Here is a 57,671-nt window from a genome sequence, read left to right as displayed (position 1 = left end):
CAGAGCCATAAAGCGTGCTATTGATGGGTTTTGATGTAATGGCACAGCTTCCTGTGGAACAGCCGATAAAATAATAATAGGCGTATCCTCCGGCAGCGCCGATAATTCCACCGATAATTGCTAAGCGATACTTTTTTATAAATGATTTCATTTGTCTTTTTTAGTGCTTGAGATTCCGAATAAAGCATACAATGAACAAAAACCAATCAAATTGGTCAATGTGAAAGTGTTAAATGCATTCATACCGGGTATTTTTACACTGTCAAATCACTGCTCAACCCCTCTTCCCTGCGTTTTACTTTCTTTTGTGCCGGAGTCGGATCTTTGATCCAGGAATTATCATATTTAACCAGTAAATCGGAAGTTCTCAGCTGATCAGTGCCAATTCTGCCATCCATATAGCGTGCAAGCAGTTTGAAGCGCTTTTTATCCTCTTTCTTCAAGACCAGTAAAGTGGTGTTGATTGATGATTTGATGGCAATGGGGATTCCTCCTCCAAGATCAGCCCAATGACCGCTCAGGAACAGGTTTTCTACCGGTGTAATATAAGATGCTACCCTTCCCTGGTAATTTTCTTTTCCGGGTTTCTGCGCCATCATTGTTCCATTCTTATTGCCGGTATAGCGGAAATGTGTGATCGGAGTAGCGACATCGCAGTATAATATATGTTTACGCAGATTTGGAATCAATTTCTCTTCTACCCGGTCGATCAAAATAGTTGCATATTCATCCTTGATACGGTTGTATTCTTCCCCGCGAACGTAATCTCCGTTCTCATCGACCTCACAGCCCCAAAAATTATTATTTTCCATCCAGGCCGGAATGAATAAGGTGATTGTTCCGTGTTCAGGTAAAGCGAGTGATTTGTCGCGAACAGTTGAGGCCAAAATATGGATCCCGCTCAAATGCGGATCTCCCTGCCCCAAATCATCCCGGGAAACAGAGGTGTCTGCCAGGAATATGATCTCTTCGCCCAATCCAAGTTCTTCAGCCGGACAATCGATTCCAAGAGCGATCGTAATTGCGGAAGCATATAAAGGAGCTCCTTTCAGGCGGTCTTTCATTTTATCCGGAACGGATTTTTGAGGAAGCATTTTTTCGAAGAGGGTTTCTGCGTCGCAGGCAGCTACCACATATTTAGCTGAAATAGTATGTTCGGTTCCCCGGTGATCGAATTTTACACCTTTTGCTACATTATCTTCCACCAAAACTTCACTTACCTTGGATTTGAAGAAGATCTCCCCGCCCATTTGTTCTGTGGCATACATAAGCCATTCCGGAAAACTCTGACTTCCTCCGTCGGGCGGAAGCTGGAAATCCTTGATGTAGGCCCATGAGATCGGTATCAAACAGGAAAGCACATCCGGTTCGGAACAAAACACACGGTGCAGCTTTTCGTCGGTAAAGTAACGGTTTAAACCTGTTTTCAACTTTTCTTCACCCGTAAAGCGCACGTGAGGAATAAACGGCAGCGCAAAGCCCAGCATTTTCAAACCATGAATCGGGTATTCGTACCATGTCATGGAGTTCATTGTCCGGCTCAGCTTAGCGTATCTATCGAATGATTTCCCGATTCGTTTTGCATCCCTGAAAAAGCGGATGATTCCTTTTTCCTCATGCGGGAATTCTTTGATCCATTGTTCCTTCAGTTCGTCCGGGTTATTGGTTACCATGTAATCGAAATCATCACTTACAAAGCGACGAATATTCTTTTGATCTTTACATTTCGGGTAATCATCTCCGATGATCTTGAAGATTTTGGTAACCAGTCCGTTAGGTCCGCAATTGTTTAGCCAGTGAATGGCAGAATCGAAACGGAAATCATGACGACGAAATCCGGCCAGGTAGCCCCCCGGACGGTTGTCCATTTCAATTACACAACACGAAATTCCGGCTTTACTAAAAAGGGCTGCAGAGGTTAATCCACTAATTCCGCCACCAATTATGACAACATCGTAGTGTTGTTTAGGGTTGATTCCTCTCATCGCTTCAGTTAAGAGCGCGCAAGTTAGCAAGAATTGAGCAAATAGCAGTTATAGGAGAATGGTTTAGTTGACGGAATTTATCATTTTTTGTACTTCCCGCGAATTACGTAGATTTAATGAGGAACTAGGAAAAATCATTCATCTTCGTTCCTCCGTGCCCGTCTGTAAGGGGCAAAATACTCGATATTTCCAGTAAAAATCGGACTGTTCCAGTACATCAAAAGCTTCCCATCCCTTTGTTTGAAGACAAAAGATTTTGTATCCATCCATTCCGGATAGCTGCCAGGATCTGTTTCCAGATGAGTCTTCTATGTCGTATGACTTAAAAATCCGGGCTGCCGGCAAGTGCCACATTGTGAGCAAAAATGACATGGTTCGTTCTCGGATCGCGGCATTCCCAAATGGTTCCCGCACTTCCCCGGAGACGGGTATCATCAATGATCAACACGTTTTTCAATTTCTTTTTGGAATCATTCGGCAGAATAAGCATGTGGCCATCGGCTGCACATTCCATCAGCTGACTCCAGAGAAGATTCTGATGATCTGTTTTAAAGATCGAAAAAGGATCCTGGAGATTGATCGAGTCGTTTTTCTGAGCAAACTCGTCGAAAAGCCCGATCAATAATTCATTTTGAAAATCCAGGAAATCAGGTTTACTCACATAAACGGAATACTCGCTGGTGTAAAAATGCAGGAAGCCTTGCTCCTGCCATTCCAGTTTGACAGTTGTCTCTTTTCTTGTTTGACTAAACAAAAAGGATGATGTTGATATCATCAAGACTGAAAAAAGGGTAGCGTACTTTTTCATAACTTCATGAATTAAATTGCCTTAAATGATGATCTGAGTGCTTATAGGCTAACAAACCAACCTGTTCTTTTGTCATTTTTCCAAAGAAATCATGGATAAATGCCGGATTTGAGTAGTTTTCCCAGGATTCGATAAGTTGAATCCATTCCTTTTTCTTTTCAATAATATCTCCGCTTGTTTCCTTGATCTTAAATTGTGTGGAAGTAGGAACACCTTTGTCGATCGGTTTATCATCTTTGATCATGCGTCTCAGGCCAATTTTACCAAAGATCTTCCCGATAAATTCCTGCTTATACTGATGATTTCCTTTGCCCTGCATCCAATGCTCCCAGGTAGTGCAATGCATGAGCATCTGGTAAAGATTCATTTTACCCCATTGAGCCTGTGCATGCTCATCCAGGTTATTGATCCTATTGATCAACTCAATACGTGTTTTGTGGTCAAAAATCGTTTTCATAAGTATAGCGTGTCTTCCTTCCGAAACCTTATTTCCGGATCGTTTCGGAGATCCGCAATAGTAAAAAAGGCAGAAGTAACCTTATGCTTATGGGGAGTACGTACCAGTGAAAATAATGAATAACTTGATATCTGCGATATGAAACACCCGTTTTATTTTCTCTAGCGGAAATCTAAGATATTTATTTAATTGATATGGAACAAACTAATGGACGGAAATATTTCGTCCTGGTGCTTAAATTAATAGTGTCTTAACATTCAAATGAAAGTCATAGGTTTTCACGATATTGATGAATGTATTTGTAGCTTGAGTAAGAAAAAAACGCCAGCCTGCAAAGCAAACTGACGATTATCAATGAAATAAATGACTTAAAAAATACAGCAAGACTTGCATCCTTTGCACTCTTTGTGCCATCGCTATGCGCCTATGCTGAAGCTCTGGCGTAAGCATAAGCTATTGGCGACACGCGATCAGCGTAAGCGTTGCTTCTCCGCGTTAAAAAAATAAACGATGACCATTTGAGAACTAAGCCTTTACCGTATCCGCCTGCCCTTTCAGAACCGATTCATACAAATCTTCATACAAAGGAAGTACTTTCGACAGGTCAAATTTCTTTGCCTGAGCCAATGCGTTCTTACGGAAGATCTGATGCGTTTCTTTGTTCTCTAATATTCGGATCGCATCAATTGCCATCGCGTCAACATCCCCAACATTGGATGTAAATCCAGAATAGGCATCAATATTCACCTCTGGTATTCCACCTGTATTGGAAGAAACTACCGGAACTCCTTCTGCCATTGCTTCCAAGGCTGCCAAACCAAAGCTTTCCGTTTCGGACGGCAAAAGGAATAAATCGCTTAATTCCAGGATCGGACCGGTTTCACGTACTTTTCCAATAAAGATGATATTCTGACAAATCCCTAAGTCACGTGCCAAACGCTCTACGATTGCCCGGTCAGGCCCGTCACCTGCCAATAATAATTTCGCAGGAAGTTTCTCCTGTACCTTCTGGAAAATACGCACAACATCGGAAATGCGTTTTACCGGACGGAAATTTGAAATGTGACACAAGATTAATTCGTTGTCTTTCGCATAATGTCTGCGCTTTTCCATATTGATTACCGGTAATTCGTCTTTCGGTTGAATGAAATTCGGAATGACGTGTATCTTGCGCTTTGTTTCGAAATGGGTATAGGTATCTTTCATTAAGCTTTCCGAAACCGCGGTAACCGCATCGGAGGCATTGATACAGAAAGAAATAACAGGCTCGAAAGAAGGGTCTTTCCCGACAAGAGTAATGTCGGTACCGTGGAGTGTTGTAATAAACGGAATATTGATTCCCTGGGCTTTCAGGATCTGTTGCGCCATGAATGCGGCAGAGGCGTGCGGAATGGCATAATGTACATGCAGTAGGTCTAAACCTTCGTATTTCACTACATCCACTACTTTACTGGCCAATTCTGTTTCGTAGGGCTGATATTCAAAAAGCGGGTAATCCGAAAGCTGTACTTCGTGGTAAAAAATGTTTTCGCGGAAACTACCCAAACGGACAGGTTGCGAATAAGTAATAAAGTGGACCAGATGTCCTTTTTGAGCTAAGGCTTTGCCCAGTTCTGTGGCTACTACACCACTCCCGCCAAATGTGGGATACAATACGATTCCGATTTTCATGTTTGTCTGTGTTAGTTCTGGCGTGCTTCTAAAAGTGCTTCGTAGATTACTCGCTGAATCTCTGTGCGCACGCTCATCTTTGTTATTCTCCAATTGTCTGCGTCGGGGTAAACACGGTTCGATAAGAACACGAAATTCACCTTATTTACGGGGTCTGCCCATGTGATTGTTCCTGTAAACCCGGAATGACCGAAGGTTGAAGGGGAAACCAAATCACAAGTCGGACCGTTTTTTAAACTTACTGTCGGTTTGTCAAAACCAATTCCTCTTCTGTTTCCGGGGCAAAATTGGCACGCCGTAAACTGATCTACAATTTCTTTTTTGATAATCGATTGGTCTCCTATCTGGCCTTTATTCAATAAAAACTGCATCAAAGCCGCCAAATCTGTTGCGTTGGAGAACAATCCTGCATGGCCTGCTACTCCACCCATCATGGCTGCTCCCGGATCATGCACATATCCATGGATCAGCTGCTTGCGGAATTCTTTGTCGTATTCGGTAGGAACGATTCGTTTCTTATTGAATTTTTTCAATGGCAAATAGGTCATAGTTTGTAATCCCAAAGGCCGGTAAATCTCTTTTTCAACGAATTCATCCTGTCCCATTCCACTGCTAAGCTCAATGTATTTATTGAAAAAGTAATAGCTCAGATCGGAATATTCGTAAGACTTTTTACCCGTCAATGGTGTCTCGACAATAATCTTCAGCATGGTTTTCCAATAATCGTCTTTGATGAAGATGTTATCGGCTACTGCTCTGCTATAAACTCCTTTATTCGTTGAACCGTAGATATTCTTATTCAACTCTCCGTTTTCCATTGTTCGCTTATAGAAGGCAATCCATGGAGTTAAACCGGCCTGATGTGTCAGGAGATCAATTGCTTTCAGGTCGGCATAAGGTGTTTCTTTCACGTATTCCGGCACCAACTGGTTCAGACTCATTTTTTCATCGAATTTATTGAGTGTTTTCAAACGCATCAGTGCAGTTGTCGATGAAGCGATCTTGGTAATGGAAGCAATGTCGTAAATATGATTGTTCGTAATGCTGTCACCGTTTTCATAGATGGTTGTTCCGTACGATTTCTGAATGACAATTTTTCCGTCGATCGCCACAACGATCTGACAGCCAGGGAATGCTTTTGCTTCAATGGCTTTAGCTACGATCTCATCTACTTCTTTCAGTTTTTCGGGATTTAATCCCAATTCTTCGGGTTGAGAATATTTCAGTCTTCCGTTATTCTTTACATGAATTCCAAACCCGTTTTTCCATGAACTGCTGATGTCTGTTGCCAGCTTTCCGTCGATGTCGAATGCACCCATGATTGCCTGTGCCGTGCGTTCCTGCGCTGCAGCGGTGTTCTCATATGCACACAGGATTGATTTTACTGCCTTGGGAAACTCCTGTGCTTTTTGAAATGTCAATGGATTCCCGAATAGAGCCACACTTGCCTGTGCATTTTCAGGAAGCAGGTCGAGTACTTGTTTCCATTCTCCGAAACCGTAGTTATTGCGTGCACGTTGACCGTCGGAATGGAAATCCAAAATATAAATGGCATCCGGGTTCAATTTGACGGATTTTAATCTGCGGACTGCTTCTTCCGGTGTAAAGTATTTATAGTGAGTTATTTTAGCATAGTCATTTAAACGATCTCTGAAAGAAGCCGTATGTGTGCCTACTGCGATCCGGATGATCTCCTTATCCAATTTGTCTATAGGCAGGTTGTTGTCTTCGTTTCTCAAACACAGCAAGGCTTTTTCATAAACCTGGTTAATGATCAGTTTGCGTTCCGGAGCCGGATCTTTGCGCTTAATCATGGGTTTATGGACAATTGCCTGGTATTTTGCTCTTAAAATTCTTTTGCAATGTTCGTTCACTTCTTCTTTGCTCAACTCGCCGCTTTCTACTTTACTGTAGATCAATTTGATTGCATCCTGAACGTTTTCGGGAAATAATAAAATATCACATCCTGCAAAATATGCCTTTGCCACAACTTCTGATTTGCCGTATTTATCAGAAACCGCTTTCATGTTCAAAGCATCGGAAATAACCAGGCCTTTGAATCCAAGCTTCTTGCGTAAATAGCTTTCTATAACTACCTTGGATAAGCTGCTTGGTGTGCCGCTCGGGTCCAGCGAAGGAACATTTAAATGGGCAACCATGACCGAACGGGTTCCTGCTTCAATTCCGCTTTTGAAGGGAAGAAAATCTTTATTTTCAAATTCACTGATGCTGTGAGAAACAGTCGGGAGTTCTTTGTGGGAATCTTTGTCCGTATCACCGTGTCCGGGAAAATGCTTTACACAGGAAATGACTCCGGCATCTTCAATTCCTTTCACCATGGCAGCCGTTTGTTTTGATACCTGTTGCGGGTCGGAACCAAAAGCCCTGAATCCGATCACGGGGTTTTGCGAATTGAGGTTCACATCGGCAACCGGTGAGAAATTCATATGAATTCCAAGCAGGTCACATTCTATTCCCATGTGATATCCGATCCGTTCTGTCAGTTTTAAATCATTTGCTGCTCCGATTGTCTGTTGATAAGGAAAACGTGGCTCTCCGGAAAGACGCATAGCTGTTCCCCACTCAGCATCCATGCCGATTAATAAAGGGACTTTCGCAGCTGATTGCATCTGCTGTATGGCCTCCTGCAGATTGTCGCGTTCACCCTGGAAGAAGATCAGTCCGCCGATCTTTTGATTCCGTACAAGGGATTCTGTTTCGGCTAAATGATCTTTACCTTTGTTTGACCAGCATGCGACCATGAAGGATTGCGCAATGCGTTCCTGCATCGAAAGTTTTGCAAGTTCAGCTGTAATCCATTGATCTTCATCAGACACAATAGTTGTTTTGTGCTTTTTTACCGATTGATGGGCAGGCTTTTTTAAAAGAGCTGAAGTAATCAATCCTGATCCGGCAACTAGGAAAAGAATGAAAGGGGCTTTGCGAAATGTCTTTCTGTTCATATAACAAAATTACGTAAATATTTCACCGCAAAGGCGCAGAGAACGCTAAGTTTATCTTGGAACTTTTTACGATCTTTGCTCCTTCGCTGAAGCTAACTGCGTAAGCGTTCACTCTTCGTGGTTAAATAAACCTGACATGCTGTCAGATGGAAAAAAGTGGAACGAGAATTGTTAAAAAGACACGGATAAAACTAAGAGATTATCTTAATTTTGTTGGTATTGCATAAATTGAACCTTCATGTCAGACATTATTCGTTTACTTCCGGATCACGTAGCTAATCAAATTGCAGCTGGTGAAGTTGTTCAAAGACCGGCTTCTGTTGTAAAGGAACTTGTGGAGAATAGTATCGACGCAGGCGCAACAAAAATAGAACTTCATATTAAGGATGCGGGCCGTACACTGATCCAGATCGTGGATAACGGTAAAGGAATGTCGTCCTTGGATGCACGGATGTGTTTTGAAAGACACGCCACCAGTAAAATTGCATGTGCAGATGACTTGTTTGCATTAAAAACAAAAGGATTCAGAGGTGAAGCGCTTGCCTCAATTGCTGCAATTGCACACGTAACGCTTCAAACCAAGCGGGCAACCGATGAATTGGGAACAAAGATTCTAATCGAAGGAACAGAAGTAATTAACCAGGAGCCGATCCAATGTCCTGTAGGATGTAATTTCGAAATCAGGAATTTATTCTTTAATGTTCCTGCCCGGCGCAATTTCCTGAAATCAGATAATGTCGAGTTTAAACATATTATAGATGAGTTTGAACGGGTAGTTCTCCCCCATCACGATATCGCTTTCCGCCTGGTTCACAACGATCAGGAAATTTACCATTTGGCTCCCGGACCGCTCAGAAAGCGCATTGTCGATGTTTTCGGCAAGAAATTCAATGATCATTTAGTTCCGGTTACGGAACAAACCGATATTGTGGCACTGGATGGTTTTGTAGGAAAACCGGAAGTAGCGAAAAAATCACGCGGAGAACAATTCCTGTTTGTAAACAATCGCTTTTTCAAGGACACTTATTTTAATCATGCCATTTCTGCAGCATTTGAACACCTGCTCCCTTCGAAATTATTCCCGGGATACTTTTTGTTCCTGGAAGTGGATCCGAAACAAATTGATGTGAATGTTCATCCTACCAAAACGGAAATTAAATTTGAGGAGGATAAGGCGATTTACAGTATTATCAGGAGCGCGGTCCGATTGGGATTAGGGAAGTTCAACATCACGCCTACATTGGATTTTGATCGCGAAAGTGAATTTGACCTTCCGATGTCAATGATTAATCAGACTCCTGTTGCACCGGAAATTCGTGTGGATAAAACATACAATCCTTTTCATGTACACAATACGCGTGAAGGACAGTTTTCCAGTGGGAATTCAGCTTCAAACGGGACATCCGGAACAAAAGACAAGGCCTTTTCAAATGCATTGAATAATGCAGGATTCGGTTCACAATTTCAATCTGCAAGTTTGGATGAGTTGTGGAATACGGAATCTGTGAACGATGAATCCAACCGGGTAAATACAGGATGGAACGAGGAAAAACCGCAACAGGTGCAATTGGATGTGGAGACTTTGAGATCGATAGGTCCGTTCATCTTAAAAGGTTCTTTTGTTGTTGGCTCAGTACCCGAAGGTTTGCTTGTTATTCATTACCGAAGAGCTTACGAACGCATGTTGTATGACGACCTTATGCGTGGTTTCTTTGTAAATCCGCTTGCATCGCAGCAGTTGATTTTTCCTATGGAGAAACAAATGACCAAACAGGAACAATTGGCATGGAACGAGCACGAAAAAACACTTTCGCGAATCGGCTTCAACTGGTCCTGGGCGGAACAGGAATTACATATCGACGGTATTCCGCAGATCCTGGATGAATCAACGGTTTTATCCTGTGTGGACAAGATTTTGGAACAATTACAGATGGGAACTTTGGATAAAGGAGAGATTGCACACACTGTTTTATCTCAAATTGCTTTCGGTGGAAGTATGTCTTTCAAACTGCAGAGTAACCAGGAGGCAATTTCTGACTTTATATCTCGTTTATTTGAAGCAGATGAACATACTTTTTCTCCTTCCGGGAAACGCATTATAGCACAAATTACAAATGAACAACTAATACAATTATTTTAAAGTTATGTTTGGAAGTATACAGCCGGTAACTAAGAATTTATTATTGCTGAATGTCGCATTGTTTTTATTAACAGCATTTTTTGACTACCAGGGACAGGGAGTCAATTTAGGCAGTTTGCTCGGGGCGCATTATTTCGGAACTCCGCTTTTTGAACCATATCAATTAGTGACACATTTTTTCATGCATGGCGGATTCTTCCACATTTTCATGAACATGTATATTTTAGTGATGTTCGGGAGTTTCTTAGAACGACTTTGGGGTCCTAAGCGCTATTTCATTCTTTACGTTGCAGCTGCCTTAGGCTCTATCTTACTTTATAACGGTGTGGGTTTTTTCCAAATTCTTGAACTCAAGGATACTATACATAATTCGGATGCGATTGCTGCATTGAATGGCTTGCTGAGAGAAACAGGCGGAAATATCACAGATCAGAATCTATTGGAAATTGCTCATCGATATGGACTTACACAGCTTCAGTTTGATGCCCTGGCTGATTACGCTGTCAAATCCATTGTTCCCATGGTCGGTGCATCGGGAGCCATTTTTGGCTTACTGGCTGCTTTTGCAATTTTGTTTCCGAATACGGAGTTGATGTTATTATTCCCTCCTATTCCAATTAAAGCAAAATGGCTGATCGGAGGATATTTTGTTCTTGAAGTGTATAGCAGTTTTCAAAGTAATGCCGGAGACAATGTAGCCCATTTGGCTCATGTAGGTGGAGCAATTGTGGGTGCTATCCTGGTTTTAATTTGGCGTAGAACAGGTAAAAACTTTTATTAATATGCAAGATCGAAGCTTATCTGAAGAATTGAAGTTTCAATTCAAAAATGGAGGAATGCACATTCGCCTGATTTTTGTTAACGTGGTGGTATTCCTGTTAATTATCCTGCTAGGATTGATTGGTAAAATGTCGGGGCAGGAAGTGCTATTCAACATTATTAAAGACAAAGGATTCGCTTTACAGACGAATCTATCGGATTTGGCTGTTGCACCCTATGGTTTTATCACAAGTATCTTTTCGCACTTCAGTCTGCTGCATTTACTCTTTAATATGATTTTCCTGTATTTTGCAGGAAACATGTTCCGGCAGTTCTTTTCCGATAGAAGAATGTTGCACGTATATGTAGTCGGTGGACTTGCAGGTGGACTTGCTGAAGTCATCGCTCACCAGTTTGGGACACAATATCCGGCGGTGATCGGAGCTTCCGGCTCGATCATGGCTTTGTTTATTGCAATAGCCGTTTACAGACCGAACATCCAGGTCAGCCTGTTTGGGATTATTCCTCTGAAATTGTACGTGATCGCATTGATTTATGTGATTGCCGATCTGGCTCAAACATTAAGTAGTGACGGGACGGCTCATTTTGCACATTTGGGTGGAGCATTGATCGGATTTCTTTCTGTACAGAATTTACACTCATCTTCCAATATTATTAATTGGACGGAATCTCTTCACCAGCGGATTTTAAGCTTCTTCGCCAACAGAAAGAACAGAAGCCCTAAAATGAAAGCTCAGAAAGGTGGACGGGTTATTAAAACAGATGAGGAATACAACGTGGATGCGAAGCTTAAGCAACAGAAAATTGATAAGATTTTGGATAAAATATCCAAATCGGGTTACGAGTCTTTAACGAAAGCAGAAAAAGACTTCCTATTTTCGCAAAGTAATAAATGATTTGAGTTGGTTTAAAAAGATAGCGCGATTTTCAACGGTGATAAAGATTCTTTCTATCACAGCTATCTGCTGCCTGCTACTCGCCTACTTAGCTCCTTATGTTCATCCCGCTACTATTCGCATTCTGCCCTTTTTCGGGCTGATGTATCCGATTTTTATTTGTCTGGCACTTGTATTGATGGTTTATTGGGCCTTTGCTCGATCCAGATGGTTCTTCTATATCCTAATTGCGATCCTGTTTGGTGGAAACCTGCATTTTAGAACATTGTCTATTCAATTTTCCGATCCGAAACCTGTACAAGAAGTCTCTTCATGGAGTGTAATGAGTTATAACGTGCGTTTGTTTGATGTTTATAATTCGTCCCTCACAGGAAGAAATAAATCGCGCGACAGTATTATAAGCTACGTTCAGCGTATTAATCCGGATGTGGTCTGTTTCCAGGAATTTTTCCACCAGGACAAGCCTTCTGTTTTCTCTACACGGGATACGCTGATTAGTTTAATGGATTACAAATATTATCACGAACGGTATTCACACCGGATTCGCAACAGGCAGAATTTCGGTATTTGTATGTTGTCGAAATACCCTATCATTGCTAAAGGTGATGTGATGTTTGAGAATTTCAAAACAACCGATAATTACTGTATTTACGCTGATATTGTGAAAGGAGCGGATACCATCCGTTTTTATGATATCCACTTGCAGTCGATCAAATTACAGCAGGAAGATTATGAATTGTTCGGTGAAAAGAATAAACAGGCCGGCGGGAAGAAATCAACTATTCGCTTATTGATCGATAAACTGCGTATTGCTTATCCCGCTCGGGCAGAACAGGCTGAACGTGTTGTTGAGCACATGAAAACTTCTCCTTACCCGGTTGTTGTCTGCGGAGATTTCAACGATACCCCGATGTCGTATGTCTACAACCAGTTCAATACGGATCTCGTTGATTCCTACCGCGAAACGACAACAGGAATCGGTGTAACCTATGTTGGACGTGTACCTGCCGGAAGGATCGATTATATTTTTCATTCAGGTGATCTTCAGGCATACGATTTTGGGATCCAGTCAGCAGCATTCTCAGATCATCGTGCCGTTCATTGTAAAATCTATAGGAAGGCGCTTTAAATCCTAACTAATTCTGATTCTTTAAATTATTCGTTTATATTTAATGAATGAAGCAATCGGCAATTAATTTTTTACCATTTTTCATCCTACTACTTTTCGCATCGTGTTCGGCGGAAACCAAAGAGGTTAAAAATGCAACCAAACAGGGGGAAATCTCCATTACAGGAAGATGGATTTTGATCAAGTCGGAAGATGCAGGCATGCGTAAAACAGATCATCAAAATCAACCGTCGGATGTGGTTTTGAATTTCAAGAAAAATGGATTCTTCATTATTTATGACACCCTCGTTGACCCTGCATGGCGAAAAAAAGGATTGCCTCTGATTCAGCGGAGAACCTCCGGTCAATGGAAATTGAAAGGCAATGTTTTAACTATGGTTCACGATGAAAAAGACACTTCTTACAGCGAAACCTTCAAAATCATACGATGCAACGGCAAGGAATTGGTAACGGAGCGCTCCAACAAGAAAACAATGATCTACCGGACCTACGGGAAAAACTAAGAATTGGATTAAACATTGTCTGACAAACTAAAACTCAATTTAATATTCGGACAAATATTTGCTCTGAATAAAACAAATTATAGCTGCGAACTAATCCCAATTGCACAAAACGAAGATCTCAACTTCATCTGATAATTGTCACATGTGCTAAAAAAGCAGGATATAATAGAAATGCCGTGACAGTTACGAAATCAACTGGAATAAAAAAATAAACCCACACAGCGCCAGTCATTTAAGACTGAAAATTCTGAACGCCTCAGAAAGCACGATTTGGTTCGCTGTTTTTCTTTGTAATCTGCCGTTCACGTCATGTGAACCTCGAAAGGTGCAGCCCGCCATTGAAAAATCAAGTCTCCCCGTTCGCAAAAAAATGTTAGACGTCAACAATTCTCACTGTATGGGTTTTGTCCCGTGTATAAACATGAGACTGCCATTTACACTCCGTCATCTGACGGACGAACGACTTTTTAAAGATACAAAATATTCCTGTATTTCCTTTTAATCACATGGTATTTCCAGCTTTTTTAACAAGTCGACAAGTCTCTTTAAAAGCGAATGTGTTTTCAAGTTGACTGAGCAGAATCGAAATCAACTTGTTAGATTAATCTTACTTTTGCATTCAAATTGTTAAAATGAAAAAGATTGGAATCATCGGATGCGGAAACTTAGGATTGTCATTACTGAAAGGATTACGCAAGCAATACCCCGATGCTCAACTTTATGGTACACGGAGAAATCTGGCAGAATTAACAGCTTTGGCCGATGACAGAACACATTTCACTTCAAATAATCAGGAAGTGATTACTCTGTGTGATTATTTGATTGTCGCTTTGAAACCGTATACGATCCTCTCTTTCTTCGAAGAAAATAAAACGTCTTTTGATCCGGGAAGACACACGATAATCAGTGTTGCAACCGGAATTACTTTGAGTGAGATTAAAGAAGCTCTGAAGATGAATGATATTTCCTTATACCGTGGAATGCCAAACACTGCAGCCGATGTTCAGGAAAGCATGACGGCCTTAAGTTCTTCAACTGATCCTCTAAACAGGAAGTCGCGGGTAAGCGAGTTATTCAATGCGGTTAGAGATGTGGTCTGGATAGATGAACAGTTAATGGAATCGGCAACTATTTTGGGAGCTTGCGGAATTGCTTATGTGCTGCGCTTCATACGGGCTATGATTCAGGGCGGAATTGAAGTTGGTTTCGATGCTAAAACAGCGAATAAAATTGTCAGTCAGACAGTTAAAGGCGCTGCACAGCTATTGATTCAGAACGGTTTGCATCCGGAAGAAGAAATCGATAAGGTTACTACTCCGAAAGGCTGCACGATCGTGGGACTGAATGAAATGGAACACAGCGGATTCAGCTCGGCCCTTATCAAAGGAATTGTAACGAGTTATCAGAAGATCGAAAGAAAGTGATTACAATCAAAGCTTGTTGTTAGCAATTTTATTAACTTGTTGCCGACCCTGTTTAAATTTAGTTCACCGATAACTATCATAACCCGGAATTATCGTCATCAATGATAAACTTGTACCTTTACGGTCATGAATAATTCACAATCCTCTTTCTCTCTCGAAAAGCTTGGCATCACGACGTTGAATGAGATGCAGCAGGAAATGCTCAAATCTGCCAAAACGAATAAAGACATTATTCTGCATGCACCGACAGGTTCAGGTAAAACGGTGGCTTTTTTATTGACAGCCCTGGAGAAATTGAATAAGGAACAAACAACTGTTCAATTATTGATCATCTCACCAACGCGTGAATTGTCTATTCAAATCGAAGATGTATTTAAGAAGCTAAGTACCGGATTCAAAGTAAATACCTGCTACGGCGGACACTCAATGCGTGTGGAGGAAAATAACCTCTCTGTCCCTCCTGCTGTTTTGATTGGAACTCCGGGACGTTTGGCTGATCATGTTCGAAGAAGCAATATTGATTTATCTGAAGTGCATACACTGATTCTGGATGAGTTTGATAAGTCACTGCAGATGGGTTTTGAGTCGGATATGACCGAAATTATACAGGAATTAAAATCGCTCCGGAATAAGTACCTCGTCTCAGCAACAAAATTAGAGACCATACCTGCATTTACGCAGATCAAAAACCCTGTAACAATTGATTTCCTGGTCGAAAAGAGTCATCAGATCAATTATTTCGGGGTGCAGATGAATGACTCGGATAAATTGGAGTTATTACTCGAATTACTGTGTAATTTACCGGAAGGAAAAACGATAATATTTTGCAATCACCGGGAACCTGTTGTGGAAATCACTGATTTTTTAAAGGAAAATGGTGTTATAGCTGTTGCTTATCATGGTGGAATGGAACAGGATGACCGGGAAAGGGCATTGATCCGCTTTCGTAATGGAAGCTCAAACTTTTTAGTCTCTACGGATCTTGCTGCCAGAGGGTTGGATATTCCCGCGGTGGAACATGTAATTCATTACCAGTTACCCCTGAAAGAAGCTGAATTCATTCACCGGAGTGGAAGAACAGGCCGACAAGATGCGGACGGAGTGGTTTTTATGCTGCTTGATTCAAAGAAAAACGTTCCGGATTTCATTCCTGAACATCACGATTATGAAGTGATCCACAACGAACCGCTTCCCGAACCTCCGAAATGGAAAACCATATACATTAGTGCCGGTAAAAAAGACAAGGTGAATAAAATTGACATTGTTGGTTTCCTGCACAAAATGGGCGGATTAAAACAAGATGAGATCGGTTTGATCACTGTAATGGATTACAGTTCTTTTGCTGCAATCAGCAGCGATGTTGCTGAGGATGTCGTTCCCGAATTGAGAGATCAAAAGATCAAAGGAAAGAAACAGAAGATCGGCTTCGCACGATAATCCTAATTTATATCTGTCTCGATATTTCCGCCTGTCAGTTCGAGTCCTGGAAACCCGGGATATCGAGAAGAAGACGGAATTCCGGTGCTATCGGAATGACATGAATTTGAAATTCGGAACTCGTAATTCCAGTTAACCTCCCGCTAATTGAGGAAAGAGTTTCATCGTTTCAATGATCACCTCAGGTGTAGGATTTGCTAATTTGCGTTTCTCCGTATCGATCCACGCGCCGTCAATAGTAATAGTAGCACACAACTCCCCTCTTTGATTGGTCAGTACATGCTGCATTGTCCAGCGCGATCCGTCTGCTGTAATGGATTTCATTGCCAGGTTGATTGTTATTTCATCGTGCATGTGGATTTCTTTTCTGAATACACATTCTTCCCGAAACAAGATCGGACCAAAATGATTCTCCTGCATGACTTTTAATGAAAGTCCCAGTTTGTTCAGAACTTCGACGCGTTGCTGCGCACCCCAATCGTAATAAGCACTGTGTCTAACGTGATAGTTGGGATCTAAATCAGACCAACGGACGGAAACCAATTTACTGAATAACTCCATGCTTTTTTTTGCTGTAAAAATACAAAATATTTATGCGTGCAGAGCATTTTCTTAACCCGGGTTAGTTTGAATTAATTGGGTATTCGCAATTAACACGTAATTCTTGATGAATTATATCTCCCTCCTCTTGCTTACTGCAATTAATGAATTATTTTTGCTCCTCATCAAAATGAACTATCGGTTTTACCGTTAGTGAAACAGAATAAATTGCGCTAATGAAAAAAGTCTTAGGGATTTCTGCCTTCTATCACGATTCGGCTGCCGCCTTGGTTATTGGAGGCCGAATCATTGCCGCAGCTCAGGAAGAACGTTTCACACGCGATAAACACACTCCCGATTTCCCCGTTGAAGCAGTAAAATATTGTTTGGAAGAAGCCGGACTTGAATTGGATGACCTGGATGCCATCGTTTTTTACGATAAACCACTCCTGAAATTTGAGCGTTTGCTTCAAACGTACTATTCCTTTTCTCCCAAAGGTTTACTTTCATTTCTGAAAGCAATTCCTGTTTGGATCAATGAAAAAATGTTCCTGAAGAAAATGATTCATGAAGGATTGAAGGAAGTTGGATCGTACGATAAGAGGAAGGTGAATTTGCTTTTCCCGGAACACCACTTATCGCATGCAGCAAGTGCTTTTTATCCTTCTGCATTCCCGGAATCCGCTATTCTGACAATTGATGGAGTTGGTGAATGGTGCACAGCTTCTATCGGACTTGGAAAAGGTGAAAAGATCGAGCTTTTACGCGAAATGGAATTCCCGCATTCGGCAGGATTACTTTACAGTGCTTTTACCTATTATTTGGGATTCACGGTTAATTCCGGGGAATACAAACTCATGGGTCTCGCTCCTTACGGGAATGAGCATGCTGATCAGACAAAAGAATTTATTGCTAAAATAAAATCTGAACTGGTTGATATTAAAGAGGATGGATCTATTTGGTTAAATCAAAAATACTTCAATTACGCCACCGGACTTCGCATGGTTCACGACCAAAAATGGAAAGAACTATTTGGAGTCGGACGCAGGGAAGCGGAAGCCGATTTGGAACAGGTACATTGTAACCTGGCAATCGCCATTCAAAAAGTCACTGAAGAGATCGTGATCAAAATGGCCAAAGAAGCAAAGAGGCTTACTAATTCGGAATACTTATGCATGGCTGGCGGTGTTGCGCTGAATTGCGTGGCAAATGGCAAGTTGCTGGAGGAAAATATTTTCAAAGAGATTTACATCCAGGCTGCTTCGGGTGATGCCGGAGGAGCTTTAGGGGCTGCATTGGCAGTTTCTCACATGTATTTCGAAGAAGAACGGATCATTGATTACAAGTACGATCAGATGAACGGAACTTATTTGGGGCCGGATTATTCCGAGAAGGAAATCCAGTCGATGAATAGGCACAACAATGCACGTTACACCAAATACGATGACTTCAACGATCTGACCTCTTTTGTTGCTTCTAAATTAGCAGAAGGAAATGTCGTTGGCTGGTTCCAGGGAAGAATGGAATTCGGACCACGTGCTTTGGGAAACAGAAGTATCCTGGGAGACGCACGGAATCCTGAAATGCAAAAGAAACTAAACCTGAAGATCAAATACCGCGAAGGTTTCAGGCCTTTTGCTCCTTCTGTGCTGGCTGAAGATGCGCGCGAATATTTCGATTTACAGGCCGACTCCCCTTACATGCTTGTTGTTGCGCCGGTAAAGGAAAGCAGAAGGCTTAAATTACCGGATAATTACAACGATCTGCCGCTCTGGGAGCGTTTGTATCACCAGCGAAGCGATTTACAATCCATTACTCATTTGGACTTCTCTGCACGCGTACAATCTGTTTATAAGGAAACAAATCCAAGATACCATGCCCTGATCCGGGAGTTTAAAAAACAAACTTCTTATGGCTTGGTTGTTAATACCAGCTTCAATGTGCGCGGTGAACCGATCGTTTGCACTCCTTTTGATGCATTCCGCTGTTTTATGAGTACCGAAATGGACTACCTGGTGATCGGTGACTTTGTCTATACCAAAACGGAACAGGAGGATTGGGAAAACAGGGAGAAATGGATGGTGAAATTTAAAATGGATTAATGAAAGTGCTTACTAAATTCAAATCTTTCGTCAAATCGAATAAGCGCACGTTTATTGTGCTCCTGCTCGCATTGATCAGTTTATTTTGTTATAACGTAACTAAGAACGGGATTGGTGATGAGATCTTCGGTTGGCTGAGACTTTGGAAATACCTGTCGCTTTTATTACTGCTCATAACATGCTACCTCTTATTCCTGAAAGGAAAACGTGTTATTCTTGCCAATCTGACTTTGGTGGTATTTCTTCTTCTCTTCCTGGAAACAATTTTATTCTTCATCTTGGGGATGCCTTCGGCTTACAGAAAAGATTTCAATATTCCCGATCTGCCTGAAGATCACATCGCCCGACAGGTTGGAACGGCCTATTACCCGGATAGTGTTTACCACGATGTGAAAGTAGTTGGTGATAACGATACTGTTTTTGATGTGCATTATTCGATTGATCATATGTGCAAGCGGATTACACCTGGCTTCGATTCGAGTAAAACGGATTATGCCTTGTTTTTCGGTTGTTCAATAGGTTTTGGATTTGGTTTGGAAGATGATCAGACATTGGCTTACCAGGTCCAGAAGCAATCTAAGAATACCAATTCGTATAACTTCTGTATTTCGGCTACCGGGACCAACCACATGCTGGCACAATTTCAATACCGGGATCTGTCAAAACAGGTTGCGGAAAAAGATGGTTGCGGATATTACATTTTCTTCTGGGATCACATTTACAGAGCGATCGGAACAATGCATCGCTACACGGAATGGCTTCATCTTGCTCCTTACTATGAAATGAAGGATGGGAAGCTGGTTCGGAATAAATCGTTTAAAGACGGCCGGCCTTTTATCTCAGGAATGTATGAACGCTTATATCAGACCAACATTGTAAAATACTTCGAAGCGGATCTGCCCCTGAAATTGAATGAAACGCATTTTGATCTGGTTTCTGAAATGGTGCTTGAAACAAAAAAGGAATACGAAAAACAATTCGGGAATGACAAGTTCTACCTGGTTTTCTATCCGAATTACGTAGCTTACACTCCGGAGGAAATGCGTATTTTTCAATCTTATTTGACAAAGAAGAAGATTAAGTTTATAGATTTGTCGAAAGTAATTACCTATCAGGGGAAATACACTTTGGGCGGAGATTCGCATCCGAATGCGGAAACCAATAAATTAATTGCAAATTACCTTCTTCAGCAAAAGAAGAAGCAACACTTGAACTAAATGGAATTTTTACGCGATTTATGGCGCTTTATGAAAGAGCGAAAGAAATTTTGGCTGGCGCCGGTTATCATCGTCCTTCTTTTAATCGGGGTCTTGATTGTTTTTGGTGGTTCCAGTGCTCTTGCACCGTTTATTTATTCCTTGTTCTAAGTTTTCACTATGAGCGCTCCCAAACAAAAGACATCCAATCCTGCTAAAACTGTTCTGACAATCGTTGTCGGTTTTATACTAGTCTATCTCATCACGAAAATGAAATGGAGCTTGTCGGTAGCGTTTTTTGTAGGTTTAGCAGGAGTATTATCCAATTTCATTGCCAAACAGATCGATTTCGTATGGATGAAACTGACATTGGTATTAAGCTACATCGTTCCGAATATTGTATTGACACTCATTTTCTACTTATTCCTGTTCCCCATTGCCATGCTGACAAGACTATTCGGTAAAAAGGACCAGATGAATCTGAAAAACACTGCAAGTACCTTATTCAAGCACCACGAAAAAGTCTTTGATAAGGCTTATTTTGAGAAGCATTGGTAAAAGTTTGTAAACCATTTAGTTAATTGGTTTTGTAAATAAATGAGTTAACATGTTCACAGTAAGTCTATCGTTTCAATATCCATTCCTGACAAAATAACGCATTCGAAGAATCCTGGAAAGAAGTCACCATGCTCATTTACCCACACGACGGCAGTTTAGGCTCCCGACTCTATAAATCCAGCGAAACTTCCTACATAAGCAATACTCAATATCATCTTATCACTCCTTCACTCTACTACTCAAAACACCTAAAATCTCATCCAAACCTACTTCTTTCGCTCTCAGCAGAATCAAATAATGAAACAGCAGATCTGCCGCTTCTTCTTTGAACAATTCAGGCTTATCCCGCATCGCTTCAATGACAATCTCTACTCCTTCCTCTCCTACTTTTTGAGCAATTTTGGGTAATCCTTTTTCAATCAAAGATTGAATATAAGATCCTTCCTTCGGATTTGAAAAGCGATCATCTATCGTATCAATGAGTTTGCTCAGGGTATCGAACGGAGCTGGTTTCACCTCACCAAAGCAGGAAACAGCCCCCGTATGACAAGTCGGACCTTTAGCTTTCGCCTGAATGAGCAAGGTGTCTTCGTCACAATCCAATGACCAATCAACCAATTCCAGGTAATTACCCGAAGTCTTTCCCTTTAACCAAATTTCATTCCGGGAACGTGAAAAGAAGGTCACCAATTTGCTTTCCAAAGTTTGTTTGAATGATTCTTCATTCATATAGCCCAGCATCAAAATCTCTCTTGTTTTGTAATCCTGGATAATTGCCGGAATTAATACGTTTTCGTTGTATTTCATAATACTGCTTTTTGCTTCCCTTTTACGCTTGTGCCAAAGCTTCGACGCAGGAGGAAAAATGAGGGGAGGATATTCTATTACTGAGTTTCTTATTCATATTTCTTTGCTTCTTTTTGGGGATCTATCCCCCTTTGAATATCTGCTTTAGTATCCTCTAACCAAGTGGAATAGATATTTCCGATTTTTTTTGGAGTTATCTCTTTTAATGAATAATCAAATTGTGATAAATCTGAACTTATCGCTTTTTTTTCTTTTTTAATCACACTTCTATTCTTCAAATAACAAATAGTCTCCGAAATATCCCAACTGGTGGATGATGTGTCTGTAGACCATTCTAAAATATCCAAATCAAAATGCCTTGAAAAAATTAAACTGTCATTTCTGAAAACATATTGTGCATTGTCAAAACCATACTCTCCTGCATCTCCTTTGAAGAAATAAATTTTAATATTCTCTTTTGAATTGGTCAATATCTCATAGGATTGACAGTAATCTCCCAGACAAATTTCTCTACCCTGTTTTACTTTTGAAAAAGCATTGGTTTTATATTTCTTCCACAATTTGTCAAAAAAAGCATTTTCAACCGGCGATTCAAAGATGTAGATGCTATTCAAGGGATAGCAACTATACATGTCGAACGGATTATCTTCTTTTTGTTCATCGCCAAATACAGGTTTGGGGTGAGTGATTTCAATTTGTTTATCCGAATGATCAGATGATGGGGGCTTTTTACCAGTTTTTTCATTACAGGAAACTATTAGTGCAACTGCCCAAATTGACAGGATAGTAAGATTCGTTTTATTTCTTTGTTTTTTCATAATCAGACACGTATTCTATTGTTAATTTTTAATTTATCCTTCAATTCAAGAATAGAAATTTCACCAAAATGAAAGATACTCGCTGCCAAGCCACCGGTAACAGTAGTTTGTGTGAAAAGCTCTTCAAAATGCTGCGCTTTTCCTGCTCCTCCGGAAGCTATGATCGGAACGGAAACAAGCTGCCCTGCTTTCTTGTAAAATTCTAGCGCGAAACCACTTTTCGTCCCATCGCCATCCATGGATGTAATAAGTAATTCCCCAGCTCCCAGGAAAACTGCTTTTTGAAGCCATTCCAAAGCGTCCATTCCGGTGTCGCGTTTTCCTCCATGTGTGTGAACTGTCCAGCTGTTTCCTGTTTTTCGGATATCTATCGCAACAACCACACACTGACTCCCGAATGCTCCTGCCAGTTCCGAGATCAGTTCCGGACGTTTAACAGCAGATGAATTTACGGAGATTTTATCAGCCCCGCTTCGTAGTAACATTCTTGCCGCTTCAACTGATGAGATTCCTCCTCCAACTGTAAAAGGTATATTTACCTGGGCTGCAACAGCTTTCACAATTGGAAGAAAAGTATTCCGTTCTTCATTCGTAGCTGAAATATCCAATAAAACCAACTCATCGGCGCCTTGTCCGGCATAAAATCCAGCCAATTGAACCGGATCGCCCGCATCCTGTATTGCTTCGAAGTTGATTCCCTTTACTGTTCTTCCGTTTTGAACATCCAAACAGGGAATGATGCGTTTATATACCTGCATCGTTAAAAACTTTTAATTCGTTTAATGTGATCTTTCCGTCCAACAGGGCTTTTCCTATGACACAAGCATAGCAGCCGGTTTTCCTGAGTTCTTTCAAATCGGACATGGATTCTACTCCACCACTTGCAATCCATCGCTGATCCGGGAATTTTTGCATAAGTTCCTGGTACAGATCAAGACTTGGTCCTGTTCCCGTGCCATCCCTGCGGATATCGGTTGTAAGAATCGTTAAGTCTTTGAATTCACTGAAATGCTTCATGGATTCTTCCAAGGTCTTCCCTGAAGAATCCTGCCAGCCGTTGATCTTCAGGCTTATCCCGTCTGTATCCAGCGCAAGAATGAACCGCTCCGTTCCGAATTCTTTGATCCACATAACAACCGTCTCCGGTTCATTTACACACAAACTCCCGATCACTACTTGGTTTGCTCCCGATTCCAGTAAGCTTTCAATATCTTCAATGCTTTTGATTCCCCCGCCAAAATCAACTTTTAGATTCGTGTTGGCAGCTATTTCTTTTAACAGGGATTGATGAACCAATTGTCCGGTTTTGGCACCTGAAAGGTCTACCAAATGCAAATATTCCAGCCCGCTTTCTGCAATTTCCTTTGCATACTCGAGCGGATCGAGTAAATAAGATGTTTGCTGCTTAAAATTCCCTTGCAGTAAGCGCACAACACGCTTGTTAATGAGGTCTATTGCGGGTATTGCTATCATAATGCTAAAAATTGACTTAATAATTGTTCTCCGGCCGTTCCGCTTTTTTCAGGGTGAAATTGTACGCCGTAAAAATTATCTTTTTTTAAGGCAGCAGAAAACGGAGCCGGATAAGACGCAATTCCCCAGGTTTCTTTGCAGATTGCTGCGGCATAACTGTGAACGAAGTAAAACGCTTCCGATCTTCCGTTTAATTGAACGTCGTTCCAGCCCATGTGAGGAACGGGATAATTCAAAGTCCCATCTCCGAATTCTTTACTTGACTTGTCTGTTTGCCATTTGGATAATCCGCGAATTCTCGAACTCGTGAACTGTGATTGAATCGATTCAATTCGAACCCGGAAAATGCCCAAGCCATCTAAATCTCCTTCGTCATTCCAGCCGCACATCAGTTGCATTCCCAAACAAATTCCCAAAACCGGTTGTGTTAATTTTGGGATCACTTCATCTAATCCATGATCTTTCAACTGTTTCATTGCGCTTTTGGCATGTCCTACTCCCGGAAAAACAACATGTGTGGCTGAACGTATTTCTTGTTCATTATTCGTTAAAATTGTTTCAATTCCTAGTCTTTTAAAGGCTTGCTGTACGGAAAATAAGTTCCCTGCTCCATAATCGATAATTACCACTTTCATTAGATCGTGTTTTTGGTTGTCGGAAGAAGATCCGGATTTCCAGTTCGACGTTTTGCCATCAGGATGGCTTTCGCAAAAGCTTTAAAAATAGCTTCAACTTTGTGATGTTCGTTTTCACCTGTTGCTTGAATATAAATATTGCAACGTGCTGTAAAACAGAACGATTTGAAAAAGTGCTGAACCATTTCCGTCGGCAGCTTCCCCACAAATTCCCGGTTCAATTCCACCTTCCAGATCAACTCCGGCCGACCTCCAAAATCTATGGCGCAGGTAGCAAAACAATCGTCCATTGGCAAGCAGAAACCATAACGCTCAATTCCCCGTTTGGATCCAAGAGCCTGATCAATAGCCTGACCCAGGGTTAAAGCTGTATCCTCTACTGTGTGATGCTCATCGATCTGCAAATCCCCCTTCATCATCAATTCCAGGTCCAATTGTCCGTGACGTGCCAATTGGTCCAGCATGTGGTCGAAAAAGTGGATTCCGGTTGAAATTTTCGAAATGCCTGTTCCATCTAAGTCCAGAACAAGTGAACAGTCTGTTTCTGCCGTAGTTCTTCGAGTGCTTATTTTCCGGGTTCCCAATCGCAGATCCGAAACCAAATCGGCCCAACTTGGTACTTTTCGTCGGATAACATGTTCGAGTTCCTGCCGGGAGAACTGCAATTCGCTTCCGACTTCAATTTCCTGAGTTTGTATATAAAATGCCCGGCATCCGAGATTCTTCGCTAATTCCACGTCTGTCCAGCGGTCTCCGATCACAAATGAGTTTTTCAAATCATATTCTTCCGATAAATACTTCGTCAGCATACCTGTACGCGGTTTACGCTTCAGTGAATTCTCTTCGGGAAAAGACCGGTCGATACATTCTTCGGAAAAAACAATTCCTTCACTTCTCAGGATATCCAGCATCAATTGATGTGGCCCGATAAAATCCTCATAAGGAAAGACTGCTGAGCCTAAGCCATCCTGGTTGGTTACTAAAACCAATTCGTATTCGTCCCAGGAAACAATGGTTTTTAAGGCTGAAATGACTCCTTCCAAAAACTGCAGCTTAGCGTATGAATCAACCTGGAAACCGGGTGGTTCTTTAATAATTGTTCCGTCGCGGTCAATAAAAATTACTTTCTTTTTCATAATGTTTGCATGATTTGAATGAATTGGTCGTTTTCTGCTTTCGTACCGATACTTACTCTCAAGGTGTCGGAACAATTAAACAAGTTGCTTCTATCCCGTACCACGATTCCATTTTCAATAAGTTTTTTATAAACCTTTGAAGCATCCGGCACACGGAACAGGATGAAATTGGCTTCTGATGGAAACACCTTCGTAACAGCGGAATTGGATTTTAAATAATCTGAAAGGCGCTTCCGTTCACGGATGATCTCAGCTCGCACCTCTTTCCAGGAAATTGTTTCCAACTCTTTCATTGCGGTTTCCTGAACGGGTGAACTTAAATTATAAGGTGGTTTAATCCGGTTCAAAGCAGTGATCCATTCCTTTGATGCGATAGCCATTCCAATACGCAATCCTGCCATTCCATAAGCTTTGGAGAGCGTTTGAACCACGATCAGGTTGGGATAATTCTCCACTTCATCAACTAAAGAATAAGCCGGACAAAAATCAATGTATGCTTCGTCAATAACTACTAATCCTTCAAATTCCCTGACGATCCTGATCAATTCTTCCCTGGAGATCACGCCTCCGGTCGGGTTATTCGGATTGCAGATAATCAGTAACTTAGCACCTTTCGATTGAAGTAGAATTTCAGAGGATGTAACCCGAAAGTCTTCGGACAGGTTGATTTCCTTCGTTCTCAAACCATTTATTTGCGTAAGCACTGAATACATCCCGTAAGAAGGATTCAGGTAAGCAACGGAATCCAAAAAAGGACAGGTCGTTAAGCGGAAAATCAAATCGAGTACTTCATCCGAACCATTTCCTAAAAACAGCTTATCGGGATTTAAACCCTTTATTCCGGCTATCACTTCTTTGAGCTTTTTTTGCTGCGGATCCGGATAGCGGTTATATCCGGTTACGAGGCTGTTTTCATTTGCATCCAAAAACACTTCGCCCATTCCTTCATATTCATCCCTGGCAGAGCTGTACTGACGAATATTCCTCAAATCCTCCCGGATAAATTTCTCAATATCGGATATGGAAGCAAAAAGAGAGCTAAGTCCAGGAACAAAAGTAGATTGAGCGGAGTCGAAGCCTGCTTTTAGCCGGACTTTCACTGCATTGGCGTGTCCCTGTAATCCTTCTGCTTCCGCCATTGTTATAACAGTTTGACCAAGATTCTTCAATCCTTCATTACTCACTTTTTGATACGTGATTTTCTTTACAAAAGAGTCTAGTGAAACACCGCTGTAAGCACGTGCAAATCCTGCAGTTGGTAAAGTGTGATTCGTTCCTGATGCGTAATCACCGAAACTTTCGGCACTATTCCTCCCGATAAAAACGCTTCCGGCATTTGTAACCTTGCGTGCCAGGAGGTCTTCATATTCCCCCATAACAATCAAATGCTCCGGAGCGTACGAATTAATGATACCTGCCCATTTTTCCACCTCAACGACAAAAGCTGCACTTGAATTCAATGCTTCCCGGGCAATCTCTGCTCTTGGAAGTTCCTTCAATTGATATTCAACTTCCCCTAACACCTCTTGGAGGTATTGCGGATTATCTGTTAGAAAAACGACGTGTGAATCAGTTCCGTGTTCGGCTTGGGCCAATAGATCAGCTGCCACAAAAGCTGCCGGAATGGAATCATCTGCTGCAACAAGCACTTCGGATGGTCCGGCAGGCATGTCAATTGCAATTCCCAAACTCTGAGCGTAGACTTTTGCTGCTGTCACGTATTGATTTCCGGGACCAAAAATCTTGTCTGCTTTCGGAATGTTTTCGGTTCCCAAACTCATCGCTGCAATGGCTTGAGCTCCTCCGACCTTGTAAACCGACTCAATTCCTGCCGTTTTGGCCGCAAATAGGATTGCAGGGTGAATTCGCCCCACTTTATTTGGTGGTGTGCATAAATAACGAACCGGATTACTGGCAATTTTTGCTGGAATGCCAAGCATAAGTACGGTCGAAAATAAAGGTGCCGTTCCTCCGGGAATATACAATCCGACTGTTTGAATCGGAACAGATTTTCGCCAGCAAAGCACTCCGGGAGTTGTTTCTACTTCAGTTTCTCTGTTTTCCTGGGATCTGTGAAAACGTTCAATGTTTTGTGCTGCTGTTTGAATGGCAGTTTTCAATTTAGGCGGAAGAACTTGTTCTGCTTCTTCAAATTCTTTATCTGAAACTAATAAACAGTCTGTTCTTGCCTGATCGAATTGAAGGGTGAATCTCTTTAAGGCTTCGTCTTTTTCTGCTTCAACCATAGCAAACACTTCCGAAATCAAAGAATCCAGATTTACGGACTCCAGTTTCGGACGACTTAACGCCAGGGTCAACTCGCTTTCGGATGGATTAATCAAAACTTTCATGAAACCATTTTTTCAATTGGACAAACTAAGATCCCTTCTGCACCAGCCTCCTTCAACTGTTGCACAATCTTCCAAACTTCCTTTTGTTTTACAACGGAATGAACACTTACCCAGCCTTCAATTGCCAATGGTAAAATGGTTGGACTTTTCATTCCGGGAAGAATCTGACAAATCGTATCTAATTGATCTTTTGGGACATTCAACAGGATGTATTTATTTTCGTTTGCAGCTAAAACGGATTGAATGCGGAATACTAACTGATCCAGCAATGCTTGTTTCTCCGAATCAAAATTCCGTCCTCTTATAAGAACCGCTTCGGAATACAGGAAAGGAAATACTTCGCGCAAGTTGTTTTGAAACAGGGTGTTTCCCGTTGAAACAATGTCTGCAACTGCATCTGCCAAATTTAATGATGGTGCGATTTCTACAGATCCGGAAATGGTGTGAATATCTGCATTCACTCCTTCCTTTTGCAAGTATTTCCGTACTGAATTCGGATAGGAAGTTGCAATGCGTTTTCCCTGGAGATCTTGGGCGGTTTGAATCCCTGAAGTTTTGGGAACAGCGAAAGACAACCTGCATTGTGAAAAATTGAGCGTCTGGACGATCTCTACCGGACTTTCATCCTCTTCCAATAGATTCGAACCTACAATCCCCAGGTCTACCACTCCATCCGCTACATATTGAGGAATGTCGCTGTTGCGAAGGAATAATAGTTCTGCCGGATAATCGGAGGTGATGACTTTCAATTGACCATCGCGGTAATCTACCTTCAGTCCGCATTCTTTAAGCAGTTTCAAAGAACCCTCACGGAGTCTGCCTGATTTTTGTAAAGCAATAATTAAACGTTTCATGTTTTAAATTAAAGCCTGACTTTCAAAAGAGTGTTGGAATAAAAAGACAACAAAAAACCCGCTTGAAAGCCAAGCGGGTTAAAGAGTTATATAGATACAATCATCTCACCAAAGCGCTTAGCTGAGCAAACCATGATGATGTTGATGTAAGAATGTTGTCATTTTCATGAGGCAAATATAGACAAGATTTGAAAGGATGCAAGAAATTGATTGAAAATACATTGGACAGTACTACCCCATTCTTTTGAAAAAACCATACAATCAACAGCGAAATGAGTTAAATTTATTGCAAAGAAAAACCTTTGTGTTCTTCGTGTTCTTTGTGGTTAAAAATCTGCGCCTTCTGCGATATCCGCGGGAGATAATATCCAAACTCATCACATTTCTCAGCTAAACACAAACAAACCATAGATTAATAACGATACTTATAATACCCCTTGAATCTGCGCCTTCTGCGTCATCTGCGGGAGATAAAAAGTCGATGAGTATCTAAAGTCATTAAGACACCAATTACCACATGTATAAAACCTTCGTGTGCCTCGTGTTCTTTGTGGTTAAAAATCTGCACCTTCTGCGATATCCGCGGGAAATAATATCCAAACTCATCACATTTCTCAGCTAAACACAAACAAACCATAGATTAATAACGATCCTTATAATACCCCTTGAATCTGCGCCTTCTGCGTCATCTGCGGGAAATAAAAAAGTTGATGAGTGTCAAAGTCATAACGACACCTATTACCAGATGTATAAAACCTTCGTGTTCTTTGTGGTTAAAAAATCTGCGGGATCTGCGAGATCTGCGGGAGATAAAAAATCGATGAGCATCAAAGTCATAAAGTCACCATTACCACATGTATAAAACCTTCGTGTTCTTTGTGGTTAAAAATCTGCGAGATCTGCGGGAGATAAAAAAATCGATGAGCATCAAAGTCATAAAGGCAGTAATTGGCAGTTAAAAAATCTTCATGTACCTTGCAGTGAAAAATCCGCGGAAACAAAAAAACCGATTATACTAGTATTAAGAAATGAAAGCTGCAATAAGAAGATCCTATGGTTCACCGCAAAATATTCAAATTGAAGAAATTGAGAGACCGGTTCCAAATGACAATGAAGTACTCATAAAAGTAATGGCTACCACAGTTAACCGGACAGATTGTGCTAATCTTACTGCTAAACCCTTTATTATGCGCCTGGTTCTTGGTTTGTTTAATCCGCGGAAAATAACCCTGGGAACTGATTTTGCCGGAATAGTTGTGGAAACAGGAAAGAATATTCAGGATTTCAACCTAAATGACCGGGTGTTTGGATTTACGGATCTGGGTTTGGAATCACAGGCAGAATATGTGAAGATCGTTCCAAAAGGGAATTTATTAATAATGCCTGAAAAGTCTGATTTTAAACAGGCCGCAGCGAGTTTGGAGGGTGCTCATTATGCCTATTCTTTTATACAAAGAGCGAAAATAAAACCAGGTCAAAGCATTCTGATTCATGGTGCAACAGGAGCAATTGGGTCCGCATCATTGCAGTTTGCGAAGCAGTTTGATGTTCGGATAACTGCTACCTGTAACACAAAGAACATCCCCTTGATTCAATCACTAGGAGCCGATAAAGTCATTGATTTTACCAAAGATGATTTCACTAAGGACACTGAAAAATATGATTTGATATTTGATGCTGTTGGAAAAAGCACCTTCGGAAAATGCAAATCCTTATTAAAGAATGGAGGAATCTATATTTCTTCGGAATTGGGCCCTTATGCTCAAAATCCCTTTTTAGCCTTGTTCCCTTCCCTCGGGGATAAAAAGAAGGTCATCTTCCCTATTCCGTTCAGTGTTCAAAAAACACTCCCCTACATTAAGAACCTTTTGGAAAAGGAGCAATTTAAGCCTGTGATCGATCGCGAATATTCCCTGGATGAAATCTCAAAGGCATATGAATATGTAATGACAGGAGAGAAAACCGGAAATGTGATCATTTCCCTTGAAAACACTGAAGACTAATACCCATCAGCTTCTCAAAATGTGAATTCTTTCCGAACCTAACAATACTTCGGAGTCACTGGCCTCAAGTCTTAAAATCCTGATGTCCTAACATCTTAATGTCCAAAAAAATCCCGGCCTATCGAAATAAACCAGGATCCTCATTCTGTTATGTTAGATTTACTCGATCGTAATGCAACCATTTTTAATAGAAATCTTAGCTCCGTCTTTCACTTTCACCCAACCGCATTCGGTTTTGATCTCTACTTCTGAAGCACTTGTTTGAACTGACGCCGAACTTGTTGTAGAACTGCTGAATTCAATCTTTTGAGTAGATCCGTTCGATCTTACTTCCATGGTGTACTTTTCGGAATCCTTGTTGTAATAACGGATTGTGAATGCACTCGCAACGTTCGCTAAAAGCAAAAATGCTGCAGATAAAAAGGCCATTTTTAATTTCATAAGCTGGATATTTAAGTTATTATAGCAGTGAATATACTTATTACTGAAAATTTACACCATTTCTGAGATGTTAAATTGATATTCGCCCGCTTTGAACTTATATCCGTACCCTAAGGTGATTCTTTTTTAATTCAAAATCTGTGTTTATTTAATAGATCCGGATGCTTTAATAAACTCATACTGATCCTAAGGATTTCGTGGAAATTATAGCTACCTTTAGAATATGTGCATTCAGAAATTTATTTGTGTTTTTATTTGTGGGATCTCTCTTGTTTCCTGTAATAAAGGAAAGCCATTACCGGTTCCGGAAATGACAACTTCTTTTGTCAAGAACTCTGACACAAATTTAAGCGGATCAGTCTTTTTTATCGGTCCTGAATTAGATTCTGTGAATATGGAAATCATTGCAGCTTGCGATTGTTGCGCAAGTGACCTGGCCTTTCCGAATGATTCATCCTTTCTTTATGTGGAACGCTGTATGGGTGGTGATGTTTATGTGAAAGGGAATTACCTGATTTTCGGAAATGTGCTGTTCTTGCATACGGACAACAAAATTGTTTCTTCTGAATACGAAATCTCACCCGATACTGACCTTACACCAAAATATGAAGTTATTCAGCAAAAAGGAACTTATCACGCTTACCTGATTTCAAACCTGAAAGGGAAAGAAGTGATTTCTTTTACCAAAGACGATTTCGCTGAATATGGAATGCCCACTCAAATTTCCATAAGCAGTTTCCTGGAAGAGTTTCGAAAAGAGAAAGTCTTAAGAGAATTCCTTAGTGATTGATTCTTATTCTATTCTCAGACTGGCAATCAGATCGCTTGCCAGCATCGCCCGCTCTCCTTTCGCTTCTTTTGCTTTGTCGCCGGCTAAACCATGGTGGAAAACAGCTGTTCTGGCAGCATCAAACGACTTGATTCCCTGTGCTAAACATCCCAGAATGATTCCTGTCAATACATCACCCGAACCGCCTTTTGCCATTCCCGGATTCCCGGTGGAATTAAAACTCACTGCTCCCCTCGGATTAATAACCGCTGTTATGGCATCTTTTAAAACCAATATGCAGTTATTCGTTCCGGCAAAATGAACGGCTCGTTCCAAACGCTCCAAACTGTCCTCAAACGAACCTGCCAGGCGCTCAAACTCCTTCGGATGTGGTGTCAAAATACAGTTTTCATGTAGCTTCTCCAATAATTCAGGATGTTGTGCAAGCACATTCAACGCATCAGCATCTATTACACAGGGCAATTTGGACTCTAGTACCTTTTCCAAAGCCAGGCGTGTTCCTTTTGCGGTTCCCAGTCCCGGCCCGATTCCAATGGCCGAAAAGCCGGTAAGTTTTGGTAAACATTCGCCGCTGAGTTTGTTTTCAGCTGAATCCCATTGAACCATCGCTTCGGGAATCCGCTGATGCAAACTGTATTTTCCCTGGGAAACTGTGTGAACGGTCAATAAACCGATTCCCGACCGCAAACAGGCTTCTGAACTGAGCAGGCACGCCCCCATTTTACCATCACTTCCGGCAATCAATAAGGCATGACCGTAAGTTCCTTTATGTGAAAATCGCTTTCTTCCTGGAATAAGAGCTTTGACAGCGTCTTCCCTAATCAATTCGTAGGGTGTATATTGTTTCTTACTTTCCGATTGGTCCAATCCAATATCCAGCACTTTCCAATCACCTGCAAATTCAGCAGTTTCCGGTAAGAGGAATGTGAGTTTCGGAGCATGGAAGGTGAATGTTTTTGTGGCCCTGACAATGCAATTATGGGTTGGAAGTTCATCAGCTGGCAAACCCGAAGGCATATCTACGGAATAAACTCCACAGGAAACGGAATTTATCCATTCAATGGCGCGCTTTAATTCATTTTCCGGTTCCCGGTTCGAACCGATTCCCAGTAAAGCATCAATGACGATGGTTTTTTCATTCCAATCTGGCTCCTGGTTTTCATTATTCCAGATCAGCACATTGGTTTTAACCAGGTCAAACTGAACCTGGCAGTCGGGACTCATTGATCCGAAAGGAACCAGGTAGCAGCGGGCGTTTATTCCAACCAGTCTGAGATAACGGAATATGACAAAACCGTCTCCCCCGTTATTCCCCGTCCCGCATAGAACAATAAGGGAATTATCCGCTGAAATATCCTGCAGGATTTCATCTGTAAAAACCTGGGAAGCCCTGTTCATCAGATCTGTTGATGAAATCGGTTCGTGCTCTATCGTATACTGATCAAGATACTTTTGTTGCTTGCCTGATAAAATCTGCATCATACTACAAAATACAAAAAATCTCCGGCCATGCTCTACTTCGCACGAAAAATCATGTGCTTCATTTTTAAACGAAATAAAGTAACTTTAGCCATCTAAAACCGGAATATGTCAGAATTCATCGCCTATGAGAAGTTTGCAACGATCCCTGAATTGAAAGAGTTTGTTGAACTTTTGAAATCCAATAACATTCCTTACGAATTGGAAGATGATGTTGAAATATTCGATGTGAGTTTTGCAAATAATAATCATCACCGGGATTACCGGATCAAATTATACCCGGAAGATTTTGATAGAGTCAACGAACTTCGAAATGCGATCGCAGGTTCTGAACTGGATCAGGTAGATCCGGGTTATTACCTGTTTGACTTTACGGATGAAGAATTAATAGACCTGATCTCGAAACAGGATGAATGGAGCCCTTTTGATTTCCAATTGGCTCAAAAGATTTTGAAAGATCGCGGAAACGAAGTGACCCCTCAGAAAATAAACCAATTGAAAGAACAACGCTTGGAAGAACTTTCTGAACCGGAAAAGCACGATACATTCTGGATTGGTCTGGGATATGTTTTCGCTTTCCTGGGAGGTTTAATCGGCATTATTATCGGATACTACATTATTTCCAGCAAGAAAACACTTCCAAATGGAGAACGTGTGTTTACTTATACGGAAGCGGATAGAAAACATGGTAGCAGGATTTTATTAATTGCAATTACGGCAATCATCCTTGCAATCGCTTTTCGGATTATAAATTAAAAATAACTAACTGTATTCTTATTATTTGAATAATTATCATTGTGTTAATGATTAATTCAATTCTCTGGAATTATCCGGGAAAGCTATCGTCTAACTTTAATCTCCCGTTTCAGCTTCCTTAATTTCACAATTTTATAGCGCTGATAAGGTTTCTTTCGGATTATCCAAAGAAGGTTGAAAAAAAGTATAATAACCCAAATAAAATAGATCATCTTTCAATTGTTTACGAATTACGTCATGAGGTTGAAGTGTTGGGACACGAATTAATATGCTCGCATTAACCCTCTATATTTCAAAGTCTTATAAGTTGTTATCTAAAGCTCGTGACGTAATATTGCGGAATTACGTCCATCAAGCTGACGAAATGAATTATGAGTCATGAATTAATCTCGCCGCATCCGGAGCAAAATAAGTTAGGATTCCATCTGCTCCTGCTCTGCGAATACTCAACAACATCTCCATAACTGCACGATCATAATCCAGCCAGCCGTTTTTAGCTGCCGCATAAACCATGGCACACTCTCCGCTTACATTGTATGCTGTGATCGGTGTGGCAAAATTCTCTTTCAACAAATGAATGATATCCAAATAACACAAAGCCGGTTTCACCATGATGAAATCTGCACCTTCCGCAATGTCCAATTCCGCTTCGATCAGTGCTTCGCGCTTATTAGCCGGATTCATTTGATAGGTTTTCTTGTCTCCGCTTTTGGGTGCTGAATTTAACGCGTCGCGAAATGGTCCGTAGAAAGCACTGGCATATTTTGCGGTGTATGACATGATTGAAACATCCTGGAAACCTGCATTATCCAGCTCATCGCGGATAAAACCTACCCGCCCGTCCATCATGTCGGAAGGACCGATAATATCAATTCCTGCCTGCGCCTGCGCTACCGACATTCTACCAAGGATATCCAGCGTCGGGTCGTTTACGATCTTTCCGTCAATTACCAATCCGTCATGTCCGTCGGAAGAATACGGATCCAATGCCACATCCGACATTAAAACTGCTTCCGGGAACTTTTCTTTCAGAGTTCGGATAATGTGTAGGTAGAAATTCTCGTCTGCATAACTATAACTCCCGATCTGATCTTTCAAATGTTCGTCTACTGCAGGAAATAAGTCAAAGGTTTTAATACCCAGGTTCATCCACTTTTCAAACTCCGGAAGCAACTGATCGATACTCCAGCGATAATTCCCCGGTAAGGAAGAAACTTCTTCGCGGATATTTTTCCCATCCTTTAAAAACAAAGGATAGATCAGGTGCTGGGATCCCAACTGTGTTTCTTCTACCATTGCGCGGATAGCTGCACTTTTGCGGTTTCTTCGTGGACGGATATTCATAATTTAAATTTTACGATGAGATTCCAAGTAATCAAAACTTTGCGCTCTTTCACTCTTTGCGGTTAAATTTGGATTTAAATTTTTACCGCAGAGGCACGAAGAACGCAGAAGACCCGAATCAAAACAATAGTCTTAATTTCTGATGATCACTGCACTCTTATAACAGTGATACAAATTTAATTAGAATCCGGAACTATTCGTTCAAATCATCGTTTTAAACAATTCTGATTCAGAATTATCAACAAGGAAGTTCTGTTAACATTTTTTTGTATATTTTCGTCAGTACGTTAACGAAGAAACAATGCGACTTATGAATAAGCTATTAACTACTTTCACAATAAGTACCGGGATTGTACTTATGATTAGCTCTTGTGGTTCAGAAGAGGAAAAAAAGCCTGAAATAAGTAAAGAAGTTATTGACCCCAATAGCTCTTTGAATGCGAAGTTTGATGATAAGATCTTCAGTATTCCCTCTCCTATGCAAATGGCAGTGCTCCTGGAAGAATCCAAATCGCCTTATAACGAATTCTTATTAAATGACCTGGATAAGGTGGGCGATTATACTTCCGAGTATAAGAAAGCCCTGAACCTGGGAATCTACGGTACGGATCTTGGTTACGTTTCGATCTACAAACAAAACAGCATCGCTTTAAAGTATCTTTCTACTATCGAAAAATTAACCAGTAAACTTGGATTGGAAGGTGCTTTCGACAAAGATTTCATGTCTCGCTTTGAAAAGAATTCCACGAATAAGGATTCTATGATGGTGATTGTTTCCGATGCCTTCAAAAAATCTGACAATTTCCTGAAATCAAATAACCGTAAAAGTGTTTCTGCACTTATTCTTGTCGGTGGTTGGATCGAATCCATGTATTTGGCTTGCAACATCAATAAAGAAAACGAAAATCAAAAGATCTTGGATCGTATTGCTGAGCAAACAGAAACTTTAAAAACCATTATCGAACTCCTTTCAGACTACAATAAAAAAGGTGAATGGGATGAGTTGATCAATGACATGAAAGATTTGAAATTCTATTTCGATCAGATCACGATCAAATATGAATACATGGCTCCGGTTACAAATGCCAAAAAGAAAACAACAACTTTAAGACATAAAACCGTGGTAACAGTTGACTCCAGCACCCTGAATTTTATTAATCAGAAAATCGAATCAATTCGAGGAAAAGTAATCGAATAACACTAGTCATATGAAAAAGTTAGCATTATATAGCATTTTTACTTTATTCGTTGGATTTGGAGTAAATGCACAGGATTGTGAGACCTTGGTAAAGAATTGTGAAGAGATTCTGAAAGGAAAGGAGAAGAATTTCATTTCTGACGGACAGGTTTATACCGCTTTTTTAGATCGTGAGAAAGCAGAATTTAAAACGACTTTTTTTGGAGGAACCACCTATCGTATCGCAGCAACTGCAGGTACAGATGACGAATATGTCATTTTCACCGTAAAAGACATGCAGGGAATGGTGTTGTTCTCCAATAGAAAATACAAAAACTCCAGTTACTGGGATTTTAAAGTTCCGCGAACAATTCCTGTTGTTATCGAAACAGAATTAGATATGGACAAAAAGATCACAGGCTGTGCCGTAATGATGATCGGGTTCAAGAGGTAATAATTAGTAAATAAATTCCAGAAAAGCATGAGTGAACGCATACTCCGCGCTCTAATGCAGTTATTCGCGATTATCGCGAAGGTTGATGAAGTAACAGACCCAACAAGTGAAGCCATTGAAAGTTCTAATGGCAGACGAATTGTAGAAGCATTTTTACGGACTGAATTAAACGATGAATTACTCCAAAAATACATTCAGCTATTTGACGAGTTCTTATTAGTTCACCACCAGGGATCGGCAAAAAAAGACGGGCAGCGCAAAAGAACATCTGTAAATTCGGTAAAAGTTCTGCGAATTTGCGCTCAGATCAATGAAGAACTTACCCAGCGACAAAAAATGATCGTGTTGCTGCGTATTTTTGACTTTATCCATGCAAATGACCAGGTTCATGAGCAGGAACAGGAATTCGTTCATACTGTTTCGGAATCGTTCAATATCCCCGATTTTGAATACCAGCAATTAAAATCCTTCGTAGAGGCAAATAATGAAACGGTTCTGGATGACGAACATTTCATGTACATTACAGAGAAAAACCTGGACCTGTCGCATGCGAAGCTTATTAAACTGGATGGCCTCGACGGCAGGATCTCTGTGATCCGGGTGGAAAGTGTGAACATTTTGTTCTTTAAATACTTCGGACACGATGAATTGATCCTGAACGGTCAGATCGTTTCCAATGAAAGACGACATATTTTAAACCAGGGATCTACCCTACGTACCAATAAGTCAGCACCGATTTATTACAGTGATGTAATTTCGAGATTCCTGAACGATGCGAACCAGGAAAAGATCACTTTCAAAGTAGATCATTTACAGTTCCACTTCAACAGCGGGAAAATTGGTTTGCATGAGATCAATTTCATTGAACAGTCAGGGAAACTCCTTGGTGTAATGGGTGGTTCCGGAGCCGGAAAATCTACGTTCCTGAATGTTCTGAACGGAAATTACGCTCCTTCACACGGTGCCGTGACAATCAATGGTGTGGATTTACATCGCGAAAAATCAAAACTCGAAGGTGTGATTGGTTTTGTTTCACAGGACGATTTGCTGATCGAGGAATTAACCGTTTTTCAAAATCTCTACTTTAACGCTAAACTGTGTTTCAACGACCTGTCCGAATCTCAGTTAAAGAAAAAAGTGCTGGATCTCCTTTCCGACATCGGATTGGGAGATGCAAAACATTTGAAAGTCGGAAGTCCGTTGGAAAAAACAATTTCCGGGGGGCAAAGAAAACGCTTGAATATTGCACTTGAATTAATCCGTGAACCTGCTGTCATGTTCGTTGATGAACCGACTTCGGGACTCTCTTCTCGCGATTCTGAAAATATTATGGACATGCTCAAGGAACTTTCCCTGAAAGGGAAGCTGATCTTTGTAGTGATCCACCAGCCTTCATCAGAGATCTTCAAAATGTTCGATAAACTTCTGATCCTGGATCAGGGCGGTTATCCTATTTTTGATGGAAATCCGATTGATGCGGTTGTTTACTTTAAAACGCACGTACATCATGTAAATGCAAATGAACGCGAATGCCCGATTTGCGGAAATGTGAACCCGGAACAGATATTCAACATCATCGAATCAAAAGTGGTTGATGAGTATGGAAATCAGACCAAAGTCCGGAAAGTAAGCCCAAGAGAATGGAATGAACGCTATTTATCCAATTATAAGAATGCGGATATTGAAGAAATTGTAGAACCCGTTAAAGGAACTTCACGGATTGCCAATAAGATCCGGCAGTTCAAGGTTTTCTTCCTGAGAGATATTCTGAGCAAATTAGCGAACAAGCAATACATGTTCATCAACATGCTTGAGGCACCCGTGTTGGCTGCAATCCTTTCATTCTTCGTTAAATTCTTTAATACGGATGGGAAAGGACATGAGGATTATGTCTTCTACGAAAATGAAAACATTCCCCAGTATTTGTTTATATCTGTGGTAGTTGCACTTTTCTTAGGTTTAACAGTTGCAGCAGAAGAAATTATAAAAGACAAGAAAATCCTGAAACGCGAAAGTTTCCTGAATCTTTCCCTGGGATCTTATCTCTGGTCGAAAATCCTGATCATGTTTATTGTTTCTGCTATCCAAACTGCATTTTTCGTACTTATAGGAAACCTGATCCTTGAAATTCATGGTTTGTGGTGGGAATACTGGTTGATTTTGTTCTCTACTTCCTGTATGGCTAATGTACTTGGGTTAAATATTTCAAGTGCATTTAATTCTGCGAAAGTAATCTACATCATCGTTCCTTTACTGATCATTCCCCAATTGATCTTTTCGGGAGTTATCGTAAAGTTTGATAAACTTCACCCTATTTTCTCTTCCAACAATGAAGTTCCCTGGGTTGGAAATGCAATGGCATCCCGCTGGGCTTATGAAGCTTTGGCAGTCGTTCAGGCAGTTGATAACGAACATGAAAGTCAGCAATTTGAGTTGCATCAGAAACAAAGTAATGCAAGCTGGAAAAGAGATTACTGGATTCCTGAAATGAAAAATCAGCTGACCATTTTGGCTGACAGGAAATCTTCAGTAAAAGATTTTGAAAAAGCAAAGCGGATCCTGACAAATGAAGTTGAAAAAGAAATTTCGAATTGGGCGAATTTGGAATGCAAAGATTGTGTAGCAGGCTTGACCCAATTGCAAAAAGGGAAATCTTCCGTTCAGGAGGTGCAGTTCAACATTGCTTCTTTCCTTGAAATGCTTAAGAAACAGTACAATTTAACTTATAATCAAACGACCGAAGCACTGGACAAACTGGTTCTAACGATGGGAGAGAAAAATTTCGAAGCTTCCCAGGCTGCTTTTGTCAATGAAAGTTTACAGGATTTGGTTACGAATCGTACCGAAGTACAGAAGATCATTGTTACAGACGATGAATTGATCCAGAAAGACGATCCGCTTTATATGGATCCAAAGAATACGCGTTTGCTGGACGCTCCTTTCTATACTTACAAGAAATATTGGTTCGGAATTCCAATGAGTACTTTCCTGGCAAATGTTTTAGTCTTGTGGGGAATGACTGTCCTAATGATCGTTGCACTTTATTACGATCTGCTTAGAAAATTCCTGACGCTTTTTTCAAGGGTTAAATCGAGAACGAATTCTTAAAACGGGATATAAAAAGTAGGGGCACGATTAATCGCGCCCCTACTTTTTATATGTATAATTTCGAATTACATCATCATTCCTTCGCAATGCTTCGGACTACATAAGCATTCCTCCACAAACATGGATTGTTTGCCCGGTAACATAAGCTGACATGTCAGATGCTAAGAAAACCACTGCATTTGCAACATCAATCGGTTGTCCTCCTCTTTTTAACGGAATTGAATTTCTCCATTCTTCCACTACTTTTTGATCCAATGCACCGGTCATTTCTGTTTCAATAAAGCCGGGAGCAATTGCATTGCAGCGAATACTTCTTGAGCCTAATTCCTGTGCTACGGATTTTGTAAATCCGATCAGTCCTGCTTTTGAAGCTGCGTAATTTGCCTGACCGGCATTTCCGCTGACACCAACTACAGATGACATGTTTATGATCGATCCCGAACGCGCTTTTAGCATCGGGCGTTGAACTGCTTTTGTTAAATTGAATGCAGATTTCAAATTCGTATTGATTACATCATCCCATTGCTCTTCTGTCATGCGCATCAAAAGCGTGTCACGTGTAATCCCTGCATTGTTTACAAGAACATCTATCGTTCCGAATTTTTCCACTACATCGTCAACCAATTTTTGTGCCTGGTCAAAATTTGCAGCATCGGATTTAAATCCAACCGCTACTCCTCCATTTGCAGTCAATTCCGTTTCCAAAGCACGTGCTTTTTCTTCTGAAGACAAATAAGTAAAAGCAACTTTTGCACCTTGCTTTACACATTCTTCGGCAATCGACTTGCCTATTCCTCTGGATGCTCCGGTAATTAATACAACTTTATTATCTAATAATCCCATGTATATTTTTTTGGTCTTCAAATATAGGAAAGGTTTCTTTGATACAAATCAATAAAAGAACGAACTTATCCCCAATGAAAGGTTCAAATGTTCAAAGTGCTCAAAAGTTTAAACCATTGAGCTTTTGAACTCAATTATACCAGGGTTTAATTGAAGAAGTCCCAGGAAACCCCAAAGCGAAACTGGAGTGATGGTACCGGATAACCTACTCCTTCGAAATTTGTAGGCTCCAGGAATGTCTGTTCAATATTTTCGACACGGACAAACCATCTGAAATACCCCAGGTCAAACTGGCTGAAGAAATGTAGCTTCATCATGTCCCTGAATTGCTGTCCTGTGCTAAGAAGTGTATAGGCATTGATTTGGGGAACAAAATCGATCAGCTGATAATGACTGATGTATCCGACTTCAATACCGGTAACTGTTTTCAGCTTTTTAGCTTTGAATATACCGCCATTATAAGCAATACGTCCTGAAATCAACCAATTAGGCAATAAATCGCCTGTGCTTTCCCTGTAACTTGCCCTTCCCTGGATCAATAGTTTTTTGAACGAATATTCAAAACCCGCCTGGATTCCCATAACGTTCAAGGATGTCAATGTATCTTGCCGCCACCTGTTCTGGATAAAGACAGGCATTTTCGAATTGTTCTCCATAAATGCCTGGATAAAAAAGGGAACAAAGCGATTCTTATTGGACCAATTGAACTTAGCTGTCGTTCGTGTGCTTAAAACTTTGGAATTCCAATTATACAACAGGGTGTTTCCATAATAGGCACGCTGGTAATTCTCCGGGTATTGCCTGCTTAGTCCTGCATTCAATGAAAAAAGATTCGTCCGGAAAGATTTCTTTGCTTCAGCTAAAATCTGTGTTTCTCCGCTTGCTCCGACAAAAGTGTAGTTTGCGAAGGCATTAAGCGAATACCCCTTTATGATCAGATCTATTGCCGCAAAACCATACGCTTCCGTCGTATCCTGGTGAATGAGCATGTTGTCATAATCCCAATACCTTGTTCCGAGCCCGGCCTCTATGTTAAACCCCTGATTCTTATAAAAAACACCCCCATTCAACCTGAGCGAGGACAATTCCCAGTAATCATTCGTATTTAACGAATCGTAATTGTAAAATCCATAAATTTTTTCAAGTGTATCCTGCTCGGAATAACGCTGATTTTTAATGTCCAGTTTCGGCTGCAGTATCAATCCGATCTTTTGAAGGGAATCTTTTGTAAAAGAAATGTAGTTCTTCCAGTCAACATGAAACTCTTTTGTTTTATTACTGGAATTCTCTTTTTGTACCTGCTGGAATAAAAGTGCAAATCCCTCGCGAATAGAATCGCCAAGTAAACCGTCACTAAACTGGTTGTTATTGCCGTAAAAGGAAACGTCCAGAATTGTTCCGTAAAAGCGTGAGCGATGCATCAAACCAAGTTGTACGGAATTTCGTTCAAAACCTGAATTTCTTAAATTTCCGTTATTACTTCTTCGAACGTAATCAAACTGGATGAAGGTATTGGAATCGAGTGCATGGGTGTATGTGATCTTCCCAAGCTGATCTGCTCTCGACCCCATTGAATATTCAAAAGCAATGTGAGGAATCGATGAAAATCTTCGTCCCAAAGGTTTGTACCAGCTTGTGTTTAAATCTGAAAAGGAGAAGTGAAACAGGAAGGGGTTGAAATCTCCGGGAAGTGTATGCTGGTAATTTGCCATGCTGGCATCTACTGAATCCAGTTTGCCGGAAATGCGATGGCCCGGTTTCAGTGTATCCTGGAAATAATTTCCAAAGGGGGACTGTGCCTGGCTAATAAGCTGGCAAAAAAGGGTGACGAGTAGAAACAAAGCCCATTTCATCATGAAACTTTATTAAAACACAAAAAGGTCTTATCGCCATTGGCTGACAAGACCCTTCTTATTTCTTAATGAATATTCTTATAATTTATTCACAGCAAGTGTCAAACCTGATTTCAAGTTTGCAGCCTTGTTTTTGTGAATGATATTACGCTTTGCCAATTTATCCAACATGGAAGTTACAAGAGGTAATAAGTCGTTAGCTTCTTTCTTATCTTTCAAAGAACGAAGTTTACGTACCGCGTTACGAGTTGTTTTGTGTTGGTATTTGTTACGCAAACGCTTAACATCGTTAGAACGAATTCGTTTTTGTGCTGACTTGTGATTTGCCATTTTTTTGTGTTATTACAAACTAAAATTTGCAGCCCATAGGAGAATCGAACTCCTGTTACCAGGATGAAAACCTGGCGTCCTAACCACTAGACGAATGGGCCGTAACTGAATAAAACAGTCTTTTCTTTTTATGTAGCCCATAGGAGAATCGAACTCCTATTTTACGGATGAAAACCGCATGTCCTAACCGTTAGACGAATGGGCCGTTTTTTGAATTTCGGAGTGCAAATATAGCTGGAATTTTCCTATTTGCAATAGCTACACTCATTTTTTTTTTAAAAAATATCTTTGTCTTCTGCTTCAAATTTGAAACCCAGTCTTTTACCTGTAGACAATTGACTGTTGGCTTCGATTTCATGCATTTGAAATACGGTGACTTTTGATACTATTTCATAAGGTGGAGTCAGCAGATCAAACTCCAAAGCATAGGAAAATGAAACGTGAATAATGTTCGTCAGGATGGAATCTGTCAATACGGAGCTGCTCAAATCCCGGAATAAAAACCCTAGCTGACCTTTTCCTTCAACCATGAAATGTTCATCCTTATTGATAAATACACGACCTATCAGATACCCCAAGTCGTTTGAACGGTTTTTGAGGTAAGATTCCGCAAGGAAATTGTAAATATTGATGATACCAAAATAACCACGGGTTTTATCCTCTTTCAAGTAATCTGTCTGCCAGGCAGGATGCTCATCGGGTAATTTAAATACATTTGTATGCATTTGGAAAACAAGCACATCGCTGCCAATATATACCTGGACCTGGAACTCTCCTTTATACTCTACGTGCAAGCGAATCCGGCTGTCTTCAATGGACGCCCGCAGCGCTCCTATCTCCTCCAGTAAGTGTTTTTTAAAGCGCTCAAAGTGGTTCTTTGTGTCCTGGAAAATATCCTGTTTCAGACCCGCCTTACTGACTAAAATTTCCTGTATGACTTTTCGTGACTGCTCCATAACTCTCTAATTCAAAATGCAAAATTAAAAATTCAAAAAGCTGACTGAGATAAATCCAGCCAGCTGATTCGAAGATAGTTGAATGTCGGAATGCTATTTACTCTACTCTTTTGAATTTTGCATTCATACTCTTCAATTCACTAATATGCTTTCGCAAATACCACACGTCCTTTCGATGGAGCTCCCGTAACCATGCATTTGCCAGGCTCTGAAGCAATATCGATCGGAATACAGCGGATCGTTGCTTTTGTTTCTTCTTTGATCTTAGCTTCTGTTTCTTTCGTTCCGTCCCAATGCGCCAGGTAAAATCCACCAACCTTTTCAAGCTGTGTTTTAAACTCTTCGTAAGTGTCTACCTCATGCATATTTTCAACTCTGAATTGCTGTGCTCTTTTAAGCAGGTTATCCTGGATCTCTGAAAGCAAATCAACAATCGAAGCACCGATGTTGTCAATATTCATCGCATATTTCTCCTTCGTATCGCGACGAGCGATCTCCACAACCCCGTTTGCAAGGTCTCTTGGGCCGATTGCAATACGAACAGGTACTCCTTTTGCTTCGTATTCGGCAAACTTCCATCCCGGACGCTTCTGATCGTCAGAATCGTATTTCACTTTCACTTTTAATCCTTTCAACTCAGCAGAAATTTTATCCACGGCATCATTGATCAGTTGAAGTTCTTCATCTGTTCTGTAAATCGGCACAATAACCACTTGAATCGGCGCCAATAAAGGTGGGACAACCAACCCTTCATCATCCGAATGAGTCATAATCAAAGCACCCATCAGGCGAGTTGAAACACCCCAGGATGTAGCCCATACGTATTCCAGTTTTCCTTGTGCATCGCTGTATTTCACTTCGAAAGCCTTTGCAAAATTCTGACCTAAGAAATGAGAAGTTCCAGCCTGAAGTGCTTTCCCGTCCTGCATCATTGCTTCGATACAATACGTATCGTCTGCTCCGGCAAAACGCTCACTTTCAGTTTTATGCCCTTTAATCACCGGCATAGCCATGTATTTTTCTGCAAATTCAGCGTAAACGTCCAGCATTTGTTCCGTTTCCCGGATTGCCTCTTCTTTTGTAGCATGAGCTGTATGCCCTTCCTGCCATAAAAATTCGGATGTACGCAAAAACAAGCGGGTTTTCATTTCCCAGCGAACCACATTTGCCCATTGGTTGATCAATATCGGTAAATCACGGTAAGATTGAATCCATTTCTTGTAAGAGTTCCAGATGATGGTTTCAGAAGTCGGACGAACGATTAATTCTTCTTCCAGCTTCGCATCCGGATCAACAATCACCCCTCCTCCGTTCGGATCGTTTTTCAGACGATAATGAGTTACAACAGCACATTCTTTTGCAAAACCGTCCACATGGGAAGCCTCTTTGCTTAAATAGCTTTTCGGGATCAATAAGGGGAAGTACGCGTTTTGATGACCGGTTTCTTTGAATTTTGCGTCGAGGATATCGCGCATATTCTCCCAAATAGCATAACCATAGGGTTTTATCACCATCATTCCTTTAACATCCGAGTGTTCTGCAAGATCAGCTCTGGAAATTAAATCATTATACCACTTTGAATAATCTTCGGCGCGAGTAGCGTACTTCTGTGACATTTTAGAGTATGTTAAATTTTAAGAATAAAACCGTAAAATTAGAAATAAATAAGCTATCTTTAATCAACCATTTAATCTTTATTGTTATGTACAAAGTGATAAATTTCGGAGTCTGTGCTGCAGTTGCTGCATCCCTTGTCGGATGTGGAACTTCTGAGCATTTCATGCAGGACGATGTTTACAATACACGTACACCTATAATGCCTCCGGGAACCGATTTAAACGATGTAACCGATTACGCCACTTATGTCGCTAAAAAGGAGCAAACAGAAGCTCTTGCGGAAAGAACCACATATGTTTCTCCACGACAGTATAACGATTACTTCTATAATTCCCAGTACCTTTTTTACGGTTACTCCCCTTATTCATCTCTGAGTGGATTAGGTTATTATGGATATGGCGGTTATAATCATTCGAGTGGATATGGTTATGGAAACAGTCTTTATCCTTCAATAGGATTCGGCAGTTATTACAACTACGGCTACAATCCATACGGTTATTACGGAAATCCTTATTATGGAGGAGGTTACGGGCAATGGTATGGAAATACTTCCTGGCACACACCGGCTAACAAACCAAACACCGCTTCCAATATTTCTAATTCGCATGCAGGTACTTCTGCAGGAAGAATGGGCTCCTCGAACAATGGAATTGTAAGCTATCCGAACCAATTAATTGCAAAACCAAATACACCGGGATATTCCGGAACCGGAAGAAATACAATGGTTAACTCCTCACCTGTTGTAACCGGCAGTGGAAGAAATGCCAATTTGAACAACAGAGGATCTGTAAGACCTGTTAGTACGGGGCGAACTTCAGCATCTGCACCACGTTCGGGTTCATACCAAAGAAACGGTGAATCAACTATTAATTCCGGTACGAACAACAGGACTATTAACAATACAAACACGAATTCCAATACAAAAACAAGCTCTCCTACAATCAGAAGCGGGGGAAGCTCGGGCGGAAGTGTTAGTTCACCTTCAGGAGGATCAAGAAGTGGTGGTAGAAGATAAATTAAATAAATGATAACAAAAATCGTTTTGGCTTCAGTTTTTACGGGAGCCTTTTTTGCGTTCGGGCAAAATGAAACAGATGTATACAGACTATCGAACACTTATGTACAGGGTTCTGCCAGGTTTGATGCGATGGGTGGTTCTTTCGGGGCCCTTGGTGCTGAAAGCGGTTGTATAGGTATAAATCCGGCAGGATTTGGTCGTGCCTCGGTAAGTTCCTTTTCTTTTGGTGTAATCGGGACAAGTGTGAAAACCACTTCCAGGTTTAATGAGAACACCTCGTCAATGGATGCTTTTAATGTAAGAATCCCCAATTTGGCCGGTACGATTGTCAGTGATGTTTCCAGTTCGAATTCCGGATTGATCTATACGCAGATCTCGTTCGGAATGAATCGCATTGCAAACTTCAACAATTCATTTAATTACAGCGGTCAGCAATTCGAATCCCTCTTGGATGTTTTTGCTTCGGGTGCCAGTGGAATCGATCCGAACACATTGTATGATTATCAGCCATATACCGCATCACTTGCCTACCAAACGTATGCAATTGACCCGGATGCAAACAATAACTATTACCCGAGACTGAATTCCGGAGATATGCTTCATAATCGCACTGTTCTGAACAAAGGTGGAATTAATGAGTTTTACTTTGCGATTAGCGCGAATTATATAGATAAAATTTATTTTGGTGCTTCTATTTCATACAATACAATCAATTTCTCCGAATCCCTGGTTCACAAAGAGACACTTACCGACACTACCGGGGTTTCCCTCAGATCTTTTATCTATCAATATGATTACAGCACAAAAGGCGGAGGTACAAATCTTAAGTTGGGAGCTATCTTTTTACCAACTGATTTTCTTCGTTTGGGAATTGCGCTTCACACACCTACTTTTTACCAGATTACAGATGAATCCACAGCAAACATGCAGGCACTTCATAATGACGGTATGAGAACTGTGGACCCTAGCTTTATACCGGCTGACAAGTACAAATACAGAATCTGGACCCCCACAAAGTTTGTCGGATCCCTGGGACTTGTATTTGGAGACAACGGTTGTATTAATGTGGATTTGGAATACCTGAATTATGGTTGGGGAAGATTGAAAACAACCAATGATGAGGCATATGTCGATTATGACTATGCAGCTGAAAACAAAGTGGTTAAAGACCAATTACTTGATGCTCTAAATGTCCGGGTTGGTGGTGAATGGGCGATCAACAACACCTTTTTCGTTCGTGGTGGTTACGGTTATTATCCGAAGGGAGATACTCTGGCAAGAAGTTACGGGAAAAGCTATAGTCAAACAATCAGTGGCGGCTTGGGATTTCGGATCAATCGCGTATATATCGACCTGTCTGTCCGTTACTTGATGCAAAGCACTGTTTACAAAGCATTCTATGAAAGCAGAACAGAACTGGACATCACCAATACCACATTCAATGTCGGAATGCAATATAAGTTTGACTATAAATGATTGTATTCTTTAATTGATTTCGAGAAATCTATTTTATCCAGTTTTGAATCGATCCATGCCGGAAGGTGGAAATAATCGAGGATAACACGTTCCTGCTGATCTTTCATCAGTTCGGCAACCTCTATCTTCATTTTAGAAAGAATCTCATTGCGCTGAGCGATATTCATGCTTTTTGCAAGTTTTCTTAAATGCTTGATTACCACATTTTCTATTTCATAATCGCGGTCATGCTTGCTTAAGTAGCGATTAGTGGATTTAATGACATATTCAAGGAAATCATAATTTTCCAACTCCAGGTGAATGATCAGGTTGAAAATTCGCGCAAAACTATAAATATCCTGTCTTAATCGTTGTTCATTGTCATTCAGTACCTCATTCAAAGTGGATAAGGCTTTTTTATAATCTCCGATCCCGAAATACGTGTACGCCTGATTGTAACTGAATAAAATGTTTTGCTCTTTTGAAACTTTGTCATCCAGGTCGCGAAGTCTTCCCCGCACTTCATCTGCCAATTTTGCAGAAGCCTCAAAGTTTCCGGTAGCATGGTTCAATGCAAACTCCCCATTGTACGAAATCGTGAAAATACGTAACGACAAGTCCATCGAATTGAATCCCTTCCCTCCTTCAAGTGAACGGATTTCGTGGATCACATTGGCAGCTTCTTTAAACTGTTTGTTGTCAATATAACATCTTAAAAGATGCGAAAGTGTCAGGATGTAACGCTGTCCCAAATCTTCTTTGATCAGCGGATTGTTATCCAGGATATCTTTTGTACGGTTGAAAAACTGGAAACTGTCTTCATAATTCCTGTTTGTAGCGGCACACAATCCTTTTATGTAATAACACATGGATGATGCCCTGGTAGAAAGAGCAGTATTCTTTCCTTTGATCAAATGATAATCAGATATATCATCAACAATTTTGCGTTCTTCTTCATTTCTCGTAAAACCTCCCGAACGGAAGATTAAATTGATTTTGGAATAGATTACCTGGTATTCGGCAAGATTCCTGAGCTTTGAAATAACCGACTCTTCTTCTTCGATAATGTCATCCAGGTTTCTTGAAAACTCACCATCCTCGTAAGCGGCCTCGAGCAGCTTTTTCTCCCAGGAGATCAGTTCGTACCAATAATAAAACTCTTCATGCTCAACAGCAAGGCTTTTTGCTCTCTGGACAAACTTCTCACACTCTTTGTAAAGTGCCTTATTGTAAAGAATCTCTACATTTTTCAATTCCTGTTTTAAAATACTCGAAGCAGATTGCTCAGAATAATAAACACGAAGACTTTTTAATATCAAACGGTATAAATGATTCTTTTCAGAAGGTAAGTGTTTTACAAAAGTCTCATTTTGAAAGTATTCCTTCAGATCTTCTTCCCTGTAAGCACCTTGCTTTTCAATAAAATCAAAAATCTTCAGGTAGTTTTTCTCACCGGATTGCAATGCGGATGAAAGCTTAAAAAAACGCTTTTCAGATTTCGTCAACGACTTGATTAGTTTATACAGTTCGTTTGAAGGTTTCATAACACAGGAGTTTCTCAAATTTAACAATATCTTTTAATCCCAGCAGATTTTTTAAAACAATTTGAGTCCTTATATGCAGTGAACCAATGATTAATCCGTATTTATCTGTTGAAATCCTAAGTAAGCAGGGGGAATAAAAAAAGGTTGCATTACACAACCTTTCACAAACAACAACAATAAACTTCAACGCAATAAAACTAACGAAGAAGAACCTTCTGCCCTTTTTGGACAGTTACTTTTTCGGATGTAAATCCATTCATTTTTACCAGACTTTTCAATTTAATTCCTTCTGCCTGGGAAATTTCGATCAATGTAATATCCTTGTTTGCAACAAAAACAGCTCCTTTATTCCGTGCTCTACTTCGTTTAGGCTCAATGTAAACAATGTCACCGGCCTCAAGCATGTCTTTTTTGTCTGCAAAATTATTGTACTTGTACATCTGCCACATTCCAAGGTCAAATTCCTGTGCAATCTTATAATAAGTATCTCCTTTTCGGGCAATGATGTATTTTACTTCGTTCTTATTTTCTTTCGCGATGTGATTTTGATACTTCAAACAAGACTCATCGATTTTCATAGATGATACCGGTTTATTGGTATTCGCCTCTTTTGTCTTAGTACTTTCCTTTGCATTATTAGCCAGCAATTCTGTTCCTTTACTGTCAGGAGCAGTTTTATCATCGTATTCATAGAGCTTCAGTCGCTCAATCAAATCAATTAATTTTTCCGCGTATTCCGGATGTGTTGCATAACCCGCTTTTTTCAAACCTTTTGCCCAGGATTTATAATCATCAACGGGGAATTGGAATAAACCTGCGTAGCGCGGCTTTTTCGTAAGGAATAAACTGTGATCATTGTAAGATTCAGTTGCAGTGGGATATTTTCTGAAACACTCCCCTTTTGCATCGTCATCAAAGTAGATCTTTTCACCCGTCCAGTCACTGCACTTGATCCCGAAATGATTGTTTGCTTCTACTGCAAGCGGCGAATTTCCATTTCCACTTTCAAGTAATCCCTGTGCAAGTGTAATACTTGCCGGAATTCTATAAGTAAGCATGTGTTCAACTGCCACATTCGACCACATTGTTACGTAGTCTGCCTGGGTCATTTTTGCCGGAACTTCCCCTGCGAAAGAGCAGAACGAAATCCCAAATCCTACAATTGCTAAGCTTTTCATCATCTTAAAAGGCATTGAATTCTGTCTAGAATACGCAAATGTAAGAACTTGGTTACAAAAATTGTTGAAAACTCTTGATTCAATTGTTGATAACTGTTTAAATCGCACGAAACCAATGTTCTAATCTAAAGGAATTGTACTCAAATAGTAAAAGCATTAAGTGACGAATACCGAAATGAATAATCCAGCTTTAAAGCAAGTATGAAGTAAGGCTCCGTCCACTCGATCCGAAGTGATCATTTGTATGATCTGCTTTGGTCAAGACGGAAAAGCCGAGGGACATAACCTAATTATAGCATAGATACTCCATCTTTCAAGCATGAATGAACCATGATTGAAGCATAAATAAAGCATAGATATAGCGACGTTTGTATATATATTTAACTTTGACTAGATATATTTAACGACTAAACACTGACGCCTCCGATAAAGCAATTAAAATTTCTATGAGCTTCTATGTTTCTCTGCTTTTCACTCCGTAGTGAATGAGAGAAAACAAAGCTTTATTCACAAAGCAACCACCCGTGCAGACAGTGGTTCATATATGTATTAATCCAGTGAATTCAACCATTTACAGGTATCTACACCGTCGGCAAAATCGCTGATATCCGGCGCCTGAACCTTTCCGAAAGGAATGAAACCATGACCAACAATAGCCTGAAGATCTTCACGCATTCCCTCTATTTTTTCCAGGAGCACCGCTTTATCTTCATAATATTCATAATAGATCACAGATAAGGGAGCGTGAATTCCTTCGTCTTCTCTCAGCATGAATACATTGTTATCCAAAAACGGTATTTGGTTCATCAGGAAAACCGTGCGATTGTAATCGTAATTATTCCCGTATTTGTGATGTTGGATAAGATGCGCCTGATCCAGGAAGTTTTCAAAAATGCGGTTTAAATTAAATCCGGCAGGTAAATAGAGTTTGGAAACGTTCCGGCAACCCATTCCAAAAAAATCAAAGCAGTCGGCTCCCAGTTTACTTAATTCCAAGTCTGTTTCAGAACCATCCAATAAAGCGATCGAAGTCCGGCTCTTTCTAAACAAATGAGGAACATGACTGAAATAAGTTTCGAACTGAGCAATAGAATTATTACTTCCGGTAGCAATTACGGCATCGTAGTTTTTGATCGGACCCAGGGAAATTTGGATGTAGTCTTTCAATTCGGGATTCCATTCAAACATCCATTCGATCAGTTTTACCGGAATCCGGCTATCGGAACTGCTTAATTTGCACAAAGCTTTGTTGCCGGTAATCAAAACGCAGAGCAAATCATGGAAGCCCACGAACGGAAGATTTCCCGCCATGATCAATGCAATGGTTTTAGGTTTTTGCGTATATTGATAGTTATTCGAAAATTCCACAAGGGATTCTTGTTCAGTCAAATGAATGATCCCGTTTAAAGCTTTAAAACAATTTTCTTTTGTAAACCAGGGATTCAACTGAAACTCCTTGTTGATTACTTTCCGGAAGTTTAAAAACTCTTCTTCCGTTAATCCGCATTCGTAACCGGGCCATTGTTCATTGAGTGTAAATGCACTTAATGCTTTTCTAAGTTGACCAAAAACTTCTATGATTGTTTTTTTTTCCACCCTGCAAAATTAATTCCTCCTGGGCGAAATCCATTATTTTTTAAAATATTTCAGCATTTAAATCTGAGACCTCCGTATATTTGCACAAAAAAAGTCTCTTATGGCAATCATGATTACAGACGAATGCATCAATTGCGGTGCATGCGAACCGGAATGTCCCAACAACGCAATCTATGAAGGTGGCGCTGAATGGACGTATGCGGATGGCACGTCATTAAAAGGATTGATTACAACATTGAATGGTGAAGAGGTTCAGGCAGATGAGAATTTTGAGCCGAAAGATATGGACGTTTACTACATCGTAGCAGATAAATGTACGGAATGTGTAGGCTTTCATGATGAACCTCAATGTGCCGCTGTTTGTCCGGTTGACTGTTGTGTAGACGACCCGGATTACCGTGAAAGCGAAGATGAATTGCTTGCGAAGAAGGATTTTATGCACTTGTAACAGCAAGTTCATCCTTAAAATGTAACATAGTTGCTTTTTTAGCGTTTTAGTGTTATGAAGGTTTCATTCGGTTTATTAATTATACTTCTTACGAGTCTCCCATCCTGGGGACAGTTTGACGTTTATTCAAGAGAACAGGAACTATCTGTTTTACTAGACTCTGTCCGTTCCTCCCGAAACAATGAGCGCAAAGAATTCTGGAATAAACAATTCAAGACACTGATCGACCAAACACTTCACGAGCCGAGCGCTTTCGATTTAGCATTTACGAAACTGAGAACCCTTGGAATTATTGACAGTCCGGATAAACTGGTCCGCATCGTTAACTGGAATGTAGAACAGGAAGACGGAAGTCAAAAGTATTTCGCTTACGTTATTCACAGAAACTCATTAAAAGACACAAAGCACAAAGTAATCGAACTGATCGACAAATCGTTTATGCTGACCGCCAAACCTGAAGAAACACTGGAAGCAGACATGTGGTACGGCGCCTTGTATTACCAGATCATCCCGGTTGAAAAAGCGAATAAAACCTATTATACTGTTTTAGGTTGGGATGGCGGAACCCGGATGAGCAACACCAAACTGATCGATGTGCTTTATTTTACCGGGAACAGTCTGAAACTTGGATATCCTTTATTTAAATCAGGAAATACGACGGCGAAGCGCTTGTTTTTCGAGCATTCGGAACGTTCTGTTATGTCGCTGCGTTATGAATCTGAATACAAGCGGATCATTTTCGACCACTTAATGCCTGAAACTCCAACAATGGTTGGTTTTTATGAGTTTTACGTACCCGACATGTCCTACGATGCATATGTCCTGGATAATAATCGCTGGGTGTTGAAAGAAGATGTGGTTGGCGTTAACAAAAAAGATGTCACAGTTTCAGTTGCACAAGTCGATGACAAAAGCGGAGAAGTCAGTACCACTTCTACCCCGGGGAAATGGATAGATCCTACAGGCGAAGGAAAAGGATCATCGAATGATGTTCACGTGGCGGTACTCCCCGATTCCGATGCTACAAATACTACGGAAGAAGGTAAAAAACCCGTTAAAAAGGACAAGAAAGACATGACTGCGCTTGAAAAATATGAAGCCCGGAAGAAACACAAAAAAGACGAAGAGCCTCCTTCCACCCTCAATTCCGGAAGAAAGAGAAAACCCCGGAAGTAAATTTCTCGATCAAAATATTGTATTTCAATAAATAATAATGAATATTTGTTTTGCTGCAACTCTAATTAAACTATGCAAAACGAACTCGATTACGATTCTCAACGAGAGGTCTTTACTAAAATTGTTAAGGCCGGAAAACGTACCTATTTCTTTGATATTAAAGCCACAAAAGGCCAGGATCATTACATTACGCTTACTGAAAGCAAGAAAGTAAATGTAAACGGAAAAGAAGTCTTTCAAAAACACAAAGTATTTCTTTACAAAGAAGATTTCGAGAAATTTTCGGAAACTTTACTGGAAGTGATGAACAAAGCCAATGAACTGAATATAAGAGAAGATTCAAATTCATCTTATGTCGGCGATGTTCACTTTGAGGATTTATAAGAAACTTCCAAACAATCTTTCAACATCTTATTCGTTGAAAAAATAGCAGAAATAAATGCCGTTTAGGTCATTTCAATAACTTATCTTTATCCACAAATTTACAGTGCTCTTATGGGTAAAATAATCGCAATAGCGAATCAAAAAGGTGGTGTTGGCAAGACAACTACAGCAATTAATCTTGGTGGATGTTTTGGTGTTTTGGAGTACAAGACATTACTGGTCGATGCTGATCCACAGGCAAATGCTACGTCTGGTGTCGGTCTGGATCCGAAAAACTCCCGTAATATTTACGATTGTTTAATCAATGATGTGCATCCGTCGGAATTAATTATCCCGACAAGCAATCCAAACCTGGACATTATTCCATCTCATATTGATTTGGTTGGTGCAGAACTGGAAATGATCAATATGCCCAACAGAGAGCACATGTTGAAGCAGGCATTGGATAAGATCAAAGATCAATATGATTTTATTATTATCGATTGTTCACCATCTCTTGGTTTGATCACCGTAAATGCACTTACAGCTGCTGATTCGGTAATGGTTCCCGTTCAATGTGAATATTTCGCACTGGAAGGTTTGGGAAAATTGCTGAATACGATCAAAATCGTTCAGGGAAGACTAAACCCGGAATTGGAGATCGAAGGAATCGTGTTGACTATGTACGACACCCGACTTCGCCTTGCAAATCAAGTGGTTGAAGAAGTTAAAACCCATTTCCAGGACCTGGTCTTTGATACCGTAATCCATAGAAATACCAAATTGGGAGAAGCTCCGAGTTTCGGGGAAACGATCGTAATGCACGAAGCTACCAGTAAAGGTGCTATCAATTATTTGAATTTCGCACGTGAAATTCTTCAACGAAACGATTTGACAAAAATCGGTAATAACGACAAACAATTTCAAGTAGGAAATGACATCTAATCCGAAAAAACGTTCAGCTTTAGGAAAAGGATTGGGAGCTTTATTGGAAAGTTCTTCAACCGAAATGACAGCAACAGCAACTCCGACTGCCAGTACAGGTGGTGTGGCTTTGATCCCGATCGGTTCAATCGAAGCCAACCCGTTCAACCCGCGTACGAATTTTGAGAAAGATGCGCTAAATGAATTGAAAGAATCCATTGCAATTCATGGAATCATTCAGCCGCTGACAGTACGTAAACTGGGTAAAGACAAATACCAGTTGATTTCAGGAGAAAGACGTTTCAGAGCTTCGCAGTTAGCCGGTTTGGAAGAAGTTCCTGCATATATCCGCGTAGCTAATGACCAGGCAATGCTTGAGATGGCTTTGGTTGAAAACATTCAACGCGAAGACTTAAATGCGATTGAGGTTGCCCTCTCCTACCAGCGTTTAATAGACGAAATCGGTTTGACTCAGGACCAATTATCACAAAAAATATCAAAAGGAAGAACCAGTATTACGAATCATTTGCGTTTATTGAAACTTCCTGCTGAGATCCAGCTTGGCGTCCGAGACAATCTTATTTCGATGGGGCATGCACGGGCTCTTGTTTCCGCAGGAGACGAGAACCGTCAATTGGATCTATACCGTCAAATTATTGATTTCCAGCTTTCCGTTCGAGAGATCGAAGAATTGATCCGCACAAACGCATCCCGCACCAGTGAGGAAACTCCGAATGCACCCAAAACAGTTTCTACTCCCGAGTTATCGTCTATTCAAGAGGTTTTCAAAAATCATTTGAGTGATCGCATCTCTTCGAAAGTAGAAATTAAGAAGACGCATTCCGGAAGTGGTAAAATCCTGATAAATTTTTCATCTGAAGTAGATTTAAACCGAATCATCGAATTACTGAACAAAACAAAATAATGCACAAGATCCTTGGCGTTTTCATTTTAGTTTGGTTTTCACTTTCAGTAAATGCCCAGGATTCTCTTGCTGTTGTTTCCGACACTGTTAAAGGACATTCGTGGAAAAAAGCATGTCTCTTTTCTGCAATTGTTCCGGGTGCCGGGCAGATCTACAACCATATCGCTATGCCGAAAGGCAAAAAGAAAGCATTCTGGAAAGTTCCCCTGATTTATGCCGGGCTTGGCGTTACAAGTTATTTCGCGATAAAGAACAACACTTTGAAAAATGAGTATCGCGCCGAATATGAATCACGCGCACTAGGAAATCCACCTATTAATTTTTCCGAATACGACGACCAGAGTTTACTGACTTTATATGTCACACGCAGGAACCGCCGTGACTTTGCAATATTAGGGATCGGGCTGGTTTATTTACTTAACGTTGTCGATGCAGGTGTTGAAGGACACTTTGTGAATTTCGACATCAGTGAGGATTTATCACTTTCCATTCAACCTACCTTATATAACTACTCATCCTACGGAGTTTCGTTTCAATTTAAATTTCGTTAAAAGTTAAATTCGGAAGCTGAAAACAGTATTTTTGCGCTACATGAAAATTGGATTAATCGGATACGGAAAAATGGGAAAAGCGATCGAGCGAATTGCTTTAGAACGCGGACATTCTATTGTTTACAAGATTGATTCCAAAACCACCATTGATCAGGTCGATTTAAACCTTGCAGATGTAGCGATCGAATTCACTCAGCCAGGATTGGTGATCAAACATATTGAGACCTGTTTGGAACAAAGAGTACCGCTTGTAGTCGGAACCACAGGATGGCAGGATCAACTGGCATATGTTGCAACGCTTACAACTGAAAAAGTCGGATCGCTGTTACACGCTTCCAACTTCAGTGTCGGCGTGAATATTCTTTTCAACATCAATGAAAAGCTAGCCGCGTTAATGTTCCCACATCCGGAATACAAGGCGCAAATTGAAGAAATTCACCACATTCAGAAACTCGATGCTCCAAGCGGAACAGCTGTTTCATTGGCGCAGGGAATTATTCAAAACAATAAAAATTATCATTCCTGGAAAGCAGAAACAGGTTCGTGGCCGGAAGTTAATTCCGACGAGCTCCCGATCCAGGCATTGAGAGAGCCAGATGTACCGGGCACACACACGATTTCTTATATTTCAAAAATAGACACTTTAACCTTGAGCCACGAAGCACATTCCAGAGATGGA

The 57,671-nt window shown here is 40.6% G+C and carries 52 protein-coding genes and 2 tRNA genes (2 of these 54 cut by a window edge); 26 read left to right on the top strand and 28 right to left on the bottom strand.

All coding sequences use genetic code 11. The features are described 5' to 3' along the window. The 6 genes from K0S23_RS02765 to K0S23_RS02740 form a co-directional block, all read right to left on the bottom strand. Positions 1-151, bottom strand: the 5' portion of a protein-coding gene (locus K0S23_RS02765) for a DUF6132 family protein (protein ID WP_300353904.1). It extends 53 nt beyond the left edge of the window; only the first 151 of its 204 coding nucleotides appear in the window; the start codon lies at positions 149-151; the stop codon falls past the left edge of the window. A 103-nt stretch (positions 152-254) separates the two neighbouring features. Beyond that, positions 255-1,985: an NAD(P)/FAD-dependent oxidoreductase gene (locus K0S23_RS02760; RefSeq protein WP_300353901.1), complete on the bottom strand. Its 1,731-nt coding sequence runs from the start codon at positions 1,983-1,985 to the stop codon at positions 255-257. Between the two features lie 322 nt (positions 1,986-2,307). After that, a complete protein-coding gene (locus K0S23_RS02755) occupies positions 2,308-2,793 on the bottom strand; it encodes a hypothetical protein (protein WP_300353898.1) in 486 nt (161 codons plus the stop codon). A 4-nt stretch (positions 2,794-2,797) separates the two neighbouring features. After that, the gene (locus K0S23_RS02750; protein WP_300353895.1) at positions 2,798-3,250 is read right to left on the bottom strand and encodes a DinB family protein; all 453 of its coding nucleotides are present in this window, start codon (positions 3,248-3,250) and stop codon (positions 2,798-2,800) included. A gap of 525 nt (positions 3,251-3,775) precedes the next feature. Further along, positions 3,776-4,921: an N-acetyl-alpha-D-glucosaminyl L-malate synthase BshA gene (gene bshA, locus K0S23_RS02745; protein WP_300353894.1), complete on the bottom strand. Its 1,146-nt coding sequence runs from the start codon at positions 4,919-4,921 to the stop codon at positions 3,776-3,778. A gap of 11 nt (positions 4,922-4,932) precedes the next feature. Next, positions 4,933-7,884 carry a glycoside hydrolase family 3 N-terminal domain-containing protein gene (locus K0S23_RS02740; RefSeq protein WP_300353891.1) on the bottom strand — a complete coding sequence of 984 codons (2,952 nt, stop codon included), beginning with the start codon at positions 7,882-7,884 and terminating at the stop codon, positions 4,933-4,935. Between the two features lie 238 nt (positions 7,885-8,122). On the opposite strand from K0S23_RS02740, the gene mutL reads away from it, so the two are divergent. The 7 genes from mutL to K0S23_RS02705 all read left to right on the top strand — a co-directional run bounded on the left by mutL (position 8,123) and on the right by K0S23_RS02705 (position 16,193). After that, complete coding sequence (mutL, locus tag K0S23_RS02735) at positions 8,123-10,024, top strand: DNA mismatch repair endonuclease MutL (RefSeq protein WP_300353887.1); 1,902 nt, start codon at positions 8,123-8,125, stop codon at positions 10,022-10,024. Positions 10,025-10,028: 4 nt separating this feature from the next. Then, entirely contained in the window at positions 10,029-10,805 is a 777-nt protein-coding gene (locus tag K0S23_RS02730; protein WP_300353884.1) for a rhomboid family intramembrane serine protease, read from the top strand. Position 10,806: 1 nt separating this feature from the next. Continuing rightward, positions 10,807-11,700 (top strand): rhomboid family intramembrane serine protease, encoded by an 894-nt coding sequence (locus tag K0S23_RS02725; protein ID WP_300353882.1) that lies wholly within the window; start codon positions 10,807-10,809, stop codon positions 11,698-11,700. A 37-nt stretch (positions 11,701-11,737) separates the two neighbouring features. Beyond that, the gene (locus K0S23_RS02720; RefSeq protein WP_300353880.1) at positions 11,738-12,829 is read left to right on the top strand and encodes an endonuclease/exonuclease/phosphatase family protein; all 1,092 of its coding nucleotides are present in this window, start codon (positions 11,738-11,740) and stop codon (positions 12,827-12,829) included. Positions 12,830-12,876: 47 nt separating this feature from the next. Then, positions 12,877-13,332, top strand: coding sequence for a lipocalin family protein (locus K0S23_RS02715; RefSeq protein WP_300353877.1), 456 nt, complete (start codon positions 12,877-12,879; stop codon positions 13,330-13,332). 632 nt (positions 13,333-13,964) lie between these two features. After that, positions 13,965-14,756, top strand: coding sequence for a pyrroline-5-carboxylate reductase (gene proC / locus K0S23_RS02710; RefSeq protein WP_300353874.1), 792 nt, complete (start codon positions 13,965-13,967; stop codon positions 14,754-14,756). A gap of 126 nt (positions 14,757-14,882) precedes the next feature. Further along, entirely contained in the window at positions 14,883-16,193 is a 1,311-nt protein-coding gene (locus K0S23_RS02705; RefSeq protein WP_300353871.1) for a DEAD/DEAH box helicase, read from the top strand. Positions 16,194-16,325: 132 nt separating this feature from the next. Here the strand turns inward: K0S23_RS02705 and K0S23_RS02700 are convergent, their stop codons facing one another. After that, entirely contained in the window at positions 16,326-16,754 is a 429-nt protein-coding gene (locus K0S23_RS02700) for a thioesterase family protein (protein WP_300353868.1), read from the bottom strand. Positions 16,755-16,969: 215 nt separating this feature from the next. Between K0S23_RS02700 and K0S23_RS02695 the strand changes: the two genes are divergently transcribed. The 4 genes from K0S23_RS02695 to K0S23_RS02680 are packed head-to-tail and all read left to right on the top strand — an operon-like array spanning position 16,970 to position 20,589. Continuing rightward, the gene (locus K0S23_RS02695; RefSeq protein ID WP_300353866.1) at positions 16,970-18,835 is read left to right on the top strand and encodes a carbamoyltransferase; all 1,866 of its coding nucleotides are present in this window, start codon (positions 16,970-16,972) and stop codon (positions 18,833-18,835) included. After that, positions 18,835-20,052 (top strand): hypothetical protein, encoded by a 1,218-nt coding sequence (locus K0S23_RS02690; RefSeq protein WP_300353864.1) that lies wholly within the window; start codon positions 18,835-18,837, stop codon positions 20,050-20,052. Before K0S23_RS02695 ends, K0S23_RS02690 begins: the two co-directional genes overlap by 1 nt. Then, a complete protein-coding gene (locus K0S23_RS02685) occupies positions 20,053-20,202 on the top strand; it encodes a DUF5989 family protein (RefSeq protein ID WP_300353862.1) in 150 nt (49 codons plus the stop codon). 9 nt (positions 20,203-20,211) lie between these two features. Beyond that, positions 20,212-20,589: a hypothetical protein gene (locus K0S23_RS02680; RefSeq protein ID WP_300353860.1), complete on the top strand. Its 378-nt coding sequence runs from the start codon at positions 20,212-20,214 to the stop codon at positions 20,587-20,589. Between the two features lie 219 nt (positions 20,590-20,808). On the opposite strand, the gene hisIE is transcribed toward K0S23_RS02680, so the two are convergent. Genes hisIE through hisG form a run of 8 tightly spaced genes read right to left on the bottom strand, consistent with a single transcriptional unit; the run spans position 20,809 to position 28,663 of the window. Further along, positions 20,809-21,456 (bottom strand): bifunctional phosphoribosyl-AMP cyclohydrolase/phosphoribosyl-ATP diphosphatase HisIE, encoded by a 648-nt coding sequence (hisIE, locus tag K0S23_RS02675; protein WP_300355351.1) that lies wholly within the window; start codon positions 21,454-21,456, stop codon positions 20,809-20,811. A 29-nt stretch (positions 21,457-21,485) separates the two neighbouring features. Then, positions 21,486-22,214 carry a hypothetical protein gene (locus K0S23_RS02670; protein WP_300353858.1) on the bottom strand — a complete coding sequence of 243 codons (729 nt, stop codon included), beginning with the start codon at positions 22,212-22,214 and terminating at the stop codon, positions 21,486-21,488. Between the two features lie 2 nt (positions 22,215-22,216). Beyond that, positions 22,217-22,972, bottom strand: coding sequence for an imidazole glycerol phosphate synthase subunit HisF (gene hisF / locus K0S23_RS02665; protein WP_300353855.1), 756 nt, complete (start codon positions 22,970-22,972; stop codon positions 22,217-22,219). Continuing rightward, entirely contained in the window at positions 22,959-23,687 is a 729-nt protein-coding gene (gene hisA / locus K0S23_RS02660; protein ID WP_300353853.1) for a 1-(5-phosphoribosyl)-5-[(5-phosphoribosylamino)methylideneamino]imidazole-4-carboxamide isomerase, read from the bottom strand. The genes hisF and hisA overlap by 14 nt, the downstream gene beginning before the upstream one ends. Beyond that, positions 23,684-24,322: an imidazole glycerol phosphate synthase subunit HisH gene (locus K0S23_RS02655; protein ID WP_300353851.1), complete on the bottom strand. Its 639-nt coding sequence runs from the start codon at positions 24,320-24,322 to the stop codon at positions 23,684-23,686. Before K0S23_RS02655 ends, hisA begins: the two co-directional genes overlap by 4 nt. After that, a complete protein-coding gene (gene hisB / locus K0S23_RS02650) occupies positions 24,322-25,458 on the bottom strand; it encodes a bifunctional histidinol-phosphatase/imidazoleglycerol-phosphate dehydratase HisB (protein ID WP_300353848.1) in 1,137 nt (378 codons plus the stop codon). Before hisB ends, K0S23_RS02655 begins: the two co-directional genes overlap by 1 nt. Then, complete coding sequence (gene hisD / locus K0S23_RS02645; RefSeq protein ID WP_300353845.1) at positions 25,455-27,809, bottom strand: histidinol dehydrogenase; 2,355 nt, start codon at positions 27,807-27,809, stop codon at positions 25,455-25,457. The genes hisB and hisD overlap by 4 nt, the downstream gene beginning before the upstream one ends. Next, positions 27,806-28,663, bottom strand: coding sequence for an ATP phosphoribosyltransferase (hisG, locus tag K0S23_RS02640; protein WP_300353843.1), 858 nt, complete (start codon positions 28,661-28,663; stop codon positions 27,806-27,808). The genes hisD and hisG overlap by 4 nt, the downstream gene beginning before the upstream one ends. Positions 28,664-29,691: 1,028 nt before the next feature. On the opposite strand from hisG, the gene K0S23_RS02635 reads away from it, so the two are divergent. Then, entirely contained in the window at positions 29,692-30,666 is a 975-nt protein-coding gene (locus tag K0S23_RS02635; RefSeq protein ID WP_300353841.1) for an NAD(P)-dependent alcohol dehydrogenase, read from the top strand. 159 nt (positions 30,667-30,825) lie between these two features. Here the strand turns inward: K0S23_RS02635 and K0S23_RS02630 are convergent, their stop codons facing one another. Next, positions 30,826-31,107 carry a hypothetical protein gene (locus tag K0S23_RS02630; RefSeq protein WP_300353839.1) on the bottom strand — a complete coding sequence of 94 codons (282 nt, stop codon included), beginning with the start codon at positions 31,105-31,107 and terminating at the stop codon, positions 30,826-30,828. Positions 31,108-31,330: 223 nt separating this feature from the next. Between K0S23_RS02630 and K0S23_RS02625 the strand changes: the two genes are divergently transcribed. Then, positions 31,331-31,897 carry a hypothetical protein gene (locus K0S23_RS02625; RefSeq protein WP_300353836.1) on the top strand — a complete coding sequence of 189 codons (567 nt, stop codon included), beginning with the start codon at positions 31,331-31,333 and terminating at the stop codon, positions 31,895-31,897. Positions 31,898-31,900: 3 nt separating this feature from the next. Here the strand turns inward: K0S23_RS02625 and K0S23_RS02620 are convergent, their stop codons facing one another. Continuing rightward, positions 31,901-33,379 (bottom strand): NAD(P)H-hydrate dehydratase, encoded by a 1,479-nt coding sequence (locus K0S23_RS02620; RefSeq protein WP_300353834.1) that lies wholly within the window; start codon positions 33,377-33,379, stop codon positions 31,901-31,903. Between the two features lie 105 nt (positions 33,380-33,484). On the opposite strand from K0S23_RS02620, the gene K0S23_RS02615 reads away from it, so the two are divergent. After that, entirely contained in the window at positions 33,485-34,132 is a 648-nt protein-coding gene (locus tag K0S23_RS02615) for a hypothetical protein (RefSeq protein ID WP_300353831.1), read from the top strand. Positions 34,133-34,501: 369 nt separating this feature from the next. Here the strand turns inward: K0S23_RS02615 and hemB are convergent, their stop codons facing one another. Next, positions 34,502-35,476, bottom strand: a complete 975-nt coding sequence (hemB, locus tag K0S23_RS02610; RefSeq protein ID WP_300353828.1) for a porphobilinogen synthase — start codon at positions 35,474-35,476, stop codon at positions 34,502-34,504. A 310-nt stretch (positions 35,477-35,786) separates the two neighbouring features. On the opposite strand from hemB, the gene K0S23_RS02605 reads away from it, so the two are divergent. From K0S23_RS02605 to K0S23_RS02595, 3 genes are read left to right on the top strand one after another with little or no spacing between them, the layout of a single operon-like run. After that, the gene (locus K0S23_RS02605) at positions 35,787-36,674 is read left to right on the top strand and encodes a hypothetical protein (protein ID WP_300353825.1); all 888 of its coding nucleotides are present in this window, start codon (positions 35,787-35,789) and stop codon (positions 36,672-36,674) included. Between the two features lie 10 nt (positions 36,675-36,684). Further along, entirely contained in the window at positions 36,685-37,107 is a 423-nt protein-coding gene (locus K0S23_RS02600) for a hypothetical protein (protein ID WP_300353823.1), read from the top strand. Positions 37,108-37,134: 27 nt separating this feature from the next. Then, positions 37,135-40,215 (top strand): ATP-binding cassette domain-containing protein, encoded by a 3,081-nt coding sequence (locus K0S23_RS02595; RefSeq protein ID WP_300353821.1) that lies wholly within the window; start codon positions 37,135-37,137, stop codon positions 40,213-40,215. A 96-nt stretch (positions 40,216-40,311) separates the two neighbouring features. On the opposite strand, the gene fabG is transcribed toward K0S23_RS02595, so the two are convergent. The 7 genes from fabG to proS form a co-directional block, all read right to left on the bottom strand. Further along, the gene (fabG, locus tag K0S23_RS02590; protein ID WP_300353819.1) at positions 40,312-41,058 is read right to left on the bottom strand and encodes a 3-oxoacyl-[acyl-carrier-protein] reductase; all 747 of its coding nucleotides are present in this window, start codon (positions 41,056-41,058) and stop codon (positions 40,312-40,314) included. 146 nt (positions 41,059-41,204) lie between these two features. Continuing rightward, positions 41,205-42,914: a putative porin gene (locus K0S23_RS02585; protein WP_300353816.1), complete on the bottom strand. Its 1,710-nt coding sequence runs from the start codon at positions 42,912-42,914 to the stop codon at positions 41,205-41,207. Positions 42,915-42,989: 75 nt separating this feature from the next. Beyond that, entirely contained in the window at positions 42,990-43,241 is a 252-nt protein-coding gene (gene rpsT / locus K0S23_RS02580; protein WP_300353813.1) for a 30S ribosomal protein S20, read from the bottom strand. Between the two features lie 29 nt (positions 43,242-43,270). Next, a tRNA-Glu gene (locus K0S23_RS02575) sits at positions 43,271-43,342 on the bottom strand. Positions 43,343-43,374: 32 nt separating this feature from the next. After that, positions 43,375-43,446 (bottom strand) — tRNA-Glu (locus tag K0S23_RS02570). Between the two features lie 70 nt (positions 43,447-43,516). After that, positions 43,517-44,197, bottom strand: a complete 681-nt coding sequence (locus K0S23_RS02565; RefSeq protein WP_300353811.1) for a hypothetical protein — start codon at positions 44,195-44,197, stop codon at positions 43,517-43,519. Between the two features lie 140 nt (positions 44,198-44,337). Then, positions 44,338-45,813, bottom strand: coding sequence for a proline--tRNA ligase (proS, locus tag K0S23_RS02560; RefSeq protein WP_300353808.1), 1,476 nt, complete (start codon positions 45,811-45,813; stop codon positions 44,338-44,340). Between the two features lie 86 nt (positions 45,814-45,899). Between proS and K0S23_RS02555 the strand changes: the two genes are divergently transcribed. After that, complete coding sequence (locus K0S23_RS02555) at positions 45,900-46,829, top strand: hypothetical protein (RefSeq protein WP_300353805.1); 930 nt, start codon at positions 45,900-45,902, stop codon at positions 46,827-46,829. A gap of 9 nt (positions 46,830-46,838) precedes the next feature. Continuing rightward, the gene (locus tag K0S23_RS02550; protein WP_300353802.1) at positions 46,839-48,308 is read left to right on the top strand and encodes a hypothetical protein; all 1,470 of its coding nucleotides are present in this window, start codon (positions 46,839-46,841) and stop codon (positions 48,306-48,308) included. Here K0S23_RS02550 and K0S23_RS02545 read toward each other — a convergent pair. The 3 genes from K0S23_RS02545 to K0S23_RS02535 all read right to left on the bottom strand — a co-directional run bounded on the left by K0S23_RS02545 (position 48,299) and on the right by K0S23_RS02535 (position 52,605). Further along, entirely contained in the window at positions 48,299-49,831 is a 1,533-nt protein-coding gene (locus tag K0S23_RS02545; protein WP_300353800.1) for a hypothetical protein, read from the bottom strand. The two genes, K0S23_RS02550 and K0S23_RS02545, sit on opposite strands and share 10 nt — an antisense overlap. 197 nt (positions 49,832-50,028) lie before the next feature. After that, positions 50,029-51,012 carry a glucosaminidase domain-containing protein gene (locus K0S23_RS02540; RefSeq protein WP_300353797.1) on the bottom strand — a complete coding sequence of 328 codons (984 nt, stop codon included), beginning with the start codon at positions 51,010-51,012 and terminating at the stop codon, positions 50,029-50,031. Between the two features lie 546 nt (positions 51,013-51,558). After that, positions 51,559-52,605 (bottom strand): acyl-CoA reductase, encoded by a 1,047-nt coding sequence (locus K0S23_RS02535; RefSeq protein ID WP_300353794.1) that lies wholly within the window; start codon positions 52,603-52,605, stop codon positions 51,559-51,561. A 100-nt stretch (positions 52,606-52,705) separates the two neighbouring features. Between K0S23_RS02535 and K0S23_RS02530 the strand changes: the two genes are divergently transcribed. From K0S23_RS02530 to dapB, 7 genes are all read left to right on the top strand, one after another. After that, positions 52,706-53,053 (top strand): 4Fe-4S dicluster domain-containing protein, encoded by a 348-nt coding sequence (locus K0S23_RS02530; protein ID WP_300353792.1) that lies wholly within the window; start codon positions 52,706-52,708, stop codon positions 53,051-53,053. A gap of 54 nt (positions 53,054-53,107) precedes the next feature. Further along, a complete protein-coding gene (locus K0S23_RS02525) occupies positions 53,108-54,229 on the top strand; it encodes a hypothetical protein (protein ID WP_300353790.1) in 1,122 nt (373 codons plus the stop codon). 72 nt (positions 54,230-54,301) lie between these two features. Next, positions 54,302-54,613, top strand: a complete 312-nt coding sequence (locus tag K0S23_RS02520; RefSeq protein ID WP_300353788.1) for a DUF3276 family protein — start codon at positions 54,302-54,304, stop codon at positions 54,611-54,613. Positions 54,614-54,724: 111 nt separating this feature from the next. Further along, complete coding sequence (locus K0S23_RS02515; protein ID WP_300353786.1) at positions 54,725-55,537, top strand: AAA family ATPase; 813 nt, start codon at positions 54,725-54,727, stop codon at positions 55,535-55,537. After that, on the top strand, positions 55,527-56,441 hold the full coding sequence (locus K0S23_RS02510) for a ParB/RepB/Spo0J family partition protein (protein ID WP_300353783.1): 915 nt from the start codon (positions 55,527-55,529) through the stop codon (positions 56,439-56,441). The genes K0S23_RS02515 and K0S23_RS02510 overlap by 11 nt, the downstream gene beginning before the upstream one ends. Beyond that, positions 56,441-56,992: a DUF5683 domain-containing protein gene (locus K0S23_RS02505; RefSeq protein ID WP_300353780.1), complete on the top strand. Its 552-nt coding sequence runs from the start codon at positions 56,441-56,443 to the stop codon at positions 56,990-56,992. Before K0S23_RS02510 ends, K0S23_RS02505 begins: the two co-directional genes overlap by 1 nt. A gap of 40 nt (positions 56,993-57,032) precedes the next feature. Continuing rightward, positions 57,033-57,671, top strand: partial view of a 4-hydroxy-tetrahydrodipicolinate reductase gene (gene dapB, locus K0S23_RS02500; protein WP_300353777.1) — the 5' portion only. The gene runs 84 nt beyond the window's last position; only the first 639 of its 723 coding nucleotides appear in the window; the start codon lies at positions 57,033-57,035; its stop codon lies off the right edge, out of view.

Origin of the sequence: Fluviicola sp., from assembly GCF_029266855.1 — a bacterium.
GTDB lineage: Bacteria > Bacteroidota > Bacteroidia > Flavobacteriales_D > Crocinitomicaceae > Fluviicola.
This window is presented reverse-complemented; position numbering and strand designations above follow the sequence as displayed.

Coding starts and splice junctions, on each gene's coding strand:
- K0S23_RS02625 (WP_300353836.1), top strand. CDS start 31,331: ATGTGCATTCAGAAATTTATTTGTGTTTTTATTTGTGGGATCTCTCTT.
- K0S23_RS02515 (WP_300353786.1), top strand. CDS start 54,725: ATGGGTAAAATAATCGCAATAGCGAATCAAAAAGGTGGTGTTGGCAAG.
- K0S23_RS02685 (WP_300353862.1), top strand. CDS start 20,053: ATGGAATTTTTACGCGATTTATGGCGCTTTATGAAAGAGCGAAAGAAA.
- K0S23_RS02585 (WP_300353816.1), bottom strand. CDS start 42,914: ATGATGAAATGGGCTTTGTTTCTACTCGTCACCCTTTTTTGCCAGCTT.
- K0S23_RS02555 (WP_300353805.1), top strand. CDS start 45,900: ATGTACAAAGTGATAAATTTCGGAGTCTGTGCTGCAGTTGCTGCATCC.
- K0S23_RS02755 (WP_300353898.1), bottom strand. CDS start 2,793: ATGAAAAAGTACGCTACCCTTTTTTCAGTCTTGATGATATCAACATCA.
- rpsT (WP_300353813.1), bottom strand. CDS start 43,241: ATGGCAAATCACAAGTCAGCACAAAAACGAATTCGTTCTAACGATGTT.
- K0S23_RS02510 (WP_300353783.1), top strand. CDS start 55,527: ATGACATCTAATCCGAAAAAACGTTCAGCTTTAGGAAAAGGATTGGGA.
- hisF (WP_300353855.1), bottom strand. CDS start 22,972: ATGCAGGTATATAAACGCATCATTCCCTGTTTGGATGTTCAAAACGGA.
- K0S23_RS02655 (WP_300353851.1), bottom strand. CDS start 24,322: ATGAAAGTGGTAATTATCGATTATGGAGCAGGGAACTTATTTTCCGTA.
- fabG (WP_300353819.1), bottom strand. CDS start 41,058: ATGGGATTATTAGATAATAAAGTTGTATTAATTACCGGAGCATCCAGA.
- K0S23_RS02620 (WP_300353834.1), bottom strand. CDS start 33,379: ATGATGCAGATTTTATCAGGCAAGCAACAAAAGTATCTTGATCAGTAT.
- K0S23_RS02530 (WP_300353792.1), top strand. CDS start 52,706: ATGGCAATCATGATTACAGACGAATGCATCAATTGCGGTGCATGCGAA.
- K0S23_RS02695 (WP_300353866.1), top strand. CDS start 16,970: ATGAAAAAAGTCTTAGGGATTTCTGCCTTCTATCACGATTCGGCTGCC.
- K0S23_RS02565 (WP_300353811.1), bottom strand. CDS start 44,197: ATGGAGCAGTCACGAAAAGTCATACAGGAAATTTTAGTCAGTAAGGCG.
- hisA (WP_300353853.1), bottom strand. CDS start 23,687: ATGATAGCAATACCCGCAATAGACCTCATTAACAAGCGTGTTGTGCGC.
- K0S23_RS02715 (WP_300353877.1), top strand. CDS start 12,877: ATGAAGCAATCGGCAATTAATTTTTTACCATTTTTCATCCTACTACTT.
- proC (WP_300353874.1), top strand. CDS start 13,965: ATGAAAAAGATTGGAATCATCGGATGCGGAAACTTAGGATTGTCATTA.
- K0S23_RS02705 (WP_300353871.1), top strand. CDS start 14,883: ATGAATAATTCACAATCCTCTTTCTCTCTCGAAAAGCTTGGCATCACG.
- K0S23_RS02545 (WP_300353800.1), bottom strand. CDS start 49,831: ATGAAACCTTCAAACGAACTGTATAAACTAATCAAGTCGTTGACGAAA.
- K0S23_RS02750 (WP_300353895.1), bottom strand. CDS start 3,250: ATGAAAACGATTTTTGACCACAAAACACGTATTGAGTTGATCAATAGG.
- K0S23_RS02690 (WP_300353864.1), top strand. CDS start 18,835: ATGAAAGTGCTTACTAAATTCAAATCTTTCGTCAAATCGAATAAGCGC.
- K0S23_RS02730 (WP_300353884.1), top strand. CDS start 10,029: ATGTTTGGAAGTATACAGCCGGTAACTAAGAATTTATTATTGCTGAAT.
- K0S23_RS02700 (WP_300353868.1), bottom strand. CDS start 16,754: ATGGAGTTATTCAGTAAATTGGTTTCCGTCCGTTGGTCTGATTTAGAT.
- K0S23_RS02635 (WP_300353841.1), top strand. CDS start 29,692: ATGAAAGCTGCAATAAGAAGATCCTATGGTTCACCGCAAAATATTCAA.
- proS (WP_300353808.1), bottom strand. CDS start 45,813: ATGTCACAGAAGTACGCTACTCGCGCCGAAGATTATTCAAAGTGGTAT.
- K0S23_RS02600 (WP_300353823.1), top strand. CDS start 36,685: ATGAAAAAGTTAGCATTATATAGCATTTTTACTTTATTCGTTGGATTT.
- hisB (WP_300353848.1), bottom strand. CDS start 25,458: ATGAAAAAGAAAGTAATTTTTATTGACCGCGACGGAACAATTATTAAA.
- K0S23_RS02760 (WP_300353901.1), bottom strand. CDS start 1,985: ATGAGAGGAATCAACCCTAAACAACACTACGATGTTGTCATAATTGGT.
- K0S23_RS02670 (WP_300353858.1), bottom strand. CDS start 22,214: ATGAAAAAACAAAGAAATAAAACGAATCTTACTATCCTGTCAATTTGG.
- K0S23_RS02725 (WP_300353882.1), top strand. CDS start 10,807: ATGCAAGATCGAAGCTTATCTGAAGAATTGAAGTTTCAATTCAAAAAT.
- bshA (WP_300353894.1), bottom strand. CDS start 4,921: ATGAAAATCGGAATCGTATTGTATCCCACATTTGGCGGGAGTGGTGTA.
- hemB (WP_300353828.1), bottom strand. CDS start 35,476: ATGAATATCCGTCCACGAAGAAACCGCAAAAGTGCAGCTATCCGCGCA.
- K0S23_RS02630 (WP_300353839.1), bottom strand. CDS start 31,107: ATGAAATTAAAAATGGCCTTTTTATCTGCAGCATTTTTGCTTTTAGCG.
- K0S23_RS02540 (WP_300353797.1), bottom strand. CDS start 51,012: ATGATGAAAAGCTTAGCAATTGTAGGATTTGGGATTTCGTTCTGCTCT.
- K0S23_RS02550 (WP_300353802.1), top strand. CDS start 46,839: ATGATAACAAAAATCGTTTTGGCTTCAGTTTTTACGGGAGCCTTTTTT.
- hisD (WP_300353845.1), bottom strand. CDS start 27,809: ATGAAAGTTTTGATTAATCCATCCGAAAGCGAGTTGACCCTGGCGTTA.
- K0S23_RS02525 (WP_300353790.1), top strand. CDS start 53,108: ATGAAGGTTTCATTCGGTTTATTAATTATACTTCTTACGAGTCTCCCA.
- K0S23_RS02505 (WP_300353780.1), top strand. CDS start 56,441: ATGCACAAGATCCTTGGCGTTTTCATTTTAGTTTGGTTTTCACTTTCA.
- K0S23_RS02595 (WP_300353821.1), top strand. CDS start 37,135: ATGAGTGAACGCATACTCCGCGCTCTAATGCAGTTATTCGCGATTATC.
- K0S23_RS02605 (WP_300353825.1), top strand. CDS start 35,787: ATGAATAAGCTATTAACTACTTTCACAATAAGTACCGGGATTGTACTT.
- K0S23_RS02740 (WP_300353891.1), bottom strand. CDS start 7,884: ATGAACAGAAAGACATTTCGCAAAGCCCCTTTCATTCTTTTCCTAGTT.
- K0S23_RS02615 (WP_300353831.1), top strand. CDS start 33,485: ATGTCAGAATTCATCGCCTATGAGAAGTTTGCAACGATCCCTGAATTG.
- K0S23_RS02520 (WP_300353788.1), top strand. CDS start 54,302: ATGCAAAACGAACTCGATTACGATTCTCAACGAGAGGTCTTTACTAAA.
- mutL (WP_300353887.1), top strand. CDS start 8,123: ATGTCAGACATTATTCGTTTACTTCCGGATCACGTAGCTAATCAAATT.
- K0S23_RS02680 (WP_300353860.1), top strand. CDS start 20,212: ATGAGCGCTCCCAAACAAAAGACATCCAATCCTGCTAAAACTGTTCTG.
- hisG (WP_300353843.1), bottom strand. CDS start 28,663: ATGAAACGTTTAATTATTGCTTTACAAAAATCAGGCAGACTCCGTGAG.